Source organism: Kitasatospora cheerisanensis KCTC 2395, assembly GCF_000696185.1.
GTDB lineage: Bacteria > Actinomycetota > Actinomycetes > Streptomycetales > Streptomycetaceae > Kitasatospora > Kitasatospora cheerisanensis.
On record NZ_KK853997.1, the window covers coordinates 2760638 to 2818308 of the forward strand.

51 protein-coding genes and 1 pseudogene (1 of these 52 cut by a window edge) are annotated in these 57671 nt (G+C 72.3%); 16 read left to right on the forward strand and 36 right to left on the reverse strand.

What is annotated here, in order from left to right; translation table 11 throughout:
• Together KCH_RS12500 and KCH_RS12505 are read right to left on the reverse strand one after the other, a co-directional pair.
• Positions 1–792, reverse strand: a 792-nt coding sequence (locus KCH_RS12500) for an SGNH/GDSL hydrolase family protein (RefSeq protein WP_084223530.1), incomplete at its 3' end; no start/stop codon positions are given.
• Positions 793–1734: a PAC2 family protein gene (locus tag KCH_RS12505; RefSeq protein WP_035862637.1), complete on the reverse strand. Its 942-nt coding sequence runs from the start codon at positions 1732–1734 to the stop codon at positions 793–795.
• Between the two features lie 652 nt (positions 1735–2386).
• On the opposite strand from KCH_RS12505, the gene KCH_RS12510 reads away from it, so the two are divergent.
• Positions 2387–3142, forward strand: coding sequence for a GNAT family N-acetyltransferase (locus KCH_RS12510; protein ID WP_035862639.1), 756 nt, complete (start codon positions 2387–2389; stop codon positions 3140–3142).
• Between the two features lie 229 nt (positions 3143–3371).
• Here the strand turns inward: KCH_RS12510 and KCH_RS12515 are convergent, their stop codons facing one another.
• From KCH_RS12515 to KCH_RS12545, 8 genes are all read right to left on the reverse strand, one after another.
• The gene (locus KCH_RS12515) at positions 3372–3713 is read right to left on the reverse strand and encodes a transcriptional regulator (protein ID WP_051653010.1); all 342 of its coding nucleotides are present in this window, start codon (positions 3711–3713) and stop codon (positions 3372–3374) included.
• Positions 3710–4222, reverse strand: a complete 513-nt coding sequence (locus tag KCH_RS37205; protein ID WP_051653011.1) for a hypothetical protein — start codon at positions 4220–4222, stop codon at positions 3710–3712. Before KCH_RS37205 ends, KCH_RS12515 begins: the two co-directional genes overlap by 4 nt.
• Before the next feature lie 117 nt (positions 4223–4339).
• Positions 4340–4849 carry a ribonuclease gene (locus KCH_RS12520; protein ID WP_063750142.1) on the reverse strand — a complete coding sequence of 170 codons (510 nt, stop codon included), beginning with the start codon at positions 4847–4849 and terminating at the stop codon, positions 4340–4342.
• A 256-nt stretch (positions 4850–5105) separates the two neighbouring features.
• Positions 5106–7814, reverse strand: coding sequence for a pyruvate, phosphate dikinase (ppdK, locus tag KCH_RS12525; protein WP_035862641.1), 2709 nt, complete (start codon positions 7812–7814; stop codon positions 5106–5108).
• Positions 7815–8380: 566 nt separating this feature from the next.
• Positions 8381–9568 (reverse strand): tRNA dihydrouridine synthase DusB, encoded by a 1188-nt coding sequence (gene dusB / locus KCH_RS12530; protein ID WP_425268762.1) that lies wholly within the window; start codon positions 9566–9568, stop codon positions 8381–8383.
• A gap of 148 nt (positions 9569–9716) precedes the next feature.
• A complete protein-coding gene (locus KCH_RS12535; protein WP_157032024.1) occupies positions 9717–10538 on the reverse strand; it encodes a DUF4097 family beta strand repeat-containing protein in 822 nt (273 codons plus the stop codon).
• 58 nt (positions 10539–10596) lie between these two features.
• The gene (locus tag KCH_RS12540; RefSeq protein WP_035862645.1) at positions 10597–11244 is read right to left on the reverse strand and encodes a response regulator transcription factor; all 648 of its coding nucleotides are present in this window, start codon (positions 11242–11244) and stop codon (positions 10597–10599) included.
• Positions 11232–12503 (reverse strand): sensor histidine kinase, encoded by a 1272-nt coding sequence (locus tag KCH_RS12545; RefSeq protein WP_084223532.1) that lies wholly within the window; start codon positions 12501–12503, stop codon positions 11232–11234. The genes KCH_RS12540 and KCH_RS12545 overlap by 13 nt, the downstream gene beginning before the upstream one ends.
• A gap of 135 nt (positions 12504–12638) precedes the next feature.
• On the opposite strand from KCH_RS12545, the gene KCH_RS12550 reads away from it, so the two are divergent.
• The gene (locus tag KCH_RS12550; RefSeq protein ID WP_035862646.1) at positions 12639–13127 is read left to right on the forward strand and encodes a hypothetical protein; all 489 of its coding nucleotides are present in this window, start codon (positions 12639–12641) and stop codon (positions 13125–13127) included.
• A gap of 457 nt (positions 13128–13584) precedes the next feature.
• On the opposite strand, the gene KCH_RS12555 is transcribed toward KCH_RS12550, so the two are convergent.
• Entirely contained in the window at positions 13585–14436 is an 852-nt protein-coding gene (locus KCH_RS12555; protein WP_035862647.1) for a helix-turn-helix transcriptional regulator, read from the reverse strand.
• Between the two features lie 101 nt (positions 14437–14537).
• On the opposite strand from KCH_RS12555, the gene KCH_RS12560 reads away from it, so the two are divergent.
• From KCH_RS12560 to KCH_RS12570, 3 genes are all read left to right on the forward strand, one after another.
• Positions 14538–15971 (forward strand): MFS transporter, encoded by a 1434-nt coding sequence (locus tag KCH_RS12560; protein WP_035862651.1) that lies wholly within the window; start codon positions 14538–14540, stop codon positions 15969–15971.
• Between the two features lie 210 nt (positions 15972–16181).
• Entirely contained in the window at positions 16182–16760 is a 579-nt protein-coding gene (locus KCH_RS12565) for an NADAR family protein (RefSeq protein ID WP_084223534.1), read from the forward strand.
• Positions 16761–17074: 314 nt separating this feature from the next.
• A complete protein-coding gene (locus tag KCH_RS12570; protein ID WP_035862653.1) occupies positions 17075–18784 on the forward strand; it encodes a hypothetical protein in 1710 nt (569 codons plus the stop codon).
• Between the two features lie 90 nt (positions 18785–18874).
• Here the strand turns inward: KCH_RS12570 and KCH_RS12575 are convergent, their stop codons facing one another.
• Complete coding sequence (locus KCH_RS12575) at positions 18875–20257, reverse strand: glycine--tRNA ligase (RefSeq protein ID WP_035862655.1); 1383 nt, start codon at positions 20255–20257, stop codon at positions 18875–18877.
• A 363-nt stretch (positions 20258–20620) separates the two neighbouring features.
• Here KCH_RS12575 and KCH_RS12580 point away from each other — a divergent pair, with 363 nt between their 5' ends.
• The 4 genes from KCH_RS12580 to KCH_RS12595 all read left to right on the forward strand — a co-directional run bounded on the left by KCH_RS12580 (position 20621) and on the right by KCH_RS12595 (position 23998).
• On the forward strand, positions 20621–21598 hold the full coding sequence (locus tag KCH_RS12580; protein ID WP_035862657.1) for a metal ABC transporter substrate-binding protein: 978 nt from the start codon (positions 20621–20623) through the stop codon (positions 21596–21598).
• Between the two features lie 170 nt (positions 21599–21768).
• Positions 21769–22596: a metal ABC transporter ATP-binding protein gene (locus KCH_RS12585; protein ID WP_051653012.1), complete on the forward strand. Its 828-nt coding sequence runs from the start codon at positions 21769–21771 to the stop codon at positions 22594–22596.
• Positions 22596–23540 (forward strand): metal ABC transporter permease, encoded by a 945-nt coding sequence (locus tag KCH_RS12590; RefSeq protein WP_425268895.1) that lies wholly within the window; start codon positions 22596–22598, stop codon positions 23538–23540. The genes KCH_RS12585 and KCH_RS12590 overlap by 1 nt, the downstream gene beginning before the upstream one ends.
• Positions 23541–23575: 35 nt before the next feature.
• Positions 23576–23998 carry a Fur family transcriptional regulator gene (locus KCH_RS12595; protein WP_035862659.1) on the forward strand — a complete coding sequence of 141 codons (423 nt, stop codon included), beginning with the start codon at positions 23576–23578 and terminating at the stop codon, positions 23996–23998.
• Positions 23999–24146: 148 nt separating this feature from the next.
• Here the strand turns inward: KCH_RS12595 and KCH_RS12600 are convergent, their stop codons facing one another.
• The 4 genes from KCH_RS12600 to leuA form a co-directional block, all read right to left on the reverse strand.
• The gene (locus KCH_RS12600) at positions 24147–24980 is read right to left on the reverse strand and encodes an isoprenyl transferase (RefSeq protein WP_035862662.1); all 834 of its coding nucleotides are present in this window, start codon (positions 24978–24980) and stop codon (positions 24147–24149) included.
• A 2-nt stretch (positions 24981–24982) separates the two neighbouring features.
• Positions 24983–25729 carry a DNA repair protein RecO gene (gene recO, locus KCH_RS12605; RefSeq protein WP_035871759.1) on the reverse strand — a complete coding sequence of 249 codons (747 nt, stop codon included), beginning with the start codon at positions 25727–25729 and terminating at the stop codon, positions 24983–24985.
• Between the two features lie 169 nt (positions 25730–25898).
• The gene (locus tag KCH_RS12610; protein ID WP_084223536.1) at positions 25899–26564 is read right to left on the reverse strand and encodes a tellurite resistance TerB family protein; all 666 of its coding nucleotides are present in this window, start codon (positions 26562–26564) and stop codon (positions 25899–25901) included.
• 328 nt (positions 26565–26892) lie between these two features.
• Entirely contained in the window at positions 26893–28677 is a 1785-nt protein-coding gene (leuA, locus tag KCH_RS12615; protein WP_035862666.1) for a 2-isopropylmalate synthase, read from the reverse strand.
• A 374-nt stretch (positions 28678–29051) separates the two neighbouring features.
• Here leuA and KCH_RS12620 point away from each other — a divergent pair, with 374 nt between their 5' ends.
• Complete coding sequence (locus KCH_RS12620) at positions 29052–29318, forward strand: protealysin inhibitor emfourin (protein WP_035862668.1); 267 nt, start codon at positions 29052–29054, stop codon at positions 29316–29318.
• A gap of 27 nt (positions 29319–29345) precedes the next feature.
• Here KCH_RS12620 and KCH_RS12625 read toward each other — a convergent pair whose 3' ends face one another.
• The 16 genes and pseudogenes from KCH_RS12625 to hrcA form a co-directional block, all read right to left on the reverse strand.
• The gene (locus KCH_RS12625) at positions 29346–30059 is read right to left on the reverse strand and encodes an alpha/beta fold hydrolase (protein WP_035862670.1); all 714 of its coding nucleotides are present in this window, start codon (positions 30057–30059) and stop codon (positions 29346–29348) included.
• Positions 30060–30096: 37 nt separating this feature from the next.
• Positions 30097–31029, reverse strand: a complete 933-nt coding sequence (gene era, locus KCH_RS12630; RefSeq protein ID WP_035862671.1) for a GTPase Era — start codon at positions 31027–31029, stop codon at positions 30097–30099.
• Positions 31030–31076: 47 nt separating this feature from the next.
• The gene (locus KCH_RS41270) at positions 31077–31238 is read right to left on the reverse strand and encodes a hypothetical protein (RefSeq protein WP_157032025.1); all 162 of its coding nucleotides are present in this window, start codon (positions 31236–31238) and stop codon (positions 31077–31079) included.
• A 62-nt stretch (positions 31239–31300) separates the two neighbouring features.
• A pseudogene (locus KCH_RS12635) lies at positions 31301–31653 on the reverse strand (cytidine deaminase).
• Between the two features lie 139 nt (positions 31654–31792).
• Positions 31793–32782: an aldo/keto reductase gene (locus KCH_RS12640; protein ID WP_035862673.1), complete on the reverse strand. Its 990-nt coding sequence runs from the start codon at positions 32780–32782 to the stop codon at positions 31793–31795.
• Positions 32783–32871: 89 nt separating this feature from the next.
• Positions 32872–33411, reverse strand: a complete 540-nt coding sequence (locus KCH_RS12645; protein WP_035862674.1) for a DUF4383 domain-containing protein — start codon at positions 33409–33411, stop codon at positions 32872–32874.
• Positions 33411–33650: a hypothetical protein gene (locus KCH_RS12650; RefSeq protein WP_157032026.1), complete on the reverse strand. Its 240-nt coding sequence runs from the start codon at positions 33648–33650 to the stop codon at positions 33411–33413. Before KCH_RS12650 ends, KCH_RS12645 begins: the two co-directional genes overlap by 1 nt.
• Before the next feature lie 151 nt (positions 33651–33801).
• Positions 33802–35130: a hemolysin family protein gene (locus tag KCH_RS12655; RefSeq protein ID WP_208865947.1), complete on the reverse strand. Its 1329-nt coding sequence runs from the start codon at positions 35128–35130 to the stop codon at positions 33802–33804.
• A gap of 13 nt (positions 35131–35143) precedes the next feature.
• Entirely contained in the window at positions 35144–35638 is a 495-nt protein-coding gene (gene ybeY, locus KCH_RS12660; protein ID WP_035862677.1) for an rRNA maturation RNase YbeY, read from the reverse strand.
• A gap of 14 nt (positions 35639–35652) precedes the next feature.
• Positions 35653–36756 (reverse strand): PhoH family protein, encoded by a 1104-nt coding sequence (locus KCH_RS12665; RefSeq protein WP_035862678.1) that lies wholly within the window; start codon positions 36754–36756, stop codon positions 35653–35655.
• A gap of 174 nt (positions 36757–36930) precedes the next feature.
• Positions 36931–37848 carry a ribonuclease Z gene (locus KCH_RS12670; protein ID WP_035862681.1) on the reverse strand — a complete coding sequence of 306 codons (918 nt, stop codon included), beginning with the start codon at positions 37846–37848 and terminating at the stop codon, positions 36931–36933.
• Positions 37849–37851: 3 nt separating this feature from the next.
• A complete protein-coding gene (locus KCH_RS12675) occupies positions 37852–38205 on the reverse strand; it encodes an HIT domain-containing protein (RefSeq protein WP_035862682.1) in 354 nt (117 codons plus the stop codon).
• Positions 38206–38298: 93 nt separating this feature from the next.
• On the reverse strand, positions 38299–41502 hold the full coding sequence (locus KCH_RS12680) for a S41 family peptidase (protein ID WP_051653013.1): 3204 nt from the start codon (positions 41500–41502) through the stop codon (positions 38299–38301).
• A gap of 184 nt (positions 41503–41686) precedes the next feature.
• Positions 41687–42430: a 16S rRNA (uracil(1498)-N(3))-methyltransferase gene (locus KCH_RS12685; RefSeq protein ID WP_035862684.1), complete on the reverse strand. Its 744-nt coding sequence runs from the start codon at positions 42428–42430 to the stop codon at positions 41687–41689.
• Between the two features lie 118 nt (positions 42431–42548).
• Entirely contained in the window at positions 42549–43688 is a 1140-nt protein-coding gene (gene dnaJ / locus KCH_RS12690; protein WP_035862685.1) for a molecular chaperone DnaJ, read from the reverse strand.
• A gap of 68 nt (positions 43689–43756) precedes the next feature.
• A complete protein-coding gene (gene hrcA / locus KCH_RS12695) occupies positions 43757–44830 on the reverse strand; it encodes a heat-inducible transcriptional repressor HrcA (RefSeq protein ID WP_051653014.1) in 1074 nt (357 codons plus the stop codon).
• A 272-nt stretch (positions 44831–45102) separates the two neighbouring features.
• On the opposite strand from hrcA, the gene htpX reads away from it, so the two are divergent.
• From htpX to KCH_RS12720, 4 genes are all read left to right on the forward strand, one after another.
• On the forward strand, positions 45103–46026 hold the full coding sequence (htpX, locus tag KCH_RS12700; protein ID WP_035862687.1) for a zinc metalloprotease HtpX: 924 nt from the start codon (positions 45103–45105) through the stop codon (positions 46024–46026).
• Positions 46027–46163: 137 nt separating this feature from the next.
• Positions 46164–46751, forward strand: a complete 588-nt coding sequence (gene pspAB, locus KCH_RS12705) for a PspA-associated protein PspAB (RefSeq protein WP_035862689.1) — start codon at positions 46164–46166, stop codon at positions 46749–46751.
• Between the two features lie 599 nt (positions 46752–47350).
• Complete coding sequence (locus KCH_RS12715; RefSeq protein WP_035862692.1) at positions 47351–48121, forward strand: DUF2785 domain-containing protein; 771 nt, start codon at positions 47351–47353, stop codon at positions 48119–48121.
• Positions 48122–48197: 76 nt separating this feature from the next.
• Positions 48198–49031 carry a DUF3097 domain-containing protein gene (locus tag KCH_RS12720; RefSeq protein ID WP_035862693.1) on the forward strand — a complete coding sequence of 278 codons (834 nt, stop codon included), beginning with the start codon at positions 48198–48200 and terminating at the stop codon, positions 49029–49031.
• Positions 49032–49240: 209 nt separating this feature from the next.
• Here the strand turns inward: KCH_RS12720 and KCH_RS12725 are convergent, their stop codons facing one another.
• From KCH_RS12725 to KCH_RS12740, 4 genes are all read right to left on the reverse strand, one after another.
• Entirely contained in the window at positions 49241–49903 is a 663-nt protein-coding gene (locus KCH_RS12725) for a hypothetical protein (protein WP_035862694.1), read from the reverse strand.
• Complete coding sequence (locus KCH_RS12730) at positions 49900–50547, reverse strand: RNA polymerase sigma factor (protein ID WP_084223540.1); 648 nt, start codon at positions 50545–50547, stop codon at positions 49900–49902. Before KCH_RS12730 ends, KCH_RS12725 begins: the two co-directional genes overlap by 4 nt.
• Before the next feature lie 135 nt (positions 50548–50682).
• Positions 50683–51912, reverse strand: coding sequence for a radical SAM family heme chaperone HemW (gene hemW / locus KCH_RS12735; RefSeq protein ID WP_035862696.1), 1230 nt, complete (start codon positions 51910–51912; stop codon positions 50683–50685).
• 59 nt (positions 51913–51971) lie between these two features.
• Positions 51972–53873 carry an AMP-dependent synthetase/ligase gene (locus KCH_RS12740; protein WP_035862698.1) on the reverse strand — a complete coding sequence of 634 codons (1902 nt, stop codon included), beginning with the start codon at positions 53871–53873 and terminating at the stop codon, positions 51972–51974.
• 264 nt (positions 53874–54137) lie between these two features.
• Between KCH_RS12740 and KCH_RS12745 the strand changes: the two genes are divergently transcribed.
• A complete protein-coding gene (locus KCH_RS12745) occupies positions 54138–55871 on the forward strand; it encodes an ABC transporter ATP-binding protein (protein ID WP_035862699.1) in 1734 nt (577 codons plus the stop codon).
• A 197-nt stretch (positions 55872–56068) separates the two neighbouring features.
• Positions 56069–57671, forward strand: the 5' portion of a protein-coding gene (locus tag KCH_RS12750) for an ABC transporter ATP-binding protein (RefSeq protein ID WP_035871778.1). 296 nt of this gene lie beyond the right edge of the window; only the first 1603 of its 1899 coding nucleotides appear in the window; it begins with the start codon at positions 56069–56071; its stop codon lies off the right edge, out of view.

Sequence of the window (57671 nt, forward strand, 5' to 3'; positions counted from 1 at the left end):
GGCGTAGGTGTCGACGAATCCCACTCCGGAGGCCTCGGCCCGCCGGTGGAGCATGGCGTTCAGCTGCTGCTCCTGCTCGCCGACGAACACGACGTCGCCGGCCGCTATCCCGTCGCCCAGGGTCTGGGCGCACCGGGCCGGGTCCTGCGGCAGTAGCGCCGGATGACCGACCAGGAGGACCCGGGCCTGCGGTGCCCGCCGCTTGATCTCGGCGAGGGCGGTGGTGAGCCGCTCGTCGGCGGCCTGCAGCTTTCGTCCGATCTCGCCGCGGCCGGCACCGGCGGTGTAGTAGCTGCGGCAGGGAGCCTCGCTGTTGCTGCTGCCGGTCAGGGTGTGCCGGACGTTCTCCACCGCGCAGCGGCCCAGCACGTCCATGAATCCCATGTCGTTCCCGCCGATGCCGAGCGTCACCAGGCCGGTCGTCGGGCCGAGCGCATCCAACTGGGGCGGGTTGACCCCGTTGCCGGTCTGCTGGGCAGCTGTCAGTTCCACCGTCCGGGCGCCGCTGCAGCTGACGTCGGTGAAGTCCTTCAGGCCGAGCTGCTGGGCCACCAGGGACGGGTAGTTGACGCCGGATCGGCCGCAGCCCTGGGGTGAGCCGCCCTGCGGCGGGATCAGCAGGCCCGAGGTGAAGGAGTCCCCGACCGCGACGTACGGTCCGGTGACGGGCGTCGCGGAGGGGCTCGACGACGCCACGCCCTCGGGGCCGGGCGTCCGGGTGGTCTCGGCGGCACTGCACGCCGCGGTGCCGATCAGCACCGCCGCGGTGGCGGCCAGCAGGAGGCGGCGCACCTACTCCGCGCCGCGCTCGTGCTCGGCGAGGAACTCCTCGAAGCGGCGGCCCAGCTCGTCCGCGGAGGGCAGGTCGGCCGTCTCGGCCAGCAGGCTCTCGCGGTCGGCCGCGCCGGAGACCGCGTCGTACTGGCTCTCCATGCCCTGGATCGCCGTCCGCAGTTCGCCGTCGCCCTGGGAGAGTTGGTCCTCGATCTCGGCGTAGACCTCGTTGACGCGGGCGCGCAGTTCGCTGCCGGGCAGGACCAGGCCGGTCGCGGACTGGGCGGCCTCCAGGATCACCACCGCGGCGGCGGGGTAGGTGGAGCGGGCGATGTAGTGGGGGACGTGCGCCGCGAAGCCCAGCACGTCGTGGCCGGACTCGGCGAGCCGGTACTCGACCAACGCCTGTGCGCTGCCCGGGACCTGCGCCTGGTCGAACCACTTGGGGTGGCCGGCCGCCAGGTCGACCCGGTTGCCGTGCGGGGTGAGGCTGACCGGCCGGGTGTGCGGCACGCCCATCGGGATGCCGTGGAAGGAGACCGACAGCCGGATCTCGAAGCGCTCGACCAGATCCCGGACGGCGGCGGCGAACAGCTCCCACTCGGTGTCCGGCTCGGGGCCGGTGAGCACCAGGAACGGCGCGCCAACGGCATCGCGCACCAGCTGGAGGAGGATCTCCGGCGGGTCGTAGTCCGTCCAGCTCTCCTGGTCGAAGGTCATCGCGGGGCGGCGGGCCCGGTAGTCGACCAGCCGGTCGTGGTCGAACCTGGCGACCACCTGCGGCGAACCGTGCTCCAGCAGGTGCGCCACGACCTGGCCGCCCGCCTCGCCGGCGTCCATGAAGCCCTCGAAGTGGTACAGCAGCACCAGGCCGGCCCCGGCCTCGGCAGCGGCGCGGGCCGCCGCCAGGGCGGTCACCCCCTGCGGCTCCAGCTCGTACAGCTCCTTGGGATCACGCACAGCGCACCCAACCCCGTTCCGTCTCGTCGTCTCGGAATGCTTTCGGATCTGATCTGTCCAGCGTGCGACGGCTCGCCGGAATTCCCGCCCACGCACGAGTCTTCACTCCGTCTCTCGAATCCTCTCACCTCCGGCCAAAGTCGCTGGTCGCGGCCGTGGCGCGGCGGGCGGGCAGTAGGATGACGGGGCGTCTCGGCGTGCCGAAAGGACCCGCGCGCCCCCGTTGGCGCGCCGCGAAGTGACGCACCGCCTTCTGGCGGGTATCGTCCTCTCGCTGCCTCGCATCGTCGCGTCGTCGCGCCACGCCGTCTGTCACGTCGTGGGCCACGCCCCGGTCCGTTGCGCGGCCAGCCATCCATTGCGCACCTTGCCTTCACCTGGCCGCCTGCTTCGCTTCGTGATCTCGTTTCTCTCTCGGCCATCTCGCGGACGCACACTGTCCCGTCGCTCATCCCGCCGGATCGGTCCGTCGACCCGTGTCCGTACCGGCACCGCGCTGCCCGCCTCCGGGCTGCCGACCCGTCGCACGCCCGAGCCTCTGGCGTAGCGCGCCCGGGCGGCCGTTGTCCGGGGCCGGGGCGAACGACCACTGCCCGCACGCCGCGAACCCGGCACGCGGGCCCCCGACGACAGCCGAAGGACCGAAGGATCCGTGCCCGTACCCGTCACCCTCTACGGCCGCACCGTGCGGCTGGAGCCCCTCGCCGAGCACCACGCCGCGGCCCTGGCCGAGGCCGGCGCCGAGGACCGTACGACCTACGCCTTCACCCCTGTCCCGCACGGCCTGGAAGCCGCCCGGGAGTACATCGCGCGCGCCCTCGCCGATCAGGCGGCGGGCCGGTCGATGCCGTTCGCCACCGTGAGCACGGCGGACAACCGGGTCGTGGGCTCGACGCGGTTCCTCGAACTCGACTACTGGCAGGGGCCGCTGGTCTGGCCGCCCGTGCCGGGCATTCCGTACGGCGATCCGCTCGAGGCGGTGCCCGATGCGGCGGAGATCGGGAACACCTGGCTGTCGCCGCGGGCGCAGGGCACCGGCATCAACACCGAGGCGAAGCTGCTGATGCTGCGGCACGCCTTCGAGGGCTGGGGCGTGCAGCGGATCTCGCTGCGGGCCGATGCCCGCAACACCCGGTCCCGGATTGCCATCGAGCGGCTGGGCGCGACCTCCGAGGGGGTCCGCCGGGCGCACTCGCGCGGCCTGGACGGGGTGGTCAGGTCCACCGCGTTCTACTCGATCCTGGACGAGGAGTGGCCGGCCGTCCGCGACATCATCGAGCTGCGGATCGCCGCCGCGACCTCGCCCAGTGCGCCGGACCCGGCGCCGCTCAACCAGGAGTGCCTTAGACACGGCGGCTCCCTGGTCGGCGAGCCTGTGATCGGCAGCTCGCTGCTCCCGGCCGCCTGAGACGGCCTTCCGGCTCCCGCTCCGGCGGGAGCCGACCCGTTCGGGGCGGGTGCACGTGGGGGGTCGGCCCCCGCGTGCACCCGCCCCGGACGGCTTTTCGGGGTGGTGGGCTTCGACGCTCTGTCGAGTTGTCAAGGAGCGTGGGCCTCTTGAGGATTGGCACCACCTCCGCTCCGGGGTGTGATCCTTCTGACACTTCACCAGGGCCTGCCCGGCATCCGATCCCGGCTCAGCCCTCTTCACGCTCGCCCTCGGCGTCGCCCCCGTCGGCCTCCGAGCCGGCCGCCTCGGCGGCGGCGGCCAACTGCTGGAGAGCGGCGAGGTGGGCGGCGAGTGCGGCCCGGCCCTGCCGGGTCGCGGAGAGCCAGGTGCGCGGCCGCTTGCCCACGTAGCCCTTGCGGGCCCGCAGGTGGCCGAGCGCCTCCAGGCTCGCCGCGGTCTTGCTGAGCACCGAGTCCGAGACCTGGCAGTAGTCGCGGACCACGGAGAACTCCGCCTCCTGGCACCCGCTGAGGAAGGCCAGGACGGTGAGCCTGGTGGGCTGGTGGAGGGCTGGTTCGAGCCCGTTCACTGTGCGCTGCTCATGCTCTGCTCCTTGAGGTGTCGGTTGAGCAGGACGATGCCGCCGCACAGGGCCAGTCCGCCGCCCGCGCCGGCGGCGGCCCCGATCCAGCTCTGGTCTCCGGTGGCGAGCCAGGCGGCGAGGCCGGACAGCGCCGCCGCCAGGACGACGACGCCGAACGCCCGCATGGTGTACGGCGGGAGTCCGCGTTCGGCGAGCCTGGCGACGCCCCGGGCGTGCGTGGTCGCCCGCACTATCGCGGCCTGCACCAGCACCAGGCCGAGCGGGCACAGGAGTATCAGCCACTGCGCCTGGTGCTCGAAGGACTGCCCTATGGCCGCCCCGTACGCGGCGATCGAGAGGCCGACCCCGGGCCCGTACCACCAGGGCAGTGGCAGTGGCCGGCGCGCGGCGGCCTCGGCCCGGCCGGCGAGGGCCAGCGCCTCGGCGGGCGTGAGGGCGCCCGCGGGCGGGAGCCCTTCGGCCTCTCCGTTGGTGAACTGCTTGTCCTCGGCCATCGAATCCCCCGAGCGGCGTGCCGTCGGATCCGGCCCGCTGCCGGATCAAGTGCTGCCACTCTGGCACATGCTTTCCGTGATGGAAAGTAATTTTCCGACGGGCCGTCAGCAGCCTTCTCAGCAGCGCGGGTCGATCTCCTGGAAGGAGGCGTAGTGGTCGGCCGTCCAGTACTGCTCGCCGCCGCTGCCGGTGACGACCCGGCGGGTCCCGCGGTCGTCGGAGCCCGGGGTGACCACGGTGAACTCGTGGTAGTAGCCGTTGCTCTCGCGCGGCAGGCGGCTCTCCCGGTTCTCGAAGACGATGCCGTCCGAGCGGTACGGGTAGGGGCCGCCCTTGGCGATCAGGTTGAGGGTGTCGATGGCCTGCGAGGGCAGCTTGCTGCGGCACACGTCGGCGAGCGCGGTGCTGGTCGGCACCCAGGTGGGCCCGCCGGTGGGCGTCTTCGCCGGGGCGGTCGGTTTGGGGGCGGTGCCGCTCCGGGTCGCCGCGGCGGCGGGCGCGGACGGGGACTTCGCAGCGGCGGGGCTGCCCGAGTCTCCCCCGCCGTTCAGCAGGGCGGTCACTGCGGCGATGACGCCGACGAGTACCAGGACGGCGAGGCTGATCAGGCGGTTGCGGCTGCTCATGGGCCCAAGCTTGCCTCACCGGCTCACCCGAACGGCGCAGGCTTCGCGCGTGCCGGGCGGGGATCCGCGCCGCAGCGGGCCCGGGAGCCACGGCCGGCCCGTCCCGGGCGGGACGGAGAAACGCCGCCGGGGCGGGAACGGACGCCATTGTCCGTTCCCGCCCCGGCTGCTTCGTACGGCGGCTCTCCTGCGCCGAGCTCCGCCGTACGCCCCTCCCCTACGGAGGGGTGCGGTCAGTGATCCGCGCTGCTTCGTGTCAGCGCGAGTCGCTTCCCGCCGTCTCGATGGCGGCGCGGCCTGCCTCCAGGCGCGCCACCGGGATCCGGAAGGGGGAGCAGGATACGTAGTCCAGCCCCACCTCGTGGAAGAAGTGGACCGAGTCCGGGTCGCCGCCGTGCTCGCCGCAGACGCCGAGCTTGAGGTCGGGGCGGGTGGCCCGGCCGGCCTTCGCGGCGCTCCGGACCAGCGAGCCGACGCCGTCGCGGTCGATGGTCTCGAACGGGCTGACGCCGAAGATGCCCTTCTCCAGGTACGCGGTGAAGAAGGAGGCCTCGACGTCGTCGCGGGAGAAGCCCCACACGGTCTGGGTCAGGTCGTTGGTGCCGAAGGAGAAGAAGTCGGCGGCCTCGGCGATCTGACCGGCCGTCACGGCGGCGCGCGGCAGCTCGATCATGGTGCCGAGCTTGATGTCGAGGTTGACGCCGGTGGAGGCGGCGACCTCGGCGAGCACCCGCTCGCACTCGTCGCGGACCAGCTCCAGCTCCTGGACGGTGCCGACCAGCGGGATCATCACCTCGGGGCGCGGGTCGCCGCCGGCCAGCTTGCGCTCGGCCGCGGCCTCGGCGATCGCCCGGACCTGCATGCCGAACAGGCCGGGGATGACCAGGCCGAGGCGGACGCCGCGCAGGCCCAGCATCGGGTTGGCCTCGTGCAGGCGGTGGACCGCCTGCAGCAGGCGCAGGTCGTTCTCGTTCGGGTCCTTGCGGGCCTCGGCGAGGGCGACGCGCACCGACAGCTCGGTGATGTCGGGCAGGAACTCGTGCAGCGGCGGGTCGAGCAGCCGGACCGTGACGGGGAGGCCGTCCATCGACTGGAAGAGCTCCAGGAAGTCGCCCTTCTGCCGCGGCAGCAGGCTGGACAGCGCGGCCTCGCGGTCCTTGTCGTTGTCCGCCAGGATCAGGTGCTCGACCTCCTTGCGGCGCTCCTCGCCGAGGAACATGTGCTCGGTGCGGCACAGGCCGATGCCCTGGGCGCCGTACCGGCGGGCGCGGTTCGCGTCCTCGGCGTTGTCGGCGTTGGCGCGCACCGCGAGGCGGCGGCGGCCGTCGGCGTGCGACATCAGCCGGTGCACGGCCTGGACCAGCCCGCCCTGGACGTCGGCGCCGGCGTGCAGGGTGCCCTCGAAGTACTCGACCACCGGGGACGGCAGCACCGGGACCTCGCCCAGGTACACCTTGCCGTTGGCGCCGTCGATGGACACCACGTCGCCCTCGTGGACGACCTGGCCGTCGGCGGTGGTGAACTTCCGGTTCTTGGTGTCCACCTCCAGCTCCTCGGCGCCGCAGACACAGGTCTTGCCCATGCCGCGGGCGACCACGGCCGCGTGCGAGGTCTTGCCGCCGCGCGAGGTGAGGATGCCCCCCGCGGCGATCATGCCTTCCAGGTCGTCCGGGTTGGTCTCGCGACGGACCAGGATGACCTTCTCGCCGGAGCGCGACCACTTGACGGCGGTGTACGAGTCGAAGACCACCTTGCCGACCGCGGCGCCGGGCGAGGCCGCGATGCCGTAGGCGACCGGACGGGTCTCGGAGGTCGGGGCGAAGCGCGGGAACATCAGCTGGGCGAGCTGGTTGCCGGTGACCCGGTGCAGCGCCTCGTCCAGGTCGATCAGGCCCTGGTCGACCAGCTGGACGGCGATCCGGAACGCGGCGGCGGCGGTGCGCTTGCCGACCCGGGTCTGCAGCATCCAGAGCTTGCCGCGCTCGATGGTGAACTCGATGTCACAGAGGTCCCGGTAGTGGTTCTCCAGGGTCTCCATGATGGACATCAGCTCGTCGTACGACTTCTTGTCGAGCTGCTCCAGGTCGGCCAGCTGGAGGGTGTTGCGGATGCCCGCCACCACGTCCTCGCCCTGGGCGTTCTGCAGGTAGTCGCCGTAGACGCCCTGGGTGCCGGTGGAGGGGTCGCGGGTGAAGGCGACACCGGTGCCGGAGTCCTCGCCGAGGTTGCCGAAGACCATGGTGCAGACGTTGACGGCGGTGCCCAGGTCGTTCGGGATGCGCTCCTGGCGGCGGTACAGGCGGGCCCGGTCGCCGTTCCAGGAGTGGAAGACCGCGTGGACGGCCAGGTCGAGCTGCTCGCGCGGCTCCTGCGGGAACTCGCGGCCGGTCTCCCGGAGCACGATCGCCTTGAACGTCTCGACCAGCGCCTTGAGGTCCTCGGCGGTGAGGTCCAGGTCGTTGGCGGTGCCCTTGGCGTGCTTGGCCTCGTCCAGCGCCTCTTCGAACAGCTCGCCGTCGACGCCCAGCACAGTCTTGCCGAACATCTGGACCAGGCGGCGGTAGGAGTCCCAGGCGAAGCGCTCGTTGCCGGACTGGGCGGCGAGCCCGGTCACCGAAGCGTCGGAGAGGCCGATGTTCAGGACGGTGTCCATCATGCCGGGCATGGAGAACTTGGCGCCGGACCGCACCGAGACCAGCAGCGGGTTGTCCGCCTGGCCGAGCCGCTTGCCCATGTGGCTCTCGAGGGCGGCCAGGTGACCGCTGATCTCGTCGTTCAACGAGGCCGGCTCGGTGCCGGTCTCCAGGAACACCTTGCAGGCGTCGGTGGTGATGGTGAACCCCGGAGGGACGGGGAGGCCCAGGTTGGTCATCTCGGCGAGGTTCGCACCCTTGCCGCCGAGAAGATCCTTGAGGTCCTTGTTTCCTTCGGTGAAGGAGTAAACAAACTTCTGCTTCGCCGCCACGGGTCGTTCTCCTCGCACACGGTTGCCCTGACGCCGGAGAACATACCCATTTCGAAGGCTGCTTAGGGGAGCGAATAGCTCGTACGAGCCGCTAAGCGGGCGATTGGCCAGCAGATCGAATGCTCAAATGGGCGTTTGCCTGCATTGCTGAAATCGTCCGGATGACGCTTGCGATGCTTCAAGAAGTGAACACATCGCCACGCGAAGCTCACTCGAACCGGACACACAGTGACGGCATCGGCCTCACCGAGGTTCCCCGACTTGATTTCCTGCAACCAGCCTCGGCAATCCGCCCCGGAGCCCGTTCGGGAAGCGATCCGGACTTGTACACCTTGGCGAAGTCCGCTGACTGGCCGTCACTCGCCACGATATGTGGCCAGCGTCACGGGCGCATCTCAGCTGTCGGGCCGAGCCCGCCTACGCCGAGCGTCGCGTTCCGTTGATGATCCTGTCGCTCTGCGTATCGGAATTTCGCCTTTGAGGAGCCCCACTGTCCACCTTGGACAAGTCAGCTGGGACGGTTCGGCCAGGCCGCGAACGGGGCCATCTTCGCCGAATCGTACAGTTCATCCTCCAGAAGTGTCCAATTCGGCATCTTCGCCGAGTCGGGCGCACTCATACGGATCGTCCAACCAGCCTTCGGGCAGGACCACCCGGTTGTTGCCGCTGGTCCGACCGCGCGGGCCGTCGGCGCCGATCGGCCAGCTCTGCTCCTGGTCGACCTGGGCGAGGGTCTCGGCGAGTTCGCCGAGCGAGCTGGAATTGGCGAGCTTCACCCGCAGCTCGGAGCCGACCGAGAAGCCCTTGGTGTACCAGGCCACGTGCTTGCGGAAGTCGATGACGCCGCGGGCCTCGTCGCCGAGCCACTCCCCGAGCAGCTGGGCGTGCCGGACCATGGCACGGGCCACGTAGTCGAAGGTCGGGCGGGCGTAGTCGACGTCGCCCTCGAAGATCGACACCAGGTCCTTGAACAGCCACGGCCGGCCGAGGCAGCCGCGGCCGACCACCACGCCGTCGCAGCCGGTCTCGCGCATCATCCGCACCGCGTCGTCGGCGGACCAGATGTCGCCGTTTCCGAGCACCGGGATGCCGTCGGGCACGGACTCGCGCAGCCGGGCGATGGCCGACCAGTCGGCGGTGCCGCCGTAGTGCTGGGCTGCCGTGCGGCCGTGCAGGGCGATCGCGGCCACGCCCTCCTCCGCGCCGATCCGGCCGGCGTCGAGGTAGGTGAGGTGGTCGTCGTCGATGCCCTTGCGCATCTTCATGGTGACCGGGAGCTCGCCTGCGTTGCCGACCGCCTGGCGCAGGATGTCCCGCAGCAGGTTGCGCTTGTACGGCAGCGCGGAGCCGCCGCCCTTGCGGGTCACCTTGGGGACGGGGCAGCCGAAGTTGAGGTCGATGTGGTCGGCGAGCCCCTCCTCGGAGATCATCCGCGCCGCCTTGCCGACGGTCACCGGGTCCACGCCGTACAGCTGGATCGACCGGGGCTTCTCGCTCGGGTCGAACTTGATCAGCTGCATCGTCTTGGCGTTGCGCTCGACCAGCGCCCGGGTGGTGATCATCTCGGAGACGTACAGGCCGCGGCCGCCGCTCTGCTCCCGGCACAGGGTGCGGAACGGTGCGTTGGTGATGCCGGCCATCGGCGCGAGCACCACCGGCGGCCACACGTGCATCGGCCCGATGTTCAGCGGGGCGAACTCCGGCGCCTCGGGTGCTGCCGGGGTTGCCTGGGCGGAGTCGGGCGTGATGGTCATGCGCGGCAGATCCTCAAACGGGTAGGGGCCCAACGGCGGGAGATCCGGACTCTCCATTCTCCCTCACCGCCGGAGCGGGCCGCCGAGGCCTGCTCGGACACCCGCGGACCCGCCCGGCCGCGCCGTCGGCCGGGTGCGGGCGGTGCGCTCAGCCCAGCCCCCTCCGGCCCATCGTGACGGTGCCGGAGGCGGTGACGATGTCGAGCAGCCGCGGCGAGGCCGCGTTCTGCAGGGACGGATCGATCTCCTGCCGGCCGCCGTCGCTGCTGAGGTCGAGGCGGTACTGGCTCCCGTCGTCGGGAACCTGGAGGACGAGGTTGCCGGACGCCAGCCGGGCCGTCACCGAGGTCGGTGGTCGGTCGTACTGCAGGGTGACCTGGCCGGAGGAGGAGAAGAGTCTGGCCTCCGGGGACGTCAGCCCGGTGCCGATGATCTGGCCGGAGCCGCCCTTGGCCCAGACGGCGCCGCTGACCCGGGTCAGTTCGATCTGCCCGGAGCCGGTCTCCGCCGAGGTGCTGCCGGAGATGTCGAGGATCTCCGTCCGCCCCGAGCCGTTGCGGGACTTGATCGTGGTTGTGGCGGGAACCTGGATGTCCAGGGCGACGGTGCAGGAGAACAGCATGCGCGCCTCCGGGCAGCCGATGGATATCGACAGCGTGCCCGCGTCGATCCGCTGGCTCACGGTGGGCTTGCGCAGGGCCCAGGCGAAGCGTTCGGAGACCACCACCCGGTCGGTGCCGCCGGCCCGCACGGTGACCTGGGCCGGGCCGGAGTCGATGTCGAGCCGGTCGATCGCCTGGAAGTACGTCCTCTCCTCGGTCATGTTCCGCTGGGCCAGTCCGGCGCCCAAGGCGGCCGCCGACGTCCCCAGGACGCAGGCGAGCGCCACCAGCCCGATCGCCTTCCAGGCGCGGCGCTCCCCCGACGGGGCCGGCCGGCCGGGAGCTCCGGGCCCGGGCTCGGCAGCCATCGGGCGAAACGGCTCTCGGCCGGCGGGCGGGCCGCGGACTCCTGGGCCGGTCGTCGCGTCATTGGCTGATCTCCAGGAAGCGGAGCACCGCGAGCACCCGCCGGTGGGTGTCCTCGGCCGGCGGGAGGTCGAGCTTGGTGAGGATCGAGTTGATGTGCTTGGAGACGGCGCTGTCGCTGACCACCAGGGATTCGGCGATCGCGGTGTTGGAGCGCCCCTCGGCCATCAGCGCCAGGACGTCCCGCTCGCGGGGCGTCAGCCGGTGCAGCGGATCCCGGTCGCGGCGCAGCAGCAGCTGGGCGACCACCTCGGGGTCGAGCGCGGTGCCGCCCTCGGCGACCCGCTGGAGCGCCTCGACGAACTCGTCGACGTTGGCGACCCGCTGCTTGAGCAGGTAGCCGACGCCGCTGGTGTTCTTGGCCAGCAGATCGGCCGCGTAACGCTCCTCTACGTATTGGGACAGCAGGACGACCGCGGTGTCCGGCCACTGCTGGCGGATCATCAGGGCGGCACGGACGCCTTCGTCGGTGAAGCCGGGCGGCATCCGGACGTCCGCGACGACGATCTGGGGGCGGTGCTCCTCCACGGCGGCGAGCAGCGCCTCGGCGTCCTCGACGGCGGCGGCCACCTCGTAGCCTTCGCTCTCCAGCACCTTGACGATGCCGATCCTGAGCAGGACGGAGTCCTCGGCGATCACAGCTCGCATGGCAACTCCATGGTGATAGTGGTGGGGCCCCCGCGGGGGCTGGTGATGGCAAGTGATCCGTCCACCGAGGCGGCCCGCTTGCGCAGGCCGGTGAGCCCGGTGCCGCGGGTGGCGTCGGCCCCGCCGATGCCGTCGTCGGTGATGGTGATGAACAGCCGGTCGGCGACCCGGCGCAGGGCGAGGTCGACCCGGGAGGCCTTGGCGTGCTTGGCCGCGTTGGCCAACGCCTCGGAGACCGTGAAGTAGGCGACCGCCTCCACGGTGGGGGCTATCCGGCCCGAGAGGTCGACCGCGAGGTGTACGGGGACGGGGCTGCGCGCGGCGATGCCGGACAGTGCCGCGTCGAGCCCGCGGTCCTCCAGGACGGCCGGGTGCAGGCCACGGACCAGGTCGTGGAGCTCCTTGATGGCGGCCTGGGCCTCCTCGTGCGCGACGACGATGACCTCCATCGCCTCGGGCGGGATGTTCTTGAGAGTGCGCCGGGCGAGACCGAGGTTCATCGCGAGCGAGACCAGTCGCTGCTGCGCGCCGTCGTGCAAGTCCCGTTCGATGCGGCGGCGTTCGGCGTCGGCGGCATCCACCACGTCGACCCGGCTCTGGGCGAGGTGCTCGACGCGGCGCTCCAGCACCTCCGCGCGGTTGGGGCCGAGCAGGGCGCGGACCGTCCAGAGGTCGAGCGCGGCGAGCACGGCGACGAGCCACGGGGTGAGGAACAGCATCAGCAGGCCGCCGGCGGTGAGCAGCGCGCCGTCGGTCGTCCAGCCGAAGCCGGAGCGCAGCGGGTTGTCCATCGGGAGCAGCCAGACCCAGCCGTAGAAGCCGACCAGCACGAACGAGGTGCCCCAGAGGCTGAGGACCAGCACGGCGCAGACCGTCTGGAGCGGGGCCACCAGCAGGTGGTGGACGGCCTGACGCCACGTCAGCCCGGCGCGGAGGCGGGCCAGCCAGCCCGCGCCCGGCGGCAGTCGGCCGGGGATCTCCAGGCCGCGCAGGCTGCGGACCCGGCTGCGCTGCGCGGTCGTCATCAGGTCGAGCAGCACCACGATCACGAGGAGCCCGTACAGCAGCGCCTTCCCCGGGAGGGTGAGGACGATCAGGCAGGGCAGGCCCAGTGGGAGGCCGGCCGCCAGGAACAGCGAGTCACGGCGCGCGCTCGTGGACCACGGCGCGTGCTCCAGGGCGGCGCGGACCGCCGCGGGGCGGACCGCGGTGGAGCGGGCCGCCCCGGCGAGGCGCGTCCGGATCTTCGAGTCGAGCATGCGGCACAGCGTAGAGGCGCGCCGATCTTCGCTTCCATGGCGTGGGCCTCCGTCTTTGGGGTGTAGACAGCTACACCCCAAAGACGGAGCCGCACGCTACCGACAAGATCGTTGCACCGCAGGATTCTTGACGGCATGACGAATACGTTCCTGATGCGTTGTGGCCGAAGCACCTCCGTCGCCGCCCGTGGCACCGCCGCGGAGTTCCCGTTGACCGGGGCCGAACTCCTCGACGGCGCAGGCACCTTGGGCCTGCTCACCGTGGTCGGCCCCTGGTCGGTGCGCCTGCGCGCCGGCCGCCGTCGGGCCATGGAGGTGTACGAGTACGGCGAGTTGCTCGATGTGGTGGTCGAGTCCTCGCTCGGTGATGCCCAGTTGCGCGGCGCGCGGCGCGACCGGGCCGAACGGCCGGGCGGAGGGCCGGTCTCCTGCGCGTGGGGCCGATGGCCACCGGGAGCCCCACCCCGGCCGGTGCACTTCCGCTCGGGCGGGCTGCGCCGCCGTACGGTGCGGGCCGATGCGGTACGGACGGCGGGCCGGTTCTGGTTCGCCTCGGCGGCCGGGGAGTTCCGCTGGGCGCAGGTGGGCTGCGCGGAGCGCCCGGAGTCGGGGAGGGCGGCATGAGTACGTTCGTTCCGGCGCTCGCCCCGGTGGCCGGCGGGGTGCGCCCGGTCCGGTCGGCGGGCCCGGGCCTGCGGGTCGGGCCGGTGCGGGTGGAGCTGCTGTTCCTGGGCTGCGGGATGGTCCTGCTGCCCTGGGCGGTGCTGCTGGCCGCGCTGCCCGGCGGGCTGGGCTGGGCCGTGCTCGACGTGGTCGAGTCGGCCGCGCTCTCCACCGCCGCCGTGCTGCTGCGCCAGGGGCGCAGCCCGCGCGCCGCTGCCGGGCTGGCCGCCGTGCTGCTGGTGGCCGACGCCGGGTGCGACGTGGCGTCGGCGCTCGGCGGGCCCGAGCTCGCCGTGGCCCTGCTGATGGCCGTCTGCGCGGAGCTTCCGCTGGCCGCGCTGTGCTGCTCGGTCGCCCTCGGGCGGTCCGGGCCGGGCGCGGGCGGGTCGCCTGCCGCGCCCGCACGGCGGAGCGAGCGTCAGGCCGGGCCGGCCAGTTGGCGGAGGCTGTCCCGGGTGTGCTGGTCCTGGGGCACGTATCCGATCAGCCGGGTGCCGCTCCTGGGGCCGAGCCACAGGTTCGTGTACTCGAAGCGCAGCAGGCCGGTCCCGGGCAGCACGAACTGCTTGAACCCGTTGACCATTCCGGACACCTCGTGCCGCTGCCAGGCCTCTTCGAAGTCCGGGGAGGCCTTGCGCAGCCGGCCGACCAGCGCCTTCCACGCGGGTTCCGCCGCGTGGTCGGCCATCGAGGTCCGGAAGCGGGCCACCACCCCTGCTCTGGCGGCCGCCAGGTCCGCCAGGTTCCTCGCGAACGGAGTGTCAGTGAAGATCATCCACATGATGTTGCGGTCCTCTTCGGGGATCGTGTCCAAGTCCCCGGCCAGCCAGGTGTACGCCCGGTTGTACGCGAGGATGTCGAACCGGCTGCTGATCACCACGGCCGGGAACGGGTCGAGCTGGTCGACCATGGCCCGGATCGATCCGGAGACGGTGGGGCATTCCGCCACCGGCGTCGGGTCCTCGGCCCCGGCCAGCGTGAACAGGTGCGACCGCTCGTTGCGGTCGAGCAGCAGGGCCCTGGCCACCGCGTCCAGTACCTGGGCCGACACCTGGATGTCCCGCCCCTGTTCGAGCCACGTGTACCAGGTGACCCCGACGGCGGCGAGGCCCGCGACCTCCTCACGGCGCAACCCCGGGGTGCGGCGGCGCCCCACTGCGGGGAGGCCGACCTGCTCGGGCGAGATGCGCTCCCGGCGGCTGCGCAAGAACGTGGCCAGTTCGCGGCGCCGTTCGTCGGCGGGGGTGTGAAGCTCCGTGGAGATAGCCATGCCACCAGGGTGGACCACCACAGATCCTGTTGCCAGGTATTCCTTATACCTGGATAAACACCGCCTGGTACCAGGCTGAGAGGAGCCGCATCGTAGTACCCGTGACTCAGCAGACATTGCTACCGCAGATCTCGTCCCCGGTCCGGCCCGCGGTACCCGCACTGGGTGCCGCCGGCCTGATCACCGTCCTCCTCGGCGCCTTCCTCCCGATGCTTGACTTCTTCATAGTGAACGTCGCGCTGCCGACCATCGACCACGATCTGGTCGCCGGCCCCGCCGTCCTGGAGCTCGTCGCGGCGGGCTACGGCATCGCCTTCGCCGTCCTGCTCGTCCTGGGCGGGCGGCTGGGCGACGCCTTCGGCCGCCGGCGGCTGTTCATCGCCGGGGCCCTCGCCTTCACCCTCACCTCGCTCGCCTGCGGTGCCGCCCCCACCGCCTGGACCCTGGTCGCCGCCCGGGTCGCCCAGGGAGCCTCCGCCGCCCTGCTGCTCCCCCAGGTACTCGCCACCATCACTGCCACCACCAGCGGTCAGCAGCGCGCCCGGGCCCTCGGCATCTACGGAGCCGTCGGCGGCATCTCGGTGGTGATCGGCCAGGTCCTCGGCGGGCTCCTGGTCTCGGCGGACCTCTTCGGCACCGGCTGGCGCGCGGTGTTCCTGCTGAACGTCCCCTTCGCGCTGCTCACCGCGGTCATGGCGACGCGATACGTCCCGGAGAGCCGTGCCGAGCGGGCCGCCGGGGTCGACCTGCCCGGCACCCTGCTGCTCAGCGCGACCCTGCTGGCCCTGTTCGTCCCCCTGATGGAGGGCCGGGCGGTCGACTGGCCGCTCTGGACCTGGCTCTCGCTGGCGGCCTTCCCCTTCCTGGCGGCCGCGTTCGTGGCGGTGGAGCGACGGGCCGAACGTGAAGGGCGAGTCCCCCTCGTCCCGCTCTCGCTCCTGCGGATCCCGGAGATGCGGCGCGGCCTGGGCGTGGCCGTCCCCTATTTCACCGGGTTCGGCGGCTTCATGTTCGTGATCGCCCTGCTGCTGCAGGACGGGCTGCACCGGGGCCCGGTCGCCGCGGGCTGGGCACTGGTGCCGATGGCGGTGGGCTACTTCGGTGCCTCGCTGGCCGGCCCGCGCCTGGTCGGCCGCTTCGGCAGCCGGGTCATCACGGCCGGTGCGGTGGTCCAGGGCGCCGGTCTGCTCACCCTGATGGCCACCGCCCTGGGCGACTGGGCGCACTTCTCCCCGCTCCGGATGCTCCCCGGCGTCGCGCTCGCCGGCATCGGACAGGGACTGGTGGGCATGCCCCTGTTCCGGGTGGTGCTCTCCCGGGTTCCCGCCGAACGCGCGGGGGTCGGCAGCGGTGTGCTGGCGACCACTCAACAGTCCAGCCTGGCCCTGGGAGTGGCCACGCTCGGAACCCTCTTCATCGGGCTCGTCCCCTCGCTGGGAATGGCGAACGCGCTGGCTCTGGTGCTCGGCATCCAGGCGCTCGGTTCCCTGGTCATCTGCTGGCTGAGCCTCCGCCTGCCGCGCTCGGTCGGATGACGGCGGCCGCGCCCCGCAAAGCGAGACCGCAGCGCCAGGGACCACAGCGCCAGGGATCGCAGCGCCCGAGGCCGCGGTCCCGGGCCCTGCGTCACCGGGAACCCGGCACCACCGGGCCCGCGCCGGGCCGGCCCGGGCCTCCCCCGGTGGCGGCCACGGCCCACGGAAAATGGCGGGCCCGGCGCCCGGGGCCGGTGCGAGGATGGCGTCATGACGGCAGAACCGACCCTCCTTCCGAGCGACTCCCGCACCCGCGAGCAGCTGATCGCCGCGATCGCGTCCGGGGGCCGGCCCAAGTACCTGCACTTCTGGGGTCACCAGCCGCAGCGGGACGGCCGGATCGGCCCCGGTTCCCTCAGCCAGTGGTGGCCGTCCCCGTTCACCGTCGACGGGGTCGACTACCCCACCGCCGAGCACTGGATGATGGCCGGCAAGGCGCGGCTGTTCGGGGACCACGAGATCGTCCCGCGCATCCTCGGCGCCCGGACGCCCGCCGAGGCCAAGAAGTTGGGCCGCCTGGTCGCGGGCTTCGACCCGGCCCTCTGGGAGGCGCACCGCTTCGACCTGGTGGTGGCCGGCAGCGTCGCCAAGTTCGAGCAGGACGAGCAGCTCCTCGACTACCTGCTCCGCACCGGGACGCGCGTCCTGGTGGAGGCCAGCCCGCTCGACCGGATCTGGGGCATCGGACTGGCCGCCGACGACGAGAAGGCGGACTCCCCGGACCAGTGGCGCGGGCTGAACCTGCTCGGCTTCGCCCTGATGGAAGCCCGCGCCCGACTCGCAAATTGACGCTCCATCAGCCGCTTTCGGCGGGGCCGTTCGCGCTCTGTACCCTCACAAGTAGGGCGAGTCGGACGGGAATTGGACCGCATCCACAAAACCCGTCGATCTCCCGCACCGCGCCGGCACTCGCATTTCCGTCTCGAAAACGTTATGACTTACTCCCGTAACGTGGCCGCCGCATGGCAGCACCAGGATGGCCACCAGTCGTAGTGTCGGGGGACGTTTGGGTGGCCCCCCGTGGAGAAGTTCGGGGGCGGGGCGCAATGACCATGCGCGATCGGGGGCCGGAGGCGGCCGATGTCCAGACACTCAGAGCAGAGTTGGACGAGCTGCTCAGGGCGCGGCAGTTCGCCGCACAGCGCGAGCGCAGGCTCAGCGAGGAACTCCGGGCCGTCCACGAACCCGACCGCACCCCCGGGGCCGGCCACCCGCCCCGACAACCCGACCCCGAACTGCTCCGGCAACTCGCCCACGCCCAGAACCTCCGTGAAGGCCTCGGCGCACGCTGCCTCGAACTGAGCGACCGGCTACTGGCGGCCGAGGACCGCCTGCTGGCCGAACGCCCCATCAACGAACCACCGCGCCACATGGGCCGCTCCGCGACACGCCCCGCCACAGGTCCGGCCGCAGGCCCCGCAGCGAGCGAGCGCGCCGACCGCCCGACGGGCTGGGACGCGCCCCTGATTCCTCCGCAGCGTCCGCACTCGCCCGGCGCCCGGTTCGACGCGAACCACCACGGCGAGCCCGCCGCAGGCCCGCGCCCGGAGCGCCCCGGCTCGATCGCGAGCGCCCTCCCGAACCGCCCCCGTCCCGCCGACGACCGCACCGGACCGGCGGCACGACAGGCCTCCTGGGACCGAACGGGCGCACCTGGCCGACCCGTTGGCGATCCCCGGCCCACTGCTCCGACTCCCGACGAGCGGGGCCGGCGCACCGTCGCCGACTCCTGGAACCCCCGCACCGCCACCGCCCCGAGCACCACCCCTGCCGACCGGACGGCCGCCCCGGCAGCACAGAGCCCCGCCAACCAGCACGACAACCAGCACGGCAACCACCCGGGCAATGACCGCTTCCGCCCGCCCGCTCCGGGCCACGCTCCCGCACAGCCAAACAGCACCCCGCCGAACAGCACGCTCCTGAACGACACGCTCCCGAACAGCGCACAGCCGAACCCCGCCGGTCGGCCCACCGGCGGCCACCCCGCCCCGGCGCAGCCGCGCCCCGGCGGATCCCCGGGCCCGGCTGCCCCGGCCCAGCCGTCCGGTCCGGTGCGGGGGCGGACCGTGGCGGAGTTGACGGCGCTGACGCAGCGCATCAGCGGCCTGCACCAGCAGGGTGCGGCGCAGGAGTCCGCGGCCATCGTGCGGCAGGTGGCCGTGATGATCACGCCGGAGGACGTGACCCGGCTGGCGGCGCTGCTGCAGAAGAACGGGCCGGCGGGCTCCTCCACCTACCTGGCGCGCTCGGCCGCCGCCGGAGCGCCGGAGCACGCGGCGGCCACCCTCGCGGAACTGCGCCGCGAGGGGCTGATCGACGAGGCGGCCGACCTCTTCCACACGCTGTGGTCGGCGAGTTCGGCGGCCCTGCCGGCGCTGCTGGCCGCCCTGGAGCAGTCCGGACAGTCGGCCGACGGGCAGACCCTGCTGTGGGAGCGGGCCTCCGCACCGGCCGATGAACTCGCCGAGCTGGCACAGCACTTGAGGGCCGCGGGGCGCACCGACGATGTGCGCAACCTGCTGCGGCAGGCGGCGGGCCGACCGATCAACGAGGTTGCCGCGATCGCCGGCGCGTTGACCGGGGAGACTGCGGCCGCGCTGGTCGGCGAACTGGTCCGGCTGCGGTCGGCGAGCGACATCGGCCGGTTCGGGACGGCGATCCGGGGCGCGGCCGAGCTGTACGACACCCTGCTGTTCGCCGTGGACGACCTGGAGGAGAGCCGGGCCCGCAGCGCGTTCGCGGCGCTGCGTTCCGCGGGGCTGCCGACCGAGCCGGCGCCGCGCCCCCGGTCCAGGTCCCGGCAGCGCCGCTGAACGCAGCGGCTCCCGGTCCGCGAACTCGGGTTCGCGGGCCGGGAGCCGGAGGTGCTGCTCGGCCGGTGGGATCCGGCGGGTGATGCGGCGTCAGCAGCCGATCAGGCGGGCGCCCAGGTAGGACTTCACCTGGTCGAGCGACACGCGCTCCTGCGCCATGGTGTCGCGGTCGCGAACGGTCACCGCGTTGTCCTCGAGGGTGTCGAAGTCCACGGTGACGCAGAACGGCGTGCCGATCTCGTCCTGGCGGCGGTAGCGCTTGCCGATCGCGCCGGCGTCGTCGAACTCGACGTTCCAGGCGGAACGCAGGTCGGCGGCCAGGCCGCGGGCCTTCGGCGAGAGGTCGGCGTTGCGGGACAACGGGAGCACCGCGACCTTGACCGGGGCCAGGCGCGGGTCGAGCCGCATGCCGACGCGCTTCTCCATGACGCCCTTGGCGTTCGGCGCCTCGTCCTCGAAGTAGGCGTCGATCAGAAAGGCCAGCATGGCGCGGTTGAGGCCGGCCGCGGGCTCGATGACGTACGGGAAGTACCGCTCGTTCGCGTCCTGGTCGAAGTACTTCAGGTCCTGGCCGGAGGCCTCGCTGTGCACCGTCAGGTCGTAGTCGGTGCGGTTGGCGACGCCCTCCAGCTCGGAGAACTCGCTGCCGCCGAAGTTGAAGCGGTACTCGATGTCCACCGTGCGCTTGGCGTAGTGGGACAGCTTCTCCTTGGGGTGCTCGAAGAAGCGCATGTTCTCGGTGCGCAGGCCGAGGTCGACGTACCAGTTCCAGCGCTGCTCGAGCCAGTACTCGTGCCAGGTCTCGTCCTCGCCGGGCTTGACGAAGAACTCCATCTCCATCTGCTCGAACTCGCGGGTGCGGAAGATGAAGTTGCCGGGCGTGATCTCGTTGCGGAAGCTCTTGCCGACCTGGGCGATGCCGAACGGCGGCTTCTTGCGCGAAGTGGTCTGCACGGCGCGGAAGTTGGTGAAGATGCCCTGCGCGGTCTCCGGGCGGAGGTAGGCCAGGCCGGAGGCGTCCTCGGTGACGCCGAGGTGCGTCTTCAGCATGCCCGAGAACTCCTTGGGCTCCGTGAAGGCGCCCTTGTTGCCGCAGTTCGGGCAGTTGATGTCGGCGAGGCCGTTGGCCGGGACCTTGCCGTGCTTGGCCTCGTAGGCCTCTTCCAGGTGGTCGGCGCGGAAGCGCTTGTGACAGGAGAGGCACTCGGTCAGCGGGTCGTTGAAGGTCGCGACGTGGCCGGAGGCCTCCCAGACCTCGCGGGCGAGGATCACCGAGGAGTCGAGACCGACGACATCCTCCCGAGCGGTGACCATCGCACGCCACCACTGGCGCTTGATGTTCTCCTTGAGCTCGACTCCCAGCGGACCGTAGTCCCAGGCGGCGCGGGTACCGCCGTAGATCTCGCTGCAGGGGTAGACGAAGCCACGGCGCTTGCTCAGGCTGACGATCGTGTCGATCTTGTCGGCGGCCACAGTGCTCTCTTCAGTACGACGGCACGGTCAGGGCGCGGCTGGTTGCGCGCGCCCGAAGAAACTCAGGGTACCGGGGATGCGGGGGCGGGATTCAACTCGATAGTGGCACGGGCGGGCGGCCGGGAGGCGGTACCGGGAGTGAACAGTCGTGCGTGTTCCGGCGTGTTGGCACCTCGCCCAACCGCGCCGTCGGCCCGGCTCCCGCGCGGAGCGGAGGAGCACGGGCAGCACGAACAGGCCGCGGGCAAGGGCGCACGGGGCTGCCGCGGGAGGCTCGCGGAAGGTCGCGGGGGTCGCAGTGTGACCCCGGCCCCTCCGAACGCAAGTTGACAATCATTTCCACATAAGATGAGAATGGTTGTCATGAAGATTCGCCGTCTGTCGACCTCGATAGCCCTCGCCGCCATGGCCACGGCCGGCGCGCTCGTGCTCTCCGCCTGTGGCGGCACCAGCAGCGCGGCGGGCAAGGACGACGGCAAGTTGGACGTGGTGGCGTCGTTCTACCCGATGGAGTTCCTGGCCCGGCAGATCGGCGGGGAGCACGTCAAGGTCACCGACCTGACGGCCGCCGGGGTGGAGCCGCACGACCTCGAACTGACGGCCAAGCAGGTCGCCGCGGTGCAGCGCGCCGACGCGGTGATCTACCTGAAGGGCCTGCAGCCGACGGTGGACAAGGCCGTCGCGATGACCCACGCCAAGCACGTGGTGGACGCCACCGCCACCTCCCCGCTGGTGGACCACCACCTGGACGAGGGCACCGAGCACGAGGACCACGCCGCCGAAGCCGACGGCGCCGAGCACGACCACGAGCACACCGACGCCGCCGGCGACCCGCACATCTGGCTGGACCCGACCCGGTACGCGGCGGTCGCGAAGACCGTCGGCGCGGAACTCGCCGAGGTCGACCCGGCCAACGCCGCCGACTACCAGCGGAACACCGACACCCTGGTCGCCCAACTCGCCTCCCTGGACCAGGAGTTCCGGGACGGCCTGCAGAACGTCAAGACCCGGACCTTCATCACCAGCCACGCCGCCTTCGGCTACCTCGCCGACCACTACGGGCTGAACCAGGTGGCGATCAGCGGCGTCGACCCGGAGGCCGAGCCCACCCCGTCCCGGCTGGCCGCGATCCAGCGCGCCGCCAAGGAGAACGGCGCCACCACCGTCTTCTTCGAGGCCCTGGTCAGTCCCAAGCTGGCCAACACGGTGGCCGGCGACCTCGGCCTGAAGACCGCCGTGCTCGACCCCCTGGAGGGGATCAAAGAGCCGGCCGAACACGACTACCTCTCCGTCATGCGGCAGAACCTCGCCAACCTGAGGACCGCCCTCGGCGCGAGCTGAGCGACCCGCCCCACCGGACCCGGTCCGACGAAGCCGGCAACCCGGCAGCCCCGACCGACCCGACGAACCCGACCACCCGGACGAACCCGATCGGTACGGCCAACCCGGCCGACCCGACGAACCCGCCCGCCCCCCGAATCAACCGGCGCGAGCCGAGCGAGGAACCCACCATGAGTGCTGTCATCTCCACGGCAGACTCCGACCGGCTGCAGCCGTCCTCCGCCGAGGACGCGGAGCCGGCGGTCGTCAGCCTCCGGGGCGCGGTCGCCGCCGTCGGCGGTCGGCCGGTGCTGCGCGGCGTCGACCTCACCGTCCGGCCCGGCGAAGTGGTGGCGCTGCTGGGCGCCAACGGATCCGGCAAGTCCACCACCGTGAAGAGCGTCATCGGCTCGGTGCCGCTGGAGCAGGGCCGCCTGGAGCTGTTCGGCCGGCCGCTGCGCAAGTTCCGGGCCTGGCACCGGATCGGCTACGTGCCGCAGCGCACCACCGCGGCCGGCGGGGTGCCGGCGACGGTGCGCGAGGTGGTCTCCACCGGGCGGCTGCCGCAGCACGGCCTGCTGCCGTTCCGCCGCAAGGACCGCGCCGCGGTGGACCGGGCGCTCACCGCCGTCGGCATGCAGGACCGGGCCGGCGACGGTGTGGCCAACCTGTCCGGCGGGCAGCACCAGCGGGTGCTGATCGCCCGCGCCCTGGTCGGCGTGCCCGACCTGCTGATCATGGACGAGCCGATGGCCGGCGTGGACGTGGACAGCCAGCAGGTGCTCGCCGACATCCTGCGCACCGAGGTGGAGCGCGGCTGCGCGGTGCTCCTGGTGCTGCACGAACTCGGGCCGCTGGAGCCGCTGATCGACCGGGCCGTGGTGCTGCGCGACGGCTGCGTCGCCCACGACGGTCCGCCGCCGCGGGGTGTCGGCCAGCACGCGCTGCCCGGCCACGACCACGTCCACCCGCACGCCGACGACCACCACCACCGCACCACCCAGGGACTGCTGGCATGATCGAGATGTTCCAACCCGACTTCATGCAGCGGGCGTTCCTCGCCGCGGTGCTGGTCGGCATCACCGCCCCCTCGGTCGGCATCTACCTGGTGCAGCGCCGCCAGGCGCTGATGGGCGACGGCATCGGGCACGTCGCGCTGACGGGTGTCGGCCTCGGCTTCCTGTTCCAGGCCAACCCGATCTGGATGGCCGTGCTGGTCTGCGTGCTCGGCGCGATCGTGATGGAGCTGGTCCGCGCCCGCGGCAACCAGCGCGGCGACATCGCGCTGGCGATGCTGTTCTACGGCGGCATGGCGGGCGGCAAGCTGCTCGTCTCGATGAGCAGCCAGGCCGGTTCCGGCAGCCTGGAGAGCTACCTGTGGGGTTCCATCCTCACCGTCTCCCCCGGCGACCTGGCGGTGATCGGCGCCCTGGCGGCGGTGGTCGTCGCGGTCACCGCGGGCCTGCGCCGCCAGCTCTTCGCGGTCTGCCAGGACGAGGAGTTCGCCCGGGTCACCGGCCTGCCGGTGCGGGTGCTCAACCTGCTGCTCGCGGTGATGGCCGCGGTCACCGTGACCGTCGCCATGCGGGTGGTCGGCCTGCTGCTGGTCAGTGCGCTGATGGTGGTTCCGGTCGCGGCGGCCCAGCAGTTGACGCGTTCCTTCGCGGCCACCCAGGCCGCCGCGGTGGCCGTCGGCGTGACGGCGGCGCTGCTCGGCGTCGGCACCTCGTACCAGGCCGACCTGCCGTCCGGTCCGACCATCGTGATCCTGGCGATCCTGGCCTTCGCCCTGTTCAGCGCGGTCGCCGCGCCGCTGGCCCGGCGCCGGCACCGGATCACTGCCGAACACGGCCCTGCGGTGTGCGACGTCGCGCTGCCGGAGCAGGACGGGAAGGAGCCGGCGGCGCAGGCCCCGGCCTCGGCCTCGGGGGAGACGCTGTCAAGTCGGGGGCTGGCACAATGATGTGCGATACCACCCGATCAGCAGGAGGACCCACGGTGACCACCGCAGGCCCGTCGCCGCGCGCTCGATCGACTCGGCAGCGCACCGCCGTCTCGGCGGTCCTGGACGAGGTCGAGGATTTCCGCAGCGCGCAGGAACTGCACGACATGCTCAAGCACCGGGGCGACTCGGTGGGTCTGACCACCGTGTACCGCACGCTCCAGTCCCTCGCCGAGGCCGGTGAGGTGGACGTGCTGCGCACCGCCGAGGGCGAGGCGGTCTACCGCCGGTGCAGCAGCGGGCACCACCACCACCTGGTGTGCCGGCACTGCGGGGCGACCGTCGAGGTCGAGGGGCCGGCGGTGGAGCGCTGGGCCAACGCCGTCGCCGCGGAGCACGGGTTCAGCGACATCGCGCACACCCTGGAGATCTTCGGCACCTGCGGCGAGTGCGCCGCGAAGCGCCGGCCTTCCGAGTAGACGCCGCAGCGCACGACGGCGAGGGCCCGGATCGGGGAAAGTCCGATCCGGGCCCTCGCCGTCGTGCGGGGCAGTGCGGCGCCGGGCGGAGCCGTGCAGCACGGTCCAGAGCCGTGCGCAGTCGTGCGCAGTCGCGCAGACCGTGCCGTCAGCGCTGCGGCGGCACCTCGGCGCCGGCCTGGTCGTTCGGAATGGCCCCGCCGAAGCGGCGGTCGCGGCGGGCGTACTGCTCGCAGGCGCGCCACAGGTCGCGGCGGTCGAAGTCGGGCCAGAGCACGTCCTGGAACACCAGCTCGGCATACGCGGACTGCCAGGCCAGGAAGTTGGAGGTGCGCTGCTCGCCGCTGGGGCGCAGGAAGAGGTCCACGTCCGGCATGTCCGGGTAGTAGAGGTACTTCGCGAACAGCTTCTCGTTGACCTTCTCCGGGTTGAGCTTCCCGGCGGCGACGTCGCGGGCGATGGCCAGGGCGGCGTCGGCGATCTCGGCCCGGCCGCCGTAGTTGACGCAGAAGTACAGCGTCATGGCGTCGTTGTTCTTGGTCTGCTCCTGGGCGACCTGGAGTTCCTGGACGACGCTCTTCCACATCTTCGGCATCCGGCCGACCCAGCGGATCCGGATGCCCAGGGCGTCCATCTCGTCGCGGCGGCGGCGGATCACGTCCCGGTTGAAGTTCATCAGGAACTTCACTTCCTCCGGGGATCGCTTCCAGTTCTCGGTGGAGAAGGCGTACAGCGACAGGTTCTTGACGCCGAGCTCCAGGCAGCCGCGCAGCACGTCGAGGACGACGCCCTCGCCGATCTTGTGGCCCTCGGTGCGGGGCAGGCCGCGCTCCTTGGCCCAGCGGCCGTTGCCGTCCATGACCACCGCGACGTGGTTCGGGACCAGCTCGCCGGGGATCTTCGGCGGCTTCGCGCCGCTGGGGTGCGGGGCGGGGGCTTCGTACGTCCGCTGCTTGCTGCCGAAGAGCCGTCGCGCGACCATGTTCACTTCTCCACGTATCTCATCGAGCGGATGCCCCGCTCCAGGTGCCACTGCAGGTAGGCGGCCACCAGCCCGCTGCCCTCCCGCCAGTACCGCGGTTCGCAGGCGTCGGCGGTCTGCCAGTCGCCGGACAGCAGTGCGCCGAGCAGTACCAGTGTCTCAGGGGAGGGTACGGCACTTCCGGGTACCCGGCAGTCGCCGCACAGCACGCCGCCGGCCTGGAGGGAGAAGAACCGGTTGGGGCCGGGCAGTCCGCAGCGGGCGCAGTCGGTGAAGCTCGCGCCGTAGCCGTTGACGGCGAGCGAGCGCAGCAGGAAGGCGTCCAGCACCAGGTGCGACTGGTGGGTGCCGCCGGCCAGCGTGCGCAGGCCGCCGACCAGCAGCAGGTACTGCTGGACGGCGGGTTGGCCCTCGTTCTCGGCGAAGCGTTCGGCGGTCTCCAGCATCGCGGTGCCGGCGGTGTAGCGGGTGTAGTCGTCGACGATCCGGGCGCCGTAGGGGGCGATGGTCTCCACCTGGGTGCACAACGGCAGGGTGCGGCCGACGAGTTCGCTGCCGCGGCTGAAGAACTGGATGTCGACGTGCGAGAACGGTTCGAGGCGCGCGCCGAACTTCGACTTGGTCCGGCGCACGCCGCGCGCCACCGCCCGGACCTTGCCGTGCTGGCGGGTCAGGAAGGTGATGATCCGGTCGGCCTCGCCGAGCTTCTGGGTGCGCAGCACGATGCCGTCGTCGCGGTAGAGACTCATGGTGGTTCCCATTGTCCCGTACCGCACCGACAGGAAGGCGGGGGACGGCCGAGGGCGGCGGGGCGCGCAGCCGTGAGCCCGCACCGGGGTTGTGGGGCTTTCACCCGTGCGGTGCGGGTCACGGCGGGCCCGGGAGGGGGGAGTTCGGGCCCGGCTCGGGGGTGGGACGTCAGTGCGGGGCGCGGGTGGCCGCCTCCAGCAGCTGGTCGACCTGCGCGCCGGTGAGGGCGAGGCAGCGGCCGATCACGGCGAGCGCGGCCCGCTCCTGCGGGAGGTAGCGTCCGTCGGCGAGGGCGACCATCGCGCCGAGGGTGAGCAGCCGTTCGCGGCCCTGGACCAGCAGGTGCGGGGCGAGCGGTTCGAGGGCGGCGTGCAGTTCGACGGCCAGGCCGCCGCCCTCGACGTCCACGTCGAGGGGTTCGCCGCTGGTGTGTCCGGAGAGCGCGGCGAGCGAGGCCAGCACCTGGGCCTCGCCGCAGTCGTCGAAGCCGGCTTCCTTGATGACGGTGCAGGCGGCTTCCCGTCCGCTGCGGCTGCCGGTGCCGCCGGCGGCGAGCGCGGCCAGGGCGACGGTGTACTGCGCGTCGCGGAGCATCGCGCCGAGCCGGACCGAGGTGAGCTGGTCCAGGGTGTCAGTGCTGTGGCGGCCGCCGCAGGAGGTGCACTGGACGGAGCGGACCACGGCGCCGAACGGCAGGACCGGGGTGCCGAGCAACCGCAGCCACCGCCGGCCGTGCTGCCGGCGGTAGTTGCGGTCCCCGCCGCAGCCCGGGCAGAAGAATTCACCGAGGACATCCGTCCGCCAGCGAGGGCGGACACCCCACAACCCTGTCACGGCGCCACTCCCCAGACATGGCAGGCGGCCTGCGCATCAATGGGCAGGTCACGCGACCGGACGCCGTGGTCGTCCCACCGACCCCGGTTCCGGTCCGTCGATGTTGCCACGGTTACCGGCCCGTGTCAGCACCCTGAACGGGTGCCGAGGGGAAAATTTGTGACCGGCGACACACCTCACGGGCGTGGCCCCGAACGTTACTTGACGGTACGTCAGCAACGGCCCGCGAACACCCCGCCGGCCACCTGCGACCGCCCCGCCCGACCGTCCGCGACCGCCCCGGCCGACCGCCCGGCAAGGTTCGCCGGGGCGGTCGGCCGACCGCAGGTCAGTCGCGCTGCGCGGCCCGGTTGACGGCGCTGACCAGGGCCTTCAGCGAGGCCAGCACGGTGTTGCCGTCGATGCCCACGCCCCACAGCACCTTGTCGCCCACGGCGCACTCGACGTACGCGGCGGCCTGCGCGTCGCCGCCCTCGCTCAGCGCGTGCTCGGCGTAGTCCAGGACGCGGACGTCGGTGCCGATCGAGGCCAGCGCGTTGACGAAGGCGGAGACCGGGCCGTTGCCGGTGCCGGTCAGGGTGACGGGGGCGCCGTCGACGACCGCCTCGGTGGTCAGCGCGTCGCGGCCGTCCTCGGTGGTCAGGCTGCGGGAGCCGCTCAGCGAGATCCGGCCCCACGGGTTGGCGGGGGTGGGCAGGTACTCGTCCTGGAAGACGGCCCAGATGTCGCCGGGGGTGACCTCGCCGCCCTCGGCGTCGGTCTTCGCCTGGATGATCTTCGAGAACTCGATCTGCATCCGGCGCGGCAGGTCCAGCTTGTGGTCGTTCTTCAGCACGTAGGCGATGCCGCCCTTGCCGGACTGCGAGTTGACCCGGATGACCGCCTCGTAGCTGCGGCCGACGTCCTTGGGGTCGATCGGCAGGTAGGGCACGCCCCAGGTGTGGTCGGCGACCGGGACGCCCGCGGCGGCGGCGTCGGCCTCCAGCGCGTCGAAGCCCTTCTTGATGGCGTCCTGGTGCGAGCCGGAGAAGGAGGTGAAGACCAGGTCGCCGGCGTAGGGGTGGCGCTCGGGCACCGGCATCTGGTTGCAGTACTCGGCGGTGCGGCGGATCTCGTCGATGTCGGAGAAGTCGATCATCGGGTCGACGCCCTGGGAGAACAGGTTCATCCCGACGTTGACCAGGTCCAGGTTGCCGGTGCGCTCGCCCTGGCCGAACAGGCAGCCCTCGACCCGGTCGGCGCCGGCCATGATCGCCAGCTCGGCGGAGGCGACGCCGGTGCCGCGGTCGTTGTGCGGGTGCGCGGAGACGCAGACGAACTGGCGGCGCGACAGGTTGCGCGACATCCACTCGATCTTGTCGGCGTACACGTTCGGGGTGGACCGCTCGACGGTGGTCGGCAGGTTCAGGATGATCTCGCGGCCCTCGCCGGGCTGCCAGACGTCCATCACCGCCTCGCAGACCTCCAGCGCGTAGTCCAGCTCGGTGTCGATGAAGATCTCCGGCGAGTACTCGTAGCCGAAGACGGTCTCGTCGCCCAGGATCTTCTCGGCGTACTCCATCACCAGCCGGGTGCCGTCGGTGGCGATGGCCTTGATCTCGTCCTTGCTCGCCTTGAAGACCACCCGGCGGAACAGCGGCGAGGTGGCGTTGTACAGGTGGACGGTGGCCCGCGGCGCGCCCTTCAGCGATTCGACGGTCCGCTCGATCAGGTCCTCGCGGGCCTGGGTCAGCACCGAGATGGTGACGTCCTCGGGGATCGCGCCCTCTTCGATCAGCGAGCGGACGAAGTTGAAGTCGGTGGCGCCGGAGGACGGGAAGCCGACCTCGATCTCCTTGTAGCCCAGCTTCACCAGCAGGTCGAACATCTTGCGCTTGCGGGCCGGCGACATCGGGTCGATCAGCGCCTGGTTGCCGTCGCGCAGGTCGGTGGACAGCCAGCGCGGGGCCTGGGTGATCACCTTGCTCGGCCAGGTGCGGTCCGGCAGGTCCACGGTGCCGAAGGGTACGTACCGGTGGAACGGCATCCCCGAGGGCTTCTGCTGCACGCTCGCGGCGGTGATCGGGGTGGGACGGTCGACGAACGCGCGGGCGACGGAGGACTGTTCGGTCATGGCTGGGGCTCTCGGCTTCCCTTGTCGAAGGCGGTCTGCGGTCGGGGGATCAGGACACCCGACTCGGCCGACTGGCTGCGCCGCCGCGGATCACGCTGGGCGCAACACGACTCCCCGCGGCGAGGGGGCCGGCCTTCACTGGACTACAGGCCCTCGCCGCGGCAGCTAAGAAGAAGCAGCCGGATACGCATGATGTCGTCACTGTAACCCGGCCGGAGACCCGGCCGCAGTGAGCGCCGCCACGATCCCACCCAGTGAGACGGCGTCCGGCTGCCGGACCGTGACCGGACGGGCACGGAGCGACTGCCCGGCGGGTGCGGCAAGTTGGTGAAAAGCCTCGGCAAACCCGTTCGCCGCCCTGCACACTGACAACCATGCGTATCCAGGTCACCCGCACCGGCGGGTTCGCCGGCCTGCTCCGGTATGCCGAGATGGACACCGAGGCGCGCCCGGACGCCCCGCACGTGCACGCGCTGGCGCGCGAGGCGATGGCCGGCGGGCTGCGCGCGCCCGCGTACGGCGTGCCCGACGGCTTCCACTACGAGATCACCGTGGACGGCCGCACCGTGCACTGCGCCGACCCCAAGCTGACCGACTCGCAGCGCGAACTCGTCGGCCTGGTGCTGCGCGAGGGCGCCTGAAGCACCCGGCCGGCACGCCGGCAGCGGTCAGAGCCAGCCGTCCAGCGAGGCCAGGAACCCGGCCGGGTCGTCCCGGTGGATGCAGTGCCCGGCCCCCGGGACGGTCCGCACCTCGAAGCCCCGGCGGCGCAGCTCGGCGGCCTCCTCGGGCGTCACCAGGACGCTCGGGTCGGCGAGTTGGACCAGCGAGGGGACGGCCGGGGAGCCCGGCAGCACGGACAGTTCGGGGTGCGCCCACAGGCCGACGGCGGTGTCGCTGTCCCAGGCGGCGAGGCCGGCGAGTTCGGCGTCCACGTCCTCCGCGGCCCAGTCGGGGTGCATGGTGGTGATGAACTGCCGGGTGACGAAGCGCTTGAAGCCGACGAACGGCTCCGGGCCCATCCCGGGCCGGTCGTAGACGAAGGCGGGGTCGCTGTAGACGGCCCGGTCGGGCTTGAGCCGGTCCACGGCCCGCCAGAGCGCGAGCGCGCCCATCGAGTGGCCGACGGCCAGCGCGGCCCCGGCGGGCAGCGTGTCGGCGAGGTCCTCGGCGAACTGCTCGGGCCCGTAGCGGTCGGCGGCGGTGGCGCCCTCGCCGCGCGGCGAGGCGCCGTGGCCGCGCAGGTCGACGCCGATCACCCGGTAGCCGCGCTCGGCGAGGGCGGGGCCGATCACCCGCCAGGTGCGGTGGTCGGACTGGATACCGTGGATCAGCAGGGCGGTCCGGTCGCCCCCGCCCCACTCGTGGGTGTGCAGCTTCACGACCGGCCCCTCCCCTGTACGACTGTCCGACGCCCCGTCAGAAGCCGAGCTTACGCAGCTGCTTGGGGTCGCGCTGCCAGTCCTTGGCGACCTTGACGTGCAGGTCGAGGTAGACCGGCGTGCCGAGCAGCGCCTCGATCTGCTTGCGGGCGGTGGTGCCGACGTGCTTGAGCCGGGAGCCCTTGGCGCCGATCACGATGGCCTTCTGGCTCTGCCGCTCGATGTACACGTTGGCGTGGATGTCCAGCAGCGGGCGGTCGGCGGGCCGGCCCTCGCGCGGGATCATCTCCTCGACCACCACGGCCAGCGAGTGCGGCAGTTCGTCGCGCACGCCCTCCAGGGCGGCCTCGCGGATCAGCTCGGCGACCATGATCTGCTCGGGCTCGTCGGTGAGGTCGCCGTCCGGGTACAGCGGCATGCCCTCGGGCAGCAGCTTGGTCAGCAGGTCCGCGACCAGGTCGACCTGCTTGTCACCCACGGCGGAGACCGGGATGATCTCGGCCCACTCGATGCCGAGCTCGGCGCCCAGCTGCTGGACGGCGATCAGCTGCTCGGCGAGCCGCTTGGAGTCCACCAGGTCGGTCTTGGTGACCAGCGCCACCTTGGGGGTGGACTTCTTGATCTCGGCGAGTTCCTTGGCGATGAACTTGTCGCCGGGGCCGAGCTTCTGGTCGGCGGGCACGCAGAAGCCGATCACGTCGACCTCGGCCCAGGTGGTGCGCACCAGGTCGTTGAGGCGCTCGCCGAGCAGGGTGCGGGGCTTGTGCAGGCCGGGGGTGTCCACCAGCACGAGCTGGGCGTCGGGGCGGTGCACGATGCCGCGCACGGTGTGCCGGGTGGTCTGCGGACGGTCGGAGGTGATCGCGACCTTCGTCCCGACCAGGGCGTTGGTCAGGGTCGACTTGCCCGCGTTGGGACGGCCGACGAAGCACGCGAACCCGGAGCGGTACGGGGAGGAAGGGGCATTCATGGCACCCATTGTCCCCGATCGGCCGGGTCGACCCGGCCACCGGTGTCTCAGCCGGTCTTCTTCTTCCCGCCGCCCGTGATGCCGCCGATCAGAACCAGGGCCAGCAGCACCAGGGTGCCGGCCAGCCACCACGGGGAGCCGGTCTCGTGCCAGCGGCCGAAGCCCATGACGCACAGCAGCAGTCCGCAGAAGAACGCGGCGATCCCCATGTCCACTCCCCCGCACCATTGGCCGGAGCGATTATCGCACCGGCCAATGGCGTGTCCAGGGGTCAGCGCGCCTCGGCGGCCAGCTTCAACGTCCCGTCAGGACCGGCCAGCAGCACCGGCGTTCCGGCCCCGCCCAGGTCCCGCACCGCTGCCAGGTCGGCCGCCGCGGGCTCGTCCGCGGCGGAGACCACCGCGGCCGCCTCCAGGCTCTTCGCCCCGCTGGCCACCGCCATCGCCACGGCCGTCTGCAGCGCGCTCAGCTGCAGCGACTCCAGCGCGACCGTCCCGGCCACGTAGGTGCGGCCGGTCTCGTCCCGGACCGCCGCCCCTCGGCCACGCCGTTGCGGGCGCGGGCCGAGCGGGCCAGCGTGACGATCTTCTTGTCCTCGGGGTCCAGCTCGGAAATCTCGGTCATGGCCCCGAGCATAGGTGGCCCGCCGGCGCGCCACCCCGGGCGTCCGGCCCTCGGCCCTCCGGCGGCTCAGTCCGTGAACACGACGCCGCGCAAGGCCCCGGTTCGGTCCGTGAACAGGGCGCCCGCGGAGGGCCCCGGTTCAGTGCGGGAGCAGCGCCCCGACGCCGGCCGGCGCGAACTCCGCCAGCGCCTTGTCGATCCGCTCCAGCACCGCGTCGTCCAGCACCAGGTCGGCGGCGGCCTGGTTCTCCGCGATGTGCGCCGGGGTGCGGCTGCCCGGGATCGGCACCACGTGCTCGTACTGCCGCAGCAGCCAGGCCAGCGCCAGCTGCCCGGGCGTGACCCCGAGTTCGGCGGCGATCGCGCGGACCGGCGCGTAGCGGTCGTTGTTCGCGGCCAGGTTCTCGGCGGAGAACCGGGAGATCTGCTGCCGGAAGTCGCCGTCGGCGACCTGCCGCACGGTGCCGGTGAGGAAGCCGCCGCCGAGCGGGCTCCAGGCCACCACTCCGACGCCCAGCTCGCGGGCGGCGGCCAGCAGCGCGGCGTCGATCGGCTGCCACATCGACCACTGGACCTGGACGGCCGCCACCGGGTGCACCGCGTGCGCGGCGCGCAGCTGCGCGGCCGTCACGTTGGACAGTCCGAGGTGGCGCACCAGGCCGTCGCCGATCAGTTCGGCGACGGCGCCGACGGTCTCCTCGAACGGCACCTGCGGGTCCGGGAAGTGCGGGTAGTACAGGTCGATCACGTCGGTGCCGAGGTTGCGCAGCGACTGCTCGGCGTAGCCGCGCACGTACTCGGGCGCGCAGTTGACCGCCAGCTCGCCGAACGCGTAGTTCACCGGGAAGCGGTGCGGCTCGGCGCCGTCCGGGATCCGGAAGCCGAACTTGGTGGCCAGCACCACCTCGTCGCGCCGTTCGCGGACGGCGCGGCCGACCGCCCGCTCGTTGTGCCCGTCGGCGCCGTAGCCGTCCGCGGTGTCGATCAGCCGGGCGCCGGCGTCGATCGCGGCGTGCAGCGCGGCCTGCCCGCGCTCCTCGTCGATGTCCCCGTACATTCCGGGCGAGACCACCATCGCGCCGAACCCGATCGGCGAGCTGGCCAGCGCCCCCAGCATGCGTTCCGTCATCGTCGTTCCCCCTCCGAACAGACCGGGGCCCGACGGATCTGATGATCCGTCAGGCCGTGTGCGTCCGCCACTCTACGACGGGTGGACGATCAGTGTCCGGTGGGATTCGGCGGTCCGGGGCGCAGCACCTTCACCAGCGCGGGCGGGCCGTTGGGGCGCTCGGCCTCGTGCTCGTGGCGGCGCTTCCAGTACGGGTTGTCCTGCGGCAGGTGGCTGCTGACCCGGCCGTACATGCCGAAGGTCAGGATCACGAAGCCGAAGGCGAAGCTGAAGACGACGTTGGAGATGTGGAAGGCCAGCCGGTTCGCGGTGGAGTCCAGCACCATCAGGCCGACGAAGCCGGCCAGCACGAACAGCACGCCCATGATCATGTTGATGTCGGAGGCGATGTTCCCGCCGATCACCGCGCCCAGGATCAGGATTCCGCCGGCCACCAGCGAGAGCACGCTCAGCGCGCCGTTGCTGGACAGGCCGAGCACCTGCTTGCCGGAGGTGTCCAGGAAGCCGGGGCTGGTCCCGGTCAGCCCGAGGATGCCGAAGACCACCAGGAACACTCCGCCCAGGCCGGCTCCGACGCGGTACACGGTGCCGAGCCGGTGGTCGACCGGCAGTTCGTCGTGGAGTCTCATCAGGTCCTCCCCGCATGGTCGTTCCGGAGGAACGGCACCTCGTGCAGGTACAGCGACCCGCACTGCTGGCAGCCGTGCAGCCCGGTTCCCCAGGCCTCCTCCGGCTTGCTCTCGGCGTCCGAGGCGATCTCGGCGCCGCACATGCCGTGCGAAGGGTCGGTGTCACGGACCACGTGCCACCTGGCCACCCCGCCGGCCGGCCCGCCGGGGCCGTATTCCGCGCGCAGTAGATGTGCCATGTCTCCCATGGTCGGCGCGCTCCGGGCGGTCAGGCAAACGGGCCCCGGGCCGAACCGTCCGGTCCGGCAAGCCGGTTGGGACGGTCCGTCCAGGGCCCGCTGCGTGCCCGGACGACCACGGTGCGTTCCGGTGCGGGGGTGGCGGCCGCTGCTAGGAGGCGTTCTCCTCGGCGGTCTCCTCGGCGTGCTCCTCGATCCGGACGGGGGCGGCCACCACGGTGCCGATCCGGTTGCGGCGGCCCGCGGAGCTCTCCGCGGTCAGGCTGATCGCGGCCAGCCCGCTGCCCTCCGGCACCGGCACCTCGCAGGAGGAGCCGGGGATCGGCACCCGGCCCAGGCACTTGGCGAGCAGGCCGCCGACGGTCTCCACGTCCTCGTCGTCCAGCTCGATGCCGAACAGCTCGCCGAGGTCCTCCACGGTGAGCCGGGCGGTGATCCGGTAGGTGCCGTCGCCGAGGTCCTCGACCGGGGCGATCTCCCGGTCGTACTCGTCGGTGATCTCGCCGACGATCTCCTCCAGGATGTCCTCGATGGTGACCAGGCCGGCGGTGCCGCCGTACTCGTCGATCACGATCGCCACGTGCGAGCGCATCTGCTGCATCTCGCGCAGCAGGTCCGCGGCCGGCTTGGAGTCGGGGACGAACACCGCCGGGCGCATCACCGAGTCCACCTGCTCCGACTCGGCGTCCCGGTTGATGTGGGTGCGCCGCACCAGGTCCTTGAGGTAGACGATGCCGACCACGTCGTCCTCGTTGTCGCCAACCACCGGGATCCGCGAGAAGCCCGACCGCAGCGCCAGCGTGAGGGTCTGACGGACCGTCTTGTGCCGCTCGATCATCACCAGGTCGGTGCGCGGCACCATCACCTCGCGGACGATGGTGTCGCCCAGTTCGAAGACCGAGTGCACCATCCGGCGCTCCTCGTCCTCGATCAGGTCGTCCTTCTCGGCGAGGTCGACCAGCGCGCGCAGCTCGGCCTCGGAGGCGAACGGGCCCTCCCGGTAGCCCTTGCCGGGCGTGAGCGCGTTGCCCAGCAGGATCAGCAGCCGCGGGATCGGCCCGAGGATCCGGGCCAGCGGCAGCAGCACGTAGGACGCGGCGGTGACGGTGCTCAGCGGGTGCTGGCGGCCGATCGTGCGCGGGGAGACCCCGACCGCCACGAAGGACACCAGCACCATCACGCCGAACGCCACCAGCACCGCCAGCCAGGTCTGCTGGAAGCTGCGCACGCACACCACGGTGACCAGCACCGCGGCGGCCACCTCGCTGGCCACCCGGATCAGCGTCGCCAGGTTCAGGTAGCGGATGTTGTCCGAGGCCAGCGTCAGCAGCCGGTCGGAACCGCGCCGCCCGGAACGGACCGCCTCCTCGGCGCGGAACCGGGACATCCGGGAGATCCCCGCCTCGGCGCACGCGGCCAGCCAGCCGAGCGCCACCAGCAGCAGGGCCCCGATCAGGAAGCTCGTACTCTCACCACTCACGGACGGCCGGCCCTCAGTGGACGGTCGGGGCGGGCGACAGCCCGGTCAGCCCGCGGCCGGCCCGCCAGTCGTCCAGGATCCGCTTCTGCAGCGCGAACATCTCGCGCTCCTCGTCGGGCTCCTCGTGGTCGTAGCCGAGCACGTGCAGCACCCCGTGGACGGTGAGCAGCTGCAGCTCCTCGTCCACGGAGTGCTTGGTCGGGGCGGCCAGGCCCTGCTGCTGGGCCACCTCGGGGCAGAGCACGATGTCGCCGAGCAGGCCCTCCGGCAGGTCCTCGCCCTCCTTGCCGGGACGCAGCTCGTCCATCGGGAAGGACATCACGTCGGTCGGACCGGGCAGGTCCATCCACTGGACGTGCAGCTCCGCCATCGACTCGCTGTCGTAGAGGATCACGGAGAGCTCGGACTGCGGGTGAATCCGCATCTTGTCGAGGGCGTAGCGGGCGACGTCGAGGATGGACTCCTCGTCGACGTCCCACCCGGACTCGTTGGCGATGTCGATCGACATGGAGGGCTCAGTACTCAGCTTTCGGTGCGATGGGACTGCCGGGGCGCCCGGGCGCCCCGCCGTTGGACGGGTTTGCGGTCGCCGGACTCCTCGGACTCCTGCCGGGCGTCCCAGCGTTCGTACGCGTCCACGATGCGGCCGACCAGCTTGTGCCGTACCACGTCGGTGCTGGTCAGCACCGAGAAGTGGATGTCGGGCACGTCGGCCAGGATCTCCTGGACCACCTTCAGACCGCTGCGGGTGCCGCCCGGGAGGTCGATCTGGCTGGTGTCGCCGGTGACCACCACCCGGGAGTTGAAACCGAGGCGGGTGAGGAACATCTTCATCTGCTCGGGCGAGGTGTTCTGCGCCTCGTCGAGGATGATGAACGCGTCGTTCAGGGTGCGGCCGCGCATGTACGCCAGCGGAGCCACCTCGATCGTGCCGGCGGCCATCAGCCGCGGGATCGAGTCCGGGTCCATCATGTCGTGCAGCGCGTCGTACAGCGGCCGCAGGTAGGGGTCGATCTTCTCGTAGAGGGTGCCGGGCAGGAAGCCCAGCCGCTCCCCCGCCTCGACGGCCGGCCGGGTCAGGATGATCCGGTTGACCTCCTTGGCCTGCAGCGCCTGCACGGCCTTGGCCATCGCCAGGTAGGTCTTGCCGGTGCCGGCCGGGCCGAGGCCGAAGACGATGGTGTGCTTGTCGATCGCGTCGACGTAGCGCTGCTGGTTGAGCGTCTTGGGGCGGATGGTGCGGCCCCGGTTGGACAGGATGTTCGCCGTGAACACCTCGGACGGGGCCGGGTGGCCCGGGTCCTCGGCGGCGCTCCTGAGCATGGTGATGGAGCGCTCCACGGCGTCCTCCGTCAGTGGCTGGCCGGTGCGCAGCACCAGCATCATCTCGGTGAAGAGCTGCTTGACGAGCGCGACCTCGGCCGGAGAGCCGGTGGCCGTCACCTCGTTTCCGCGGACGTGGATGTCGGCGTCCGGGAAGCCGTTCTCGATCACTCGCAGGAGCGAGTCGGCCGCACCCAGCAGGGTGACCATCGGGTGCTTCTCCGGAATGACGATCCGGGTGCTGGCGGCCGCCGCGTCGGGGCGCCGCTGTCCGTCGGTGCGGGTCTGCGGTGTGTCAGTCATGGGTCGGCGCTACGGCCTGCCTCATCCCAATCCGTCGTGTCGTGTGGCTCGGGCTCTCCAGGCCACCAGGGTACGCCGCGCAGATGTTCGCCGGAGCGGCGCGGCGGCTTCGATGGTGGGGGCTTTCGCCCCGATGTGCGAGCGGTTTTCCGTCGCCGCGCGCCCCCGCGGGGCTCAACGGCGGGGCGGGACGGGGATCCTGGCCAGGTCCTCGGCGATCACGACCTCGCCGTCGAAGTGCTTCTCGGCCTCCGCGCGGTGCGCCCGGAGGTCCGGGTAGCGCTGCGAGAAGTGCGTCAGCACCAGCCGGCGGACCCCTGCCTCGGCGGCCACCCGGGCGGCCTGCGCGGCGGTCAGGTGGCCGTGCTCCTCGGCGAGTGCGGCGTCCGCCTCCAGGAAGGTCGCCTCGATCGCCAACAGGTCGACACCCTCGGCGAGTTCGGCCACCCCGTCGCAGAGCCGGGTGTCCATCACGAAGGCGAAGCGCTGCCCCGGCCGCTGCTCCGCGACCTCCGCCAGCAGCACCGTCCGCCCGTCCACCTCGACCCGGCCCTCGCGCTGCAGCCGGCCCACCGCCGGTCCGCGGACCCCGAGTTCGCGCAGCCGCTCCGGGCGCAGCCGGACGCCGTCCGGCTCGGTCAGCCGGTAGCCGAAGGACTCCACCGGGTGCGACAGCCGGACCGCCGACAGCTCGAACGGCGCGCCGGGCGCCTCCAGCGGGCCGGGCGCGGAGACCGGGCGCTCCCGCAGTTCGGCGGTGGCGTGGTAGACGCTGGCGTGCCGCAGCCGGTCGAAGAACACCTGCCCGGACGCCGGGTAGTAGGCGTCCACCGGGTGCGGGACCCGGTCCAGGTTGATCCGCTGCACCACGCCCGGCAGGCCCAGGCAGTGGTCGCCGTGGAAGTGCGACACCGCGATCCGGGTGATCCCGGTGGCGGTCACGCCGGCCTGCAGCATCTGCCGCTGGGTGCCCTCCCCCGGGTCGAACAGCAGCCCCTCGCCGTCCCAGCGCAGCAGGTACCCGTTGTGGTTCCGGTGCCGGGTCGGCACCTGGCTGGCCGTGCCGAGGACGACGAGTTCACGCTGCGACAACGGTCAGACCAGTCCCTCGGTGAGCTTGCGCCCGCCCAGCACGTGCACGTGCGCGTGGAACACCGTCTGGCCGGAGTCCGCGCCGGTGTTGAAGATCAGCCGGTACGACTCCAGGCCCTCGCCCCTCGCCGCCTCGCCGGCCTCGGCGAGCAGCTCCGCGGCGATCTCCGGCTCGGCGGCGGCCAGTTCGGCGGCGTTGGCGTAGTGCACGTGCGGGATCACCAGCAGGTGCGTGGGCGCCTGCGGGTTGATGTCCCGGAACGCCAGCGTCCGCCCGCTCCTGCGCACCACCGTCGCGGGGATGTCCCCCGACACGATCTTGCAGAACACACAGTCCGCCTGCGGCTCGCCGGCCATCTCCCGCACTCCTTCTGAACACCCGTCACTGGTGACGACGACCTTACAGGGGAGGGGGTGCGGGCCACGGCGGACCCGCACCCCCTGCGGCCGTCAGTCGATCGGCGGCGCCGTCCTGACCGGCGTCCGCTCCAGCGCCTCCAGCGCGACCCGGACGGCGGTCTCCAGCTGCGGGTCGCGGCCCGCCGCCCAGTCGTGCGGGGCGATCGGCACCTCGATGTCCGGCGTGACGCCGCCGTTCTCCAGGCCCCAGCCGTAACCCTCCAGCCAGCTGGAGTACTTGGGCTGGGTGACGACCGTCCCGTCCACCAGGTCGTACTTGTTGTCGATGCCGATCACGCCGCCCCAGGTGCGGGTACCGACCACCGGGCCGATGCCGAGCGCCTGGATCGCGGCGTTGACGATGTCGCCGTCGGAGCCGGAGAACTCGTTGGCCAGCGCCACCACCGGGCCGCGCGGGGCGTCCGCCGGGTAGGGCTCGGCGCGGTCCAGGTCGCGGGCCCGGTTCCAGCCGACGATCCGGCGGGCCAGCTTCTCCACCACCAGCTGCGAGGTGTGGCCGCCGCGGTTCTCCCGCAGGTCGACCAGCACGCCGTCGCGGGCCATCTCGATCCGCAGGTCGCGGTGGAGCTGCGCCCAGCCGAGGCTCTGCATGTCCGGCACGTGCAGGTAGCCGAGCCGGCCGCCGGACAGCTCGCGGACGGCGGCCCGCCGGCCGGCCACCCAGTCGTGGTAGCGCAGCGCCTCCTCGTCGTCCAGCGGCACCACCACGGGGTGGCGTTCGCCGCCGTCCTTGCCGCTGACGGTCAGCTCGACCGGCTGGTCGGCGGTGCCGGCCAGCAGCGGGCCGGGGCCGGTCACCGGGTCGACCGGGCGGCCGTTGACGGCGAGGATCGCGTCGCCCGGGCGGATCGCCACACCGGGCGCGGCCAGCGGGGAGCGGGCCCGCGGGTCGGAGGACTCGCCGGGCACCACCCGCGCCACCCGCCACACCTCGCCGTCCCGGACCAGGTCCGCGCCGAGCAGGCCCTGCCGGCGGGCCGCCTCGGTGCCCCGGCCGGGCGGCACCACGTACGCGTGCGAGGTGCCGAGCTCGCCGACCGTCTCCCACAGCAGGTCCACCAGGTCGGAGTGGCAGCCGGCCCGGTCGACCAGCGGCCGGTAGCGCTCCAGCACGCCCGCCCAGTCGACGCCGCCGAGGTCCGCGCGCCAGAAGTTGTCGCGCATCAGGCGGCCGTTCTCGTCGAACATCTGCCGCCACTCGGCGGTCGGGTCGACGGTCACCCGGATCCGGTCCAGGTCGACGGCGGCGTCCTCGTCGTCGTCGGCCTTCTGGTCGGCGGGCACGATCCGCAGGCCGCCGTCCTCCAGCACCGCCAGCCGGGCGCCGTCGCCGGAGACCGCGAAGGTGTCGACGCCGGTGAGCAGTTCCTCCACCCGGCGCTTCTTCAGGTCGTAGCGCTCCAGCACGGTGCCGGCCGGGTCGTCGTCCAACGAGGCGGCGCTGTCGCCGAGTTCGCCGCTGAGCGGCACCCGGCTCCACAGCACCCCGTCCTTCGCGGCGCGCAGCGCCCCGAACTGCCCGGCCCGCACCGGGAACGGCACGATCCGGTCGGCCAGCCCCTCCAGGTCGACCCGGGTGCTGGGCACCGCGGACTCGTTCTTGTCGCCGTCCTTGGTCTCCTCGTCCTCCCCGCCGACCGGCCGGCCGGCCCGCTGCGGCCCGAACGGCGACGGGGTGTCGGCGGCCAGCGTCAGCAGGAACGGGCGGGTGCCGCCCGGGAACGACAGGTCGAACACGTGCTGGTCGTAGACCGGGTCGAAGGTGCGCACCGACAGGAACGCCAGGTGCTTGCCGTCCGAGGTGAACGCCGGCGAGTAGTCGTGGAAGCGCTGCGGGGTGGCCTCGCTGACGGTCCGTGAGGTCAGGTCGGCCAGCATGATCTGGCGCAGCGACCACGGGCCGAGCACCGGCTGCGACCAGGCCAGCCAGCCCGAGTCCGGGCTGAACACCAGCCCGCTGACCTCGCCGTCGCCGCTGCGCGCGAGCTCGTGCACGGCGCCGTCGCTGAGCGCCACCAGCAGCAGCCGGCCGTCGTGCGAGGCCACCGCGAGCTGCCGGCCGTCCGGCGAGACGGTCAGCGCCAGCACCCGGCCGAGCTGCCCGGCCGCCAGCCGCCGGCGCTCCGCGCCCAGCACGGCCGGCGCGTACTCGATCGCGTCGTCGCCGTCCGCGTCCGTCACCCACACCGCGCCCTGCGCGCCGTCCTCGCCGGGCACCACCCGGGCCAGCCGGCCGCGCACCCCCGGCGTCTCGTCCAGCACCCGGGACGGGCCCTCCCGGTGCGTCACCCAGTGCACCGTGCCGCGCACCACGACGGCCGCGGCCCGGCCGGTCCGGTCGACGGCAGCGCTCTCCACCTGGCCGTCGGCCCGGGTCGGGTGCGGGCGGCGGCTGCTGCGCGGACCGGCCAGGTCGATCTCCAGCCGGCGCGCCTCGGCGCCGTCCAGGTCGTCCAGCAGCCAGAGCTCGCCCGCGCTCTGCCAGATCACCCGGGTGCCGTCGGTGGACGCCTGCCGGGCGTAGAACCCGGTGTCCGCCGGACCGTGCGCCCGCAGGTCGCTGCCGTCCGGGAGGCTCGAGTACAGCCGGCCGACACCCTCGTGGTCGGACAGGAACGCCACCCGGTGCCCCACCCACATCGGGCTCTCCAACTGCCCGTTCAGCCCGGCGTGCAGCCGCTCGAACTCGGCCGCGCCGATCCACAGCTTGCCGGCCCGGCCGCCCCGGTAGCGCTTCCAGTGCGCGGCCTCGCGGTTGTGCGTCCCCAGCAGCACCCGCCCGCCGGCCGCGCCCTCCGGCACCGGCTCGAACGCCAGCGCCCCGATCGGCCCGTACGGCAGCCGCTCCGGCTCTCCGCCGTCCAGCGGCACCGCGAACGCCCACGTCCGCCGGATCGTCTCCTGCCCCGCGGTGCTGATCGCGATCGGCCGACCGTCACCGGTCCACCCCACCACCGCCGTGTACGGGCTCCCCCAGTACGTCAGCCGCCGCGCCTGGCCGCCCGCCACCGGCACGACGTGCACCTCCGGCGCCCCGTCCCGCCCCGACGTCCACGCCAGCGTCCGCCCGTCCGGCGAGAACCGCACGGCACCGACCGGCACCTGATCCGCCGTCAGCCGCCAGGCCCGCCCGCCCCCGACGGGCGCCAGCCAGACATCGTCCTCGGCAACGAAAGCGACAACATCGCCGTGCAGGTGGGGGTGTCGCAGGTATCCACGCGAAGAATCGGTCACCCGGCCACCCTAGAACGGGCGCGCAGCCGGTGGGCGCCAAACCGGGGAGAGCTGCCGGGAGGCCACCGGGGGCGCGAGGAACTGCAGGAAACGGAAGGCCCCGGACCGCGAGATCGCGACCCGGGACGGCGACCTGCACGTGCTCGCGACCCGACGGACGCGGCCGGCGCCCGCCCCGCAGCCCTCAGCCCCAGCGCCCCGTGCGCCCCAGCAGCAGCGACCCCGCTGCCACGCCCGCCGTCGAGGTCCGCAGCACCGAGGGCCCGAGCCGGAAAGCTCCCGCCCCGGCCTCCGCGAACGCGGCGATCTCCTCCGGCGACACCCCGCCCTCCGGCCCGACGACCAGCACGATCTCGCCGCTGCTCGGCAGCTCCGCGGTGGCCAGCGGCAGCGACCCCTCCTCGTGCAGGACGGCCGCGAACGAGGCCGCCGAGAGCAGCGGCAGCAGCTGACGCGTCGTCATCAGGTCGTGCACCTCGGGAAAGCGCAGCCGCCGCGCCTGCTTCCCGGCCTCGCGGGCCGTCGCCCGCCACTTGGCGAGCGCCTTCGCGCCGCGCTCGCCCTTCCACTGGGTGATGCACCGGGACGCCGCCCACGGCACCACCGCGTCGATGCCGGCCTCGGTCATCGTCTCGACGGCGAGTTCGCCGCGGTCGCCCTTGGGCAGCGCCTGGACGACGGTGATCCGGGGCGCGGGCGCGGCCTCCTCCCGGACGGCGGCCACCAGCACGTCCAGCGCGTCCTTGCCGTGCACCGCGGCAACGGTGCCGTCCGCGCCGCGGCCCCGGCCGTCGGCGAGAGTGACGGCCTCGCCGGGCTCCAGGCGCTTCACGGCGACGGCGTGCCGCCCCTCGGGGCCGTCGAGGCGGACGGTGGCGCCGGGCGCGGCGCCCGCCAGGTCGTCGACGACGAACACCGGTGCGGTCATCGGAACAGGAACCCTTTCACGGAGCTGGCAACAAGGAGGTGACAACAAGGAGGTGGCAACAAAAAGCCCGGGCCGGGAGCGGTCGAAAACCGCTCCCGGCCCGGAGGGACAGGCGGACTCACCGGCCGTTGAAGGCGTCCTTCAGCCGGGAGAACAGGCCCTGCTGGCCGGGCGCGAACTGGCCGGACGGACGCTCCTCGCCGCGGATCATGGCGAGCCGCCGCAGCAGCTCCTCCTGCTCCGGGTCGAGCTTGGTCGGCGTCTGCACCTCGACGTGCACTATCAGGTCGCCGCGGCCGCCGCCGCGCAGGTGGGTGATGCCGCGACCGTGCAGCGGGATCGACTGGCCGGACTGGGTGCCGGGCCGGATGTCGACCTCCTCCAGGCCGTCCAGGGTCTGCAGCGGCACCTGGGTGCCGAGCGAGGCCGCCGTCATCGGGATGGTGACCGTGCAGTGCAGGTCGTCGCCGCGGCGCTGGAAGACGGCGTGGCTGGTCTCGGCGATCTCGACGTAGAGGTCACCGGCGGGGCCGCCGCCGGGGCCGACCTCGCCCTCGCCGGCCAGCTGGATCCGGGTGCCGTTGTCGACACCGGCGGGGATCTTCACCGTGAGGGTGCGGCGGGCCCGGACCCGGCCGTCGCCCGCGCACTCCGGGCACGGGGTCGGGACGACGGTGCCGAAGCCCTGGCACTGCGGGCAGGGGCGGGAGGTCATGACCTGGCCCAGGAACGACCGGGTGACCTGGGAGACCTCGCCCTTGCCGCGGCACATGTCGCAGGTCTGCGCGGAGGTGCCGGGCGCGGCGCCCTCGCCGCTGCAGGTGGTGCAGGTGACGGCGGTGTCGACCTGGAGTTCCTTGGTGGTGCCGAACGCGGCCTCCTCCAGGGTGATCTCCAGCCGGATCATCGCGTCCTGGCCGCGGCGGGTCCGCGAGCGCGGGCCGCGCTGGCCGGTCGCGGCGCCGAAGAAGGCGTCCATGATGTCGGAGAAGCCGAACCCGGCCGCCCCGGCGCCGAAGCCGCCGGCGCCGCCGCCGTTCGGCGACAGCGGGTCGCCGCCGAGGTCGTAGACCTGGCGCTTCTGCGGATCGGAGAGCACCTCGTAGGCGGCGTTGATCTCCTTGAACCGCTCCTGCGTCTTCGGGTCCGGGTTGACGTCCGGGTGCAGTTCACGGGCGAGGCGTCGGAACGCCTTCTTGATCTCGTCCTGCCCCGCGTCGCGTCGGACGCCGAGTACCGCGTAGTAGTCCGTGGCCACCAAATGCTCCGGTTTGTTCCGCCTCTAGAAGTGCTTGCGAGGGCTGCGTGAGGTCTCGCGCAGCCTTGCTATGACTCGGCCAGGATCTGGCCGACGTACCGTGCCACCGCTCGCACCGCCCCCATTGTGCCCGGGTAATCCATCCGGGTCGGACCGATCACACCCAGCTTTGCCACGCTCTGGTCGCCCGAACCGTAACCGACGGAGACCACCGACGTGGAATTCAGGCCCTCGTGGGCGATCTCGTGACCGATCCGGACCGTCATCGCCGAGTCCGCGGTCTCACCCAGCAGGCGCAGCAGCACCACCTGCTCCTCCAGTGCCTCCAGCACCGGACGGATGGTCAGCGGGAAGTCGTGACCGAAACGGGTCAGGTTGGCGGTGCCCGCCAGCATGATCCGCTCCTCGTTCTGTTCGGCGAGCGTTTCGAACAGGACCGTCAGCACGGTGCTGACGGTGGACCGGTCGGCCGGGTCGAAGCCGGCCGCCAGGTCCTCCAGGACCGTCGGCACCTCGGGCAGCCGGCAGCCGCCCGCCATGCCGTTCAGCCTGGCCCGCAGGTCTCCCAGCAGGGCTTCGCCCACCGGGCCCGGGCAGTCCACCATGCGCTGCTCGACCCGGCCGGTGTTGGTGATCAGCACCAGCATCAGCTTGGTCGGGGTGAGCGACACCAGTTCGATGTGCCGCACCGTGGAGCGGGTCAGCGACGGGTACTGGACCACCGCGACCTGCCGGGTCAGCTGCGCCAGCAGCCGCACCGTGCGGGCCACCACGTCGTCCAGGTCGACCGCGCCCTCCAGGAAGTGCCGGATCGCCCGGCGCTCCGGAGCCGTCATCGGCTTCACCTCGGCGAGCCGGTCGACGAACAGGCGGTAGCCCTTGTCGGTCGGGATCCGGCCGGCACTGGTGTGCGGCTGGTGGATGAACCCGTCCTCCTCCAGCGCGGCCATGTCGTTGCGCACCGTGGCCGGGGAGACGCCGAGGTTGTGGCGCTCCACCAGGGCCTTGGAGCCGACCGGCTCCTCGGTGCCCACGTAGTCCTGAACGATCGCGCGGAGCACCGCGAGGCGGCGCTCGTCCAGCGGACGCACGGACGGGCGCGGATCGATCAGGCGCCCGTCGGGCTTGCCATCGTCCGGCATGGGCACGCACCTCCGTCGTCGTCCGTTGAACCGGTGGTCGGTCCACTCTGGCACTCCACAGGGCAGAGTGCCAGAACCGTACTTGCCAGTGTACGGCCCGGGCCTGACGGCAGGAACGGTCCTCCCACGTGATCCTCGACCGATTGCCTCCCCGGTCGGCGGGCCGCCGCCGACACGACCGCATTCCCACCGAATTCCCACCGTTTCGGATGGTGCCCGCGGGCCCCGCCGGTGGCAGCATCGAAGGCGAGCGAGGCGAAGGAGGAGCAGCGATGTCGGCATCACGGCAGCACTCCCGGTTCACCCCCGACCGCGGCCTGACCGGTCGGATGGTCACCACCATGTTCTTGATCGGCCTGCTGTACGTGGGCTTCACGGGGCTGCTGATCGTGCTGCTGCGCGGCGCCTGGCCGCTGGTGGTGCTGATCTCCGGCGGCCTGTTCGTCGCGCAGTTCTGGTTCTCCGACAAGATCACCGAACGGGCGATGGGCGCCCACCCGGTCACCCCCGAGCAGTTCCCGCAACTGCACGGCGCGGTGGACCGGCTGTGTGCACTCGCCGACATGCCCAAACCGCGGGTCGCGGTCGCCGACAACGACATGCCGAACGCCTTCGCCACCGGCCGCAACCCCGAGAACGCGGTGGTTTGCGTGACCACCGGCCTGCTGCGCCGCCTGGAGCCGGAGGAACTGGAGGGCGTCCTCGCGCACGAGCTCTCGCACGTCGCGCACCGGGACGTCGCGGTGATGACGGTGGCCGGCTTCCTCGGCGTGCTGGCCGGCGCGATGACCCGGATCGCGCTGTACGGCGGAATGATGGGCGGCGGCAACCGCAACAACAACGACCCCAACGCCGCCATCGCGATGATCCTCGTCCCGCTGGCCTCGATGGTGGTGTACGCGCTCAGCTTCCTGCTGACCCGGCTGCTGTCCCGCTACCGCGAACTCGCCGCCGACCGGGCCGCCGCCCAACTGACCGGCCGGCCCAGCGCACTGGCCTCCGCGCTGACCAAGGTGACCGGGCAGATCGCCGCCATCCCGACCGAGGACCTGCGCAAGGCCCAGCCGTACAACGCCTTCTACTTCGCGCCCGCGCTGAGCGCCAAGGAGACCGCCGCCCAGCTGCTCTCCACCCACCCGTCGCTGGAGCAGCGGCTGGCGCAGCTGGCGAAGATCTCCTCCGAACTCGGCCAGTGACCGCCCTCCCGGGCCTCGACTTCTCGGCTTCCGACTTCCCGGCCCCCGACTTCCCGGGCCGCGACTTCCCCGCCCCTGACTCTTCGACTTCCCGGCTCTCTGACTCTCCGGCCCCCTGACGCAAGGAGCTCGACCCCGTGGGATTCCTGGACGCCCTGTTCGGCCGCAGCAAGCCGGTGAAGCCGGACCTCGACCAGCTGTTCGGCATCCCGTCGGCCGCGCTCACCCTGCAGGCGGCCACCGGCTTCCTCCCCACCGGCCTCGGCTCGGTCTGCTTCGCCGCCGTCGAGGGCGGCGCGTTCGCCGAGGTGCAGACGCAGGTCCGGGCCCTGCTGGACGCGGACACCGAACGCGGCGGCATCCCCGTGGAGGCCTCCCGGGACGACTACGGCTACTCCTGGCTGCTCGCCCGGCACGCCCCCGAGGAACTGCCCGACCTGGTCAACGACCTGCACGCGGTCAACAGCGAGCTGGAGGCCAACGGCTTCGGCCCGCAACTGCTCTGCTCGATCGTCGCCTTCCGCGACCCCGAGGGCCGCTCGCTCGGCCTGGTGTACCTGTACAAGCGCGGCACCTTCTACCCCATGTGCAAACTGCCCGGGCAGGAGAAGCGCAACAACCCGTTGGAGATCGAGATCTCCAACCTGCTCCGCAACGACCTGCGCATCGAGTCCGACCTGTCCCGCTGGTTCCCGGTCTGGGGCGCACCGGGCCTGGACGGCTGAGGCCCGGGGCCTCAGCCGGTCTCCGGCCACCGGTGCGCGCAGGGCCAGTCGCCCGGGCCGGCGGTCGACCGCATCGGCCACGGCGGGAACCCTCGTACGGCCGGCCCGCTGCGAGAGCGTTCCACCGGTCGGCCCGGGGCTGAGGCGCCTCCGGGCAGCACCACAGCCGGTCCTGGCCCCAGCTCCCCGGGGCCTTCCGGGCCTGCCGCACCGCCGGACTGTAGACGCCCTTGACCCGGAAGTTCTCCAGGTGCCGCCGGAAGAGGACCATGGTCACCTGGCGCGTCCGACCCCCGCGGTGGATGCCGATCACCTGCATCCGCTCGTCCTCGGACAGGTTGCCGGGCGGCAGCACCCAGAGCTTCGCCCCCGGCGCGAAGTGCCGCAGACCCGACTGCGCCGCCGCCCCGCCCGGGCCGCGGGTGGTCCGGCGGGCCACGTTGGCGACCATGCCCCACTGAGGGGTTGACCGGTCGTCACAGCTGCTCCTGCCACGCCGAGCAGTCTGCCTCCGGTTCGTCCGCTGCACGAACAGGTTTGTCGCGCGCCCGGCCCGGCCGGCGCCGACCGTAGGGTGGCCGACCGTAGGGTGGTGGCCCGTGATCGACTGGACCGCTCTTCCGGAACTCGACCCGTCCGAAGCCGAGTTGGCCGCCGTCGTCGCGGCGCTGCGCTCCCCCGACCCGGTGGAGCGCGACGAGCGGGCCTACTCCCGGCTGGTCGGCTGGGTGCCCGGGCTGGCCGCCGAGCGCCGACTCGCGCTCGGCGACGCGATGGCGGCCCGGTTCCAGGACCCCGAGATCCAGGCCCGGACCTTCGCCCCGCTGGTCCTCGGCCGCCTCGTGCGGACCGGCACCCTGCGCCCCGGCTGGCTGGACGCCTTCACCCGCTGGTACCCCGCGGAGACCGACCTGCGCGGCCACCACCCCGAACTGGGCTGGCTGCACGCCGTCGCGCACGGCGCCGACCTGCTGGCCGCCTTCGGCCAGCACCCGGAGGTAGACCCGGAGCCGCTGCTGGCCCTCGGCGCGGCCCGACTGCTCGCCCCCACCGGCCACGTCTTCGACGCGATGGAGGACGACCGCCTGGGCTTCGCGCTCGCCCTGACTCTGACCCGCCCCGACCTGACGCCAACTCAGGCCGTCGGCTGGCTGGACGCGGTGGCCGAGGTGTTCGCCACCGGACGCCCCGGCCCGATGCCCGCCGAGGTCTCCAACACCCTCCGCACCCTGCGGGTGGTGCACCTGCTGGCCGCCTGCGGCGTCCGCCCGACCTGGGGCGGCGAGGAGGTACGGCCCCTGCCGCACGGGCCGGCGGTCGGCCGACGCATCGTCGAGGTCCTGTCGATCGCCGCGGCGTACATCGGTTGACCGGGACGCTGCCTGACACACCATCGCCTGACGTGGCGTCCGGTCCGCTCCCGGGCGGGTTTCGTAGACTGCGGGGATGCGCAGCAGGGAGTACGGACCGGACCTGCCCCCGCCGTGGAAGCGGCAGCAGCCCGCGCCGGAGGTGGCGGCGGAGCGGGACTTGGTGGTGGAGGAGGCGGCGACCGGCTTCTGCGGGGCGGTGGTCCGGTGCGAGCGGACTGCGGAGGGCTTCACCGTCACCCTTGAGGACCGGTTCGGCAAGCACCGGGTGTTCCCGCTGGTGCCGCGCGGCTTCCTGCTGGAGGGGCGGGTGGTGACGCTGGTCCGCCCGACCGGCCCCGCCCCGCAGCGCGGCCCCGGACGGACGGCCTCCGGGTCGATAGCGGTGCCCGGGGCGCGCGCCCGGGTGGCGCGCGAGTCGCGGATCTACGTCGAGGGCCGGCACGACGCCGAGCTGGTCGAACGCGTCTGGGGCGACGACCTGCGGATCGAGGGCGTGGTCGTCGAGTTCCTGGAGGGCGTGGACGACCTGCCCGCGATCGTCGCCGAGTTCGCCCCCGGCCCGGGCCGCCGCCTGGGCGTCCTGGTCGACCACCTGCTGCCCGGCACCAAGGAGCACCGGATCGCCGCCCAGGTGACCGGCGACCACGTCTTGGTCGTCGGCCACCCGTACGTCGACATCTGGCAGGCCGTCAAACCGGCCAGCCTCGGCTTCGCCACCTGGCCCGACGTACCGCGCGGCGAGGTGTGGAAGGAGGGCATCTGCCGCCGCCTCGGCTGGCCGGTGGACACCCCCGCTGCCTGGAAGCGCATCCTCGCCTCGGTCGACGGCTGGAAGGATCTGGAGCCGGAACTCCTCGGCCGCGTCGAGGAGTTGATTGACTTCGTCACCCAGCCGGGCAGCGACTGACAGCCCGGGCCGGCGGCTCATATCCCGGGACGACTGCGGCTGGCGTCCCGGGGCGACCGTGGCTGGCGCCCTGGCGCCCGGGCGGGCGGCGGCCGACGGTCCTGGCCGACCACGGCTGACGCCCCGGCGGACGACAGCCGACGGTCCCCGACCGCGGCCGGCCGGCGGCCCGGACCGCCTGCGGCCCGCGGTCGTTCCGCCGCTGCGCCTCAGCCGGTCGGCGACGCGGACGGCAGGACGGTCGGCGTCGGGCTCGGCAAGGTGGATGGGTCGATCACCTGCCCCACCACGATCCGCGTGGCGGGCACGCAGGCGGGCACCGTCTCCACCACCACGGCCCGGAAGGTGTTCAGCACCCCGGCCGAGGTCTCGACCCGACCCGCCGTCAGCAGCACCGTCGACCCGGGTGGGACGAGCGCCGGGTCGATCCGCACCGTGCCCGGGCCGTCGCCCGGTCGCACCCGGTCGGACTGGGCGCGGGTGCCGGCCGGCTCCGGCAGCGTGCACTCCTCGGGCGTCCGCGCCTCCTCGATCCCGGTCGCCCGCACTCCGTACCGCTGCAGGGTGGCGACCAGGTCGGGCAGCGCGGCCGGGTCGCGCAGCTGCAGCGCGATGGTGCCGTCGGACTCCTGGGTGACGGCGTACGCGGCGTTGCCGCCGTGCTCGCCGCCGAGCGCCATCGGCAGCACCAGCGCGGTGGCCAAGGCCGCCGCGCCGACCGCGAGGGCGGCGAGCAGCGGGCGGCGGCGCAGCACGCCCCGGCGGGCCCTCGCGGCGGCTCCGGCGCGTTCGGCGGCGAGGGCGGCGAGCTCCTCGCCGAGCCGCTGCTCGAAGTGGCTGGTGGACGGGGTGCGGCGGTCTGGGCTGGTCACGAGGTCACCTCGATCATCGGGTCGGCAGGGGCGGCGGGGCGGGGCAGCAGCGGGCCGGGCCTCGGCAGGTCCTTGCGGGCGGGGCGGCGTTCGGCCCCGAGCTGCCGCCTGGCGCGGTGCATCCGCACCCGGACGGTGGCCTGTGAGATGCCGAGCGCCTGTGCGGTCTCGGCGGTGGTCAGGCCGTCCATGACGACCAGGTCGAGGACCTCGCGCAGCGGGGCGCTGAGGCCCGCGTGCCGCTGCGCCAGGTCGCGGACGGCGCGTTGGGCGTCGATCCGCTCCTCCAGGGCGAGGATGTCCTCCTCGTCGAGCAGACGGCGGCCGGACAGTCGCCCGATCGCCCGCCGTTCGCGGTGGTCGCCCCGCCGGTGCCCGGCGATGACGTACCGGGCGATGCCGTACAGCCAGCCGATCGCGCTGCCGCGTTCGGGCCGGTAGCTGCCGGCGGCCTCCAGCGCGGCGACGAAGATGTCGGCAGTGAGATCGGCCGCCAGGTGCGGGTCGCTGACCCGGCGGGTGACGAAGCCGAGTATGGCGTCGACGTGCTGGCGGTAGAACGCGCCGAAGCCGTCCGGAGTGGTCAGCTCCGGCGGACGGCCCTCGGGGCGCGCCTCGTGGCGTTGCTGCTCACGGATGCGCATGCGTCCCTCCTCGGTCGGGGGGACCCGGTGGGTCCCTTCACCGAGTACTTGGCCGCAGCCCCTCGGACCGTTTCACCGGCGTCACTCGTTCGTGTCGCGGCGGCCGGGCGACCGGTCGCACGCGACTGCGGCGGCTCAGTCGACCAGGTCGCGGACCACCGCGTCGGCCAGCAGCCGACCGCGCAGGGTCAGCGCGGCCCGGCCGTGCGCGTACGGGCCGGGCTCCAGCAGGCCGTCGGCGAGGGCCCGGTCGGCGGCCTTGCGGCCGGTGTCGGTGAGCAGGTCGAGCGGGCAGCCCTCGACCAGGCGGAGCTCCAGCAGGATCCGCTCGACCCGCCGGTCCTCGCCGGCCAGCACCTCGCGGCCCAGCGCGGGCGTGCGGCCCTCGGCGAGCGCCTGGGCGTACGCGGCCGGGTGCTTGGCGTTCCACCAGCGGACCCCGCCGACGTGGCTGTGCGCGCCCGGGCCGGCGCCCCACCAGTCGGCACCGGTCCAGTACAGCTCGTTGTGGCGGCACCGGCCCTCGGGCGTGGTGGCCCAGTTGGAGACCTCGTACCAGGAGTAGCCGGCGGCGGCGAGCGCCCGGTCGGCCATCAGGTAGCGGTCGGCGTGCACGTCGTCGTCGATCATCGGCAGTTCGCCGCGCCGGACCCGGGCGGCCAGCCGGGTGCCGTCCTCGACGATCAACGAGTACGCGGAGACGTGGTCGGGGCGGGCGCCGATCGCGGCGTCCAGCGAGGCCTGCCAGTCCTGGTCGCTCTCGCCGGGGGTGCCGTAGATCAGGTCCAGGTTGACGTGCTCGAAGCCGGCCTCGCGGGCCTCGGCGACGCAGGCCTCCGGGCGGCCCGGGGTGTGGTGGCGGTCCAGGATCTTCAGCACGTGCGGGCGGGCGCTCTGCATGCCGAAGGAGATCCGGTTGTAGCCGCCCTCGCGCAGTTCGGAGAGGTAGGCCGGGTCGACCGACTCCGGGTTGGCCTCGGTGGTGACCTCCGCGTCCTCGGCGAGGCCGAACTCCTCGCGCAGCGCGGCCAGCATCCGCACCAGGTCGCGGGCGGGCAGCAGGGTGGGGGTGCCGCCGCCGAGGAACACCGTCCGCACCGGCAGGTCGGCGTCGCCCAGCACGCGGCGGGCGAGCCGGATCTCGGCGATCACGTTGTCGGCGTAGGTGTCCTGCGAGGCGACCGCGCCGGAGGAGCGCAGCTCGGTGGCCGTGTAGGTGTTGAAGTCGCAGTAGCCGCAGCGGCTGGCGCAGTACGGCACGTGCAGGTAGAAGCCGAACGGCCGGGTGCCGAGTCCGTCCAGGGCGTGGGCGGGCAGCGAGCCGTCGGACGGCACGGGTTCGCCGTCGGGAAGTGCGGAGGGCATGCGCCCATTGTCCGGTACGGCCCGGGAAACTCCGAAGGCCGTACCGGAACCGTGCGGGCTCAGGCCTCGTTGGTGCCCGCGTACATCTCGGAGACCCGGTCGGCGTAGGTCTGCTCCACCACCGGGCGCTTGATCTTCAGGCTGGGGGTAAGTTCGCCGTGCTCGATGTCCAGGTCGCGCGGGAGCAGGGTGAACTTCTTGATCGTCTGCCAGCGCTGCAGCTCGCCGTTGAGGCGCTTCACGAAGCCGTCGATCAGCTCCACGGTGGACGGGTCGGCGACCACCTCGGCGTACGACTTGCCGGCCATGCCGTGCTCGGCCGCCCACGGCATGATCACCGTCTCGTCCAGGCCGATCAGCGCGGTGCAGTAGTTGCGGCCGTTGCCGATCACCAGGATGTTGCTGACGAACGGGCAGATCGCCTTGAACTTGCCCTCGACCTCGCTCGGCGCGACGTACTTGCCGCCGGAGGTCTTGAACATGTCCTTCTTGCGGTCGGTGATCCGCAGGTAGCCGCCCGCGCCGAGCTCGCCGATGTCGCCGGTGTGGAACCAGCCGTCCGGCTCCAGGACCTCGGCGGTCTGCTCGGGCATCTCGTGGTAGCCGCGCATGATGCCCGGGCCGCGCAGCAGGATCTCGCCGTCCTCGGCGATCCGGACCTCGGTGCCGGGCAGCGGGATGCCGACGGTGCCGACCCGGAAGTCCTCCGCCCGGTTCACGGTGGAGCCGGCCGAGGTCTCGGTCAGGCCGTAGCCCTCCAGCACCGGGACGCCCGCGCCCTTGAAGAAGTAGCCGATCTCCGGGGCGAGCGCCGCGCTGCCGGACACCGCGCCGCGCAGCCGGCCGCCGAACGCCGCCCGGATCTTGGTGTACACCAGCTTGTCGGCCAGTGCGTGCTGCAGCCGCAGGCCCAGCGGGGCGCTCTCGTGGCCGTGCGCGACCTTGTTGGCCTGGATGGTCTGCGCGTAGTCGCGGGCCACCTTGGCCGCCCACATGAAGATCTTGTACTTGGCGCCGCCCTCGGCCCGGGCCTTGCCCGCGATGCCGTTGTAGACCTTCTCGAAGATCCGCGGCGCGGACGCCATCAGGGTCGGCCGGATCACCGGCAGGTTGTGGATGATCCGGTCCACCCGGCCGTCCACCGCCATCACGTGGCCGGTGGCGATCTGACCGGAGATCAGCGTCTTGCCGAACACGTGCGACAGCGGCAGCCACATGAACTGCACGTCGTCCGAGCGCAGCAGCCCGCTCTCCTCCTGCGCCACGCCCTCGTACGACCAGCAGTCGTGCACCAGGCGCACGCCCTTGGGGCGGCCGGTGGTGCCGGAGGTGTAGATCAGGGTGGCCAGCTGCTCCTTGTCGAGCGAGTCGATCGCCTTGTCGACGGCGTCCGGGTTCTCGGCCAGGTGCTCGGCACCGCGCCGCTCCAGTTCGGCCAGGGTCAGCACGGTCAGGCCGTCGGCCTCCGGTGCGTCGCCGCCCGGCGCGTCGAACAGGATGACGTACTCCAGGGCGGGCAGCTCGGCCTTCTGCTCGACGGCCTTGCGCAGCTGGCTCTGGTTCTCGGCGAACAGCGCGCGGCTGCCGGAGTTGGCCAGGATGAACGCGGTCTCGTCGGAGTTGGTGCTCGGGTAGACGGTGGTGGTGGCCGCGCCGGCGCACATGTTGCCGAGGTCGGCGAGGATCCACTCGATCCGGGTGGCGGAGGCGATCGCGACCCGGTCCTCGGGCCGGATGCCGAGCGCCATCAGGCCGGCCGCGACGGCGCGGATCCGCTCGTTCGCCTGGGCCCAGGTCAGTGACCGCCACTGCTCGGCGCCCGGCGCGCTGTCCGCTGCCTGCTCGTCCACCGGGACCGGGTACCGGTACGCCTCACCGTTCGGCGTGGCCTTTACCCTGCTGAGCAGAAGATGCGCCACGGAGGGCGGACGCCGCTCGATCATGGACTGCGCGGAACTCAACGAGGACCTCCGGGGGCGGGTGGACCGAGAGTGGGTGAGCGCCGGCCGTGGGGGCGGCCGACAACCGACTTAACCGGTGAGTAACAAGAGGGCAATCAGCAGCCTAGGGGGTGAAAAGCCGTTCCGTAAGGGGGTGACGTGAGCTGGCACACTCACGGGGCGGCAGTGCAGGCCCACAGTGCAGGCCCGGTCCACGGGTGAAGCTTTTTCACAAGTACCCGAATTTGGGATGCGCGCGTCCCCTCCGAAGACGAGAGTGTCACGGTGCTTTTCAGACTTCTACGGGCCCATCTCGGCCCCTACTCCCGCGACATCACAGTGCTGGTGCTGCTCCAACTGATCTCCACCATCGGCATGCTGTACCTGCCGACGCTGAACGCCGACATCATCGACAGCGGCGTCCTCAAGGGCGACACCGGATACATCCTGCGGGTCGGCGGCGTGATGGTCGGCGTCTCGCTCGCCCAGGCCGCCTGCTCGATCGGCGCGGTGTACTTCGGCGCCCGCACCGCGATGGCCATCGGCCGCGACCTCCGCGCCGGCGTGTTCTCCCGGGTGCAGGAGTTCTCCGCCCGTGAGCTCAACCAGTTCGGTGCCCCGTCGCTGATCACCCGCACCACCAACGACGTCCAGCAGGTCCAGATGCTGGCGCTGATGACCTTCACGCTGATGGTCGCCGCGCCGATCATGTGCGTCGGCGGCGTCGTCATGGCGCTCAACCAGGACGTGCCGCTGTCCGGCCTGCTGCTGGCCGTGGTGCCCGCGCTGGGCGCCGTCGTCACCGTGCTGGTCGGCAAGATGCGGCCGCAGTTCCGCGGCATGCAGACCCGGATCGACGCGGTCAACCGGATCATGCGCGAGCAGATCACCGGCATCCGGGTCATCCGCGCCTTCGTCAAGGACGACCACGAGAAGCAGCGCTTCACCGGCGCCAACGGCGAACTCGCCGACTACTCGCTGCGGGTCGGCCGGCTGATGTCGCTGATGTTCCCCGTCGTCATGGGCGTCGTGAACATCTCCAGCGTCGCCGTGTTCTGGTTCGGTGCGCACCGCATCGACAGCGGCGGCATGCAGATCGGCGCGCTCACCGCATTCCTCTCCTATCTGATGCAGATTCTGATGAGCGTCATGATGGCCACCTTCATGTTCATGATGGTGCCGCGCGCCGAGGTCTGCGCCGAGCGCATCCAGGAAGTGCTGGGGACCTCCTCCAGCGTCGTCCCGCCGCTCGCCCCCGTCACCGAACTGCGCGCCCACGGCACGCTGGAGCTGCGCGGCGTGGACTTCCGCTACCCCGGCGCTGAGGTGCCCGTGCTGCGCGGGATCGACCTGGCCGCCCGGCCCGGCGAGACCACCGCCGTCATCGGCTCCACCGGCTCCGGCAAGACCACCCTGCTCGGACTCGTCCCCCGGCTGTTCGACGCCACCGGCGGCGAAGTCCTGATCGACGGCGTGGACGTCCGCGACCTCGACCCGCAGAAGCTGTCCGAGGTCATCGGCCTCGTCCCGCAGAAGCCGTACCTGTTCTCTGGCACCGTCGCCTCCAACCTCCGCTACGGCAAGCCCGACGCCACCGACGAGGAGCTCTGGCACGCCCTGGAGATCGCCCAGGCCAAGGACTTCGTGGCGAAGTTCCCCGAGGGCCTGGACGCCCCGATAGCGCAGGGCGGCACCAACGTCTCCGGCGGCCAGCGCCAGCGCCTGGCGATCGCCCGGGCCCTGGTCCGCAAGCCGGAGATCTACCTGTTCGACGACTCCTTCTCGGCGCTCGACTACGCCACCGACGCCCGGCTGCGCGCCGCGCTCGCCGACGAGACCCAGAACGCCACCGTGGTGATCGTCGCCCAGCGCGTCTCCACCATCCGCGACGCCGACCGGATCATCGTCCTCGACGAGGGCGCCGTCGTCGGCACCGGCACCCACCAGGAGCTGATGGCCGACAACCCGACGTACCGGGAGATCGTGCTCTCCCAGCTCACCGAGCAGGAGGCGGCGTGACCACCCCCGACAAGCCCGACGCGACCGTGCCCGACACGACCGTGCCCGAGGCCAGCGCGCCCGACCTGACCAAGGCCGGCGCGGCCAAACCCGACCTCGCCAAGGCCCCCGCCGGGGACGCGGGCGAGGAACAGGGGACGACCTCCACCTCGCAGGAGGCAGCCGCTCGCCGCGGCGGCCCCGGCCCCGGCCGGTTCATGGGCGCCCAGGGCACCGAGAAGGCCAAGGACCTCGGCGGCTCCGCGAAGCGCCTGCTCGGGCTGCTCAAGCCGGAACGCAAGCTGCTGTTCACCGTCCTCGGTCTCGGCGCGCTCTCCATCGGGTGCGCGGTGGCCGGACCCCGGGTGCTCGGCAAGGCGACCGACCTGATCGTCGCCGGCGCCACCGGACCGCGCTTCGCCGGCGCCCCGAGCAAGCAGGCCGTGCTCGACGGCCTGCGCGCCAGGGGCGAGGGCAACATCGCCGACCTGCTCGCCTCGATCGACTTCACCCCCGGCCAGGGCATGGACTTCGGGGCCATCGGCACCATCCTGCTGTGGGTGCTGGGCATCTACCTGGCCGCCGTGCTGTTCGGCGTGATCCAGGGCCGGCTGGCCGCGCTGGCGATCAACCGCACGGTGTTCCGGCTGCGCGAGGAGACCGAGGCGAAGCTGGCCCGGCTGCCGCTCAGCTACTTCGACCGCCAGCCGCGCGGCGAGGTGCTGAGCCGGGTCACCAACGACATCGACAACATCAACCAGTCGATGCAGCAGACCATGGGACAGGTCGTCAACTCCCTGCTGACCATCGTCGGCGTGCTGGTGATGATGTTCTGGATCTCCCCGCTGCTGGCCCTGATCGCGCTGATCTCCGTCCCGGTGTCGGTGGTCGTCGCGGCCAAGGTCGGCAAGCGGGCGCAGCCCCAGTTCATCAAGCAGTGGGGCTCCACCGGCAAGCTCAACGCGCACATCGAGGAGATGTTCACCGGCCACAGCCTGGTGAAGGTCTTCGGCCGCCAGGAGGAGGCCAAGGAGCTCTTCCAGCAGGAGAACCAGGCACTGTACGAAGCCTCCTTCCGGGCTCAGTTCATTTCGGGGATCATCCAGCCGGCGATGATGCTGGTCGGCAACATCAACTACGTGCTGGTCGCGGTGGTCGGCGGTCTGCGGGTGGCCAGCGGCGCGCTGTCCATCGGTGACGTGCAGGCGTTCATCCAGTACTCCCGCCAGTTCAGCCAGCCGCTCAGCCAGGTCGCCTCGATGGCGAACCTGGTGCAGTCCGGTGTCGCCTCCGCCGAGCGGGTCTTCGAACTGCTCGACGCCGAGGAGCAGTCCCCCGAGCCGCAGCAGCCGGAGCGCCCCGCCGAGGTCCACGGCCGCGTCGCCTTCGAGGACGTCTCCTTCCGGTACGAGCCGGACAAGCCGCTCATCGAGGGCCTGTCGCTGAAGGTGGAGCCCGGCCACACCGTGGCCATCGTCGGCCCGACCGGCGCCGGCAAGACCACCATGGTCAACCTCCTCATGCGGTTCTACGAGGTCAGCGGCGGCCGGATCACCCTCGACGGGGTGGACATCGCCGCGATGTCCCGCGAGGACCTGCGATCCGGCATCGGCATGGTGCTGCAGGACACCTGGCTGTTCGGCGGCACCATCGCCGAGAACATCGCCTACGGCGCCGAGTCGGCCACCCGCGAGCAGGTGATCGCGGCGGCGAAGGCCGCGCACGTGGACCGTTTCGTGCGGACCCTCCCCGACGGCTACGACACCGTCCTGGACGACGAGGGCACCGGCGTCAGCGCGGGCGAGAAGCAGCTGATCACCA

Excerpts from the sequence above, each read along its gene's own strand:
- KCH_RS12565 (WP_084223534.1), top strand. The coding sequence starts at position 16,182 with ATGACGGCAGAACCGACCCTCCTTCCGAGCGACTCCCGCACCCGCGAG.
- KCH_RS12600 (WP_035862662.1), bottom strand. The coding sequence starts at position 24,980 with ATGGTCGCGCGACGGCTCTTCGGCAGCAAGCAGCGGACGTACGAAGCC.
- era (WP_035862671.1), bottom strand. The coding sequence starts at position 31,029 with ATGAATGCCCCTTCCTCCCCGTACCGCTCCGGGTTCGCGTGCTTCGTC.
- KCH_RS12730 (WP_084223540.1), bottom strand. The coding sequence starts at position 50,547 with ATGCGCATCCGTGAGCAGCAACGCCACGAGGCGCGCCCCGAGGGCCGT.
- KCH_RS41270 (WP_157032025.1), bottom strand. The coding sequence starts at position 31,238 with ATGGGGATCGCCGCGTTCTTCTGCGGACTGCTGCTGTGCGTCATGGGC.
- hemW (WP_035862696.1), bottom strand. The coding sequence starts at position 51,912 with ATGCCCTCCGCACTTCCCGACGGCGAACCCGTGCCGTCCGACGGCTCG.
- KCH_RS12720 (WP_035862693.1), top strand. The coding sequence starts at position 48,198 with ATGCGCAGCAGGGAGTACGGACCGGACCTGCCCCCGCCGTGGAAGCGG.
- KCH_RS37205 (WP_051653011.1), bottom strand. The coding sequence starts at position 4,222 with ATGGCCGAGGACAAGCAGTTCACCAACGGAGAGGCCGAAGGGCTCCCG.
- KCH_RS12540 (WP_035862645.1), bottom strand. The coding sequence starts at position 11,244 with ATGCGAGCTGTGATCGCCGAGGACTCCGTCCTGCTCAGGATCGGCATC.
- htpX (WP_035862687.1), top strand. The coding sequence starts at position 45,103 with ATGTCGGCATCACGGCAGCACTCCCGGTTCACCCCCGACCGCGGCCTG.
- KCH_RS12580 (WP_035862657.1), top strand. The coding sequence starts at position 20,621 with ATGAAGATTCGCCGTCTGTCGACCTCGATAGCCCTCGCCGCCATGGCC.
- recO (WP_035871759.1), bottom strand. The coding sequence starts at position 25,729 with ATGAGTCTCTACCGCGACGACGGCATCGTGCTGCGCACCCAGAAGCTC.
- KCH_RS12585 (WP_051653012.1), top strand. The coding sequence starts at position 21,769 with ATGAGTGCTGTCATCTCCACGGCAGACTCCGACCGGCTGCAGCCGTCC.
- KCH_RS12620 (WP_035862668.1), top strand. The coding sequence starts at position 29,052 with ATGCGTATCCAGGTCACCCGCACCGGCGGGTTCGCCGGCCTGCTCCGG.
- KCH_RS12675 (WP_035862682.1), bottom strand. The coding sequence starts at position 38,205 with ATGGCCGGCGAGCCGCAGGCGGACTGTGTGTTCTGCAAGATCGTGTCG.
- hrcA (WP_051653014.1), bottom strand. The coding sequence starts at position 44,830 with ATGCCGGACGATGGCAAGCCCGACGGGCGCCTGATCGATCCGCGCCCG.
- KCH_RS12550 (WP_035862646.1), top strand. The coding sequence starts at position 12,639 with ATGACGAATACGTTCCTGATGCGTTGTGGCCGAAGCACCTCCGTCGCC.
- dusB (WP_425268762.1), bottom strand. The coding sequence starts at position 9,568 with ATGACCATCACGCCCGACTCCGCCCAGGCAACCCCGGCAGCACCCGAG.
- KCH_RS12535 (WP_157032024.1), bottom strand. The coding sequence starts at position 10,538 with ATGGCTGCCGAGCCCGGGCCCGGAGCTCCCGGCCGGCCGGCCCCGTCG.
- KCH_RS12665 (WP_035862678.1), bottom strand. The coding sequence starts at position 36,756 with ATGACTGACACACCGCAGACCCGCACCGACGGACAGCGGCGCCCCGAC.
- ybeY (WP_035862677.1), bottom strand. The coding sequence starts at position 35,638 with ATGTCGATCGACATCGCCAACGAGTCCGGGTGGGACGTCGACGAGGAG.
- KCH_RS12645 (WP_035862674.1), bottom strand. The coding sequence starts at position 33,411 with ATGAGACTCCACGACGAACTGCCGGTCGACCACCGGCTCGGCACCGTG.
- KCH_RS12545 (WP_084223532.1), bottom strand. The coding sequence starts at position 12,503 with ATGCTCGACTCGAAGATCCGGACGCGCCTCGCCGGGGCGGCCCGCTCC.
- KCH_RS12685 (WP_035862684.1), bottom strand. The coding sequence starts at position 42,430 with ATGACCGCACCGGTGTTCGTCGTCGACGACCTGGCGGGCGCCGCGCCC.
- leuA (WP_035862666.1), bottom strand. The coding sequence starts at position 28,677 with ATGACCGAACAGTCCTCCGTCGCCCGCGCGTTCGTCGACCGTCCCACC.
- KCH_RS12650 (WP_157032026.1), bottom strand. The coding sequence starts at position 33,650 with ATGGCACATCTACTGCGCGCGGAATACGGCCCCGGCGGGCCGGCCGGC.
- KCH_RS12640 (WP_035862673.1), bottom strand. The coding sequence starts at position 32,782 with ATGACGGAACGCATGCTGGGGGCGCTGGCCAGCTCGCCGATCGGGTTC.
- KCH_RS12520 (WP_063750142.1), bottom strand. The coding sequence starts at position 4,849 with ATGAGCAGCCGCAACCGCCTGATCAGCCTCGCCGTCCTGGTACTCGTC.
- KCH_RS12555 (WP_035862647.1), bottom strand. The coding sequence starts at position 14,436 with ATGGCTATCTCCACGGAGCTTCACACCCCCGCCGACGAACGGCGCCGC.